Here is a 57,671-nt window from a genome sequence, read left to right as displayed (position 1 = left end):
ATTGATCTGCCAAATGAGGCAGCGTCCCCGATCAAGCCACTGGTTTACAAATCCGAGATTGCTACGGCAGCCTATGGGCATGGTCTTGTACAGGTAACACCAATTCAACAGGTCGCAGCCATCTCTGCGATTGCCAACGGCGGCAAATTGCTGGAGCCACATCTGGTGAAGGAAATCAAGAACCCGAATGATGGAACAACGGAAGTCATCAAACCCAAAGTTGTTCGTCAGGTGATTTCCAAGGAATCTTCCAAACTGGTGAGCGGTTATCTGGAACAAGTGGTTGCAGACCAAACGATTGGTACCGGTCGTAACGCCTATATTGAAGGTTACCGTGTAGCTGGTAAAACAGGTACGGCAAGAAAGGTTGTTAACGGAGCATACAGCAAGTCAAAAGACGTTGTATCGTTTATTGGATTTGCGCCCGTGAATAATCCGAAGATTGCTATACTTGTTGTCATTGACCAACCGGATGGAACCAACATTGGGGGAGGAACCGCAGCTGCGCCGGTGTTCAAAAAGATTGTCAGCCAGACTCTTCAATACATGGGAATACCCAAAGATACAGCCAAAACTCCTGACAAAAAGTCAAAAGAAGTCTCTGTCGTGCAAGCCAAGGCGCCTGACTTGAGTGGCAAGACAGCCAAACAGGCCAGAAGCCAGCTTCTAAGCGCAGGTATTGCTTATGTGACTCTTGGTCAAGGTGATAATGTAATTCGGCAGTATCCGGTTGCTGGCGCCTCTATGAATCCAGGCCAACGAATCTATCTGCTAACGGAAGAAAGCAGCAAGATGAAGATTCCCGATCTAACAGGAGAATCTCTCCGTGATGCCCTAGAAGTACTTTCTCTCATGAAAGTGGGGGTTACGGTCAAGGGCGAGGGTTATGTCGTGAAGCAAACCGAGCAGGTCGCAGGTGAGCAGAGAACTGTACAGTTAAACTTGCAAACTGCCAAAGCTGCAGTGACAGGTATAGCCGATGAGGCTCCAATCTCTTCTGATCCGTCGTCAGAAGCTGAAGTGAAGGAACAAGAGGCTTCGGGCGGAGAAGGTAAAACCGACGAAACAGACAAAACAGATAACAACAAGGCTCCTGCCAATGAATCCGAATCCTCTGACGATCCAGCAACAAACGGAGCTTCGCTTCCTTAGGGAGCTCTGACAGCTTGTTCTAACCCCCGGTTGTCCTGAATATTCATGAATGGAACGAATGTCATGATTTTGGGACGAGTGGGGGGATCTTTTCGTGAAGGGATCAAGCGTAAATCTGCGGCGCAGGTTGCTATGGAGTTTAATGATTTTAGTTTTGTTATTTTCGGCCCTGATGATCAGGCTTGCTTATGTACAGCTCGGGGAAGGCCCTGAATTGTCAGCAAAAGCAGAAGAATCCTGGCGGCGTAATATTCCTTACTCAGCCAAGCGGGGGGAGATCCTGGATCGAAATGGAACCTCTCTGGCCTATAATGTGACAACACCGACCATTATGGCCATTCCGGCTCAGGTTAAAGAAGCTGAAATCACAGCTAAAGCGCTGGCCCCATTGCTTGGGATGACGGAAGAAAAAGTGCTTGCAACCATCAAGAAACGAGAACTCATTGTAAGACTACAACCCGGCGGCCGCAAAATTACGATGGAGAAAGCTCAGCGCATCCGTGATTTGAAGCTTCCGGGTATCGTTGTTGCTGAGGACAATAAACGTTTTTATCCTTATGACGATTTGGCTGCCCATATTCTTGGTTTTACGGGCATTGATAATCAGGGCTTAACGGGTGTCGAGAAGAAATATGATGATAAGCTGAATGGTTTGAATGGCAGTGTGTCCTACTTGTCCGATGCGGCCGGAAGGCTAATGCCGGGCTCATCCGAGAAGTATGTGGAACCGAAGGACGGCCTTAACCTCAAGCTGACCATTGATAAATCCATTCAGTCCATCATGGAGAGAGAACTGGACCAGGCCATGGTGAAATTCCAGGCGAACTCAGCATTGGCCATAGCGATGAATCCCAAAACGGGTGAAATCTTGGGGATGTCCAGCAGGCCGGGATACGAACCTGCCGATTATCAGCAATATCCCGCGGAGATATACAATCGGAATTTGCCGATCTGGATGACCTACGAGCCGGGCTCCACATTTAAGATCATTACTTTGGCAGCAGCGCTTGAAGAGAAAAAGGTTAATCTGCAACAGGATCAATTTTTTGACCCTGGATATGTTGAGGTGGGTGGAGCCCGTCTACGCTGCTGGAAAAAGGGCGGCCATGGAAGTCAGACCTTCTTACAAGTTGTGGAGAACTCATGTAACCCGGGCTTTGTGGCTTTGGGGCAGAGGCTGGGCAAAGAATCGCTCTTCTCCTATATTAAAGACTTTGGCTTCGGTACCAAGACAGGGATCGACCTCAGTGGAGAAGCCAGTGGAATTCTGTTCAAACTGTCCAGAGTGGGACCTGTGGAGCTTGCAACGACTGCTTTTGGTCAAGGTGTATCCGTAACGCCCATTCAGCAAGTAGCAGCTGTGTCAGCGGCCATCAATGGGGGTAAACTTTACAAGCCTTATGTTACGAAAGCGTGGGTCCATCCGGTCACGGGAGAAGTCATGGAAGAAGCCAAGCCGGAGCTGGTTCGTCAGGTGATCTCGGAGAATACATCCAAACAAGTACGTGAAGCACTCGAGAGTGTTGTAGCAAAAGGTACCGGGCGTCCGGCATTCATTGATGGATACCGGGTCGGTGGCAAAACAGGTACAGCCCAGAAGGTTATCAACGGACGTTATTCCTCAACCGAGCATATCGTATCCTTTATCGGATTTGCACCGGCAGATGATCCACAGATTGTGGTCTATACCGCAGTTGATAATCCCAAAGGAATTCAGTTCGGAGGCGTGGTTGCCGCCCCGATTGTGCAGAACATCCTTGAAGATGCTTTGCATTATATGAATGTACCTGTTCGTAAGGATCAGGTCGCCAAAGAATACAAGTATGGTGAAACCAAAATCGTGACAGTCCCAGACCTGACAGGAGCTACTGTTGAAGATCTGTACGAAGACCTGAACATGAATTTTATGCTGGCGAAGTCTGGCAGTGGTAAATACGTGATTAATCAGGCACCCAAACCTGGGGCGAGGGTAGATCAGGGATCAACCATCCGCATTTATATGGGGAATGTACTGAACGATGCACATGATCACACAAAGGATGAATAACGGGGCTTAGGGGTAGTTTGGGGCTTCTAGCGCAACAAAATTCATCCAAGTGCGTTTCATTATTGGGTTGTATTGACGATATTAATAAATACAGACATATGTTAAAACAGAAGTATAATTGGAAAAGTGAGGTTATTCATGTGCTTTTAAAACAATTTGCATCGATGCTGACCACCGCCCGCCTCGTGGGCGAATCAAATACAGAATGCCAAAACCTTCAGACAGATTCCCGGCAGGTAAAACCGGGTGATCTGTTTATCTGTCTTCCGGGACATACGGTAGATGGTCATGATTATGCAGAAAAAGCTGTAAATGCTGGTGCAGTTGCATTGGTGGTTGAACGGCAGCTGGATCTTCCTGTGCCACAATTGCTGGTGAAGGATAGCCGATTTGCGATGGCTGTTCTGGCAGATTTCTTTTTTGACTCGCCAAGCCAGAAGATGAATATGATTGGTGTAACGGGAACGAACGGAAAAACAACGACCACCTATTTGATTGAAAAAATCATGAGTGATTACGGACGCAAGACGGGATTGATCGGTACTATTCAAATGCGGTATGACGGTCGCACCTACCCGATGTCTGGAACAACTCCAGAGGCGCTTGATCTGCAGCGTAGTCTGCATGATATGGTTCAGAAGGGTACGGACTGCTGTGTTATGGAAGTTTCTTCTCACGCTTTGGAACAAGGGCGAGTAAAGGGAACAAATTTCCGTACTGCGGTATTCACTAACTTGACGCAAGATCATCTGGACTACCACCATTCCATGGAGGAATATCGCGGGGCCAAAGGATTGTTCTTTGCACGACTGGGTAACGGTTATACGGAAGATGTCTCACAGCGTAAATTCGCTGTTATCAATGCAGATGATCCGGCTGCAGCTTATTTCATCTCTGTGACTGCGGCTGAAGTGATTACATATGGCATGGGTGAAAAGGCGGATGTACGCGCATCCCAAATCTCAATCACATCTCAGGGAACTTCTTTCCACGTGGATACATTTGCAGGCAGCACCGATATTCGCTTGCGCATGGTAGGCAAATTCAATGTATACAATGCAATGGCAGCAATCTCTGCAGCGCTGGTGGAAGGTATTCCGCTAGAAGAGATCAAGCGCAGTCTGGAGACGGTTCCGGGCGTGGATGGACGTGTTGAAGGAGTGGACGAAGGACAGCCATTTGCTGTTATTGTCGATTATGCCCATACACCGGATGGACTGGAGAATGTGCTGCGGACGGTGAAGGAATTTGCCGAAGGACGTGTAATTTGCGTATTTGGCTGTGGTGGTGACAGGGACCGTACCAAACGCCCTCTCATGGGGAAAATTGCTGCGAATTATAGTGATTTTGTACTGGTTACTTCCGATAATCCACGGACAGAAGATCCGGATCTGATTCTCAAAGACATTGAACAGGGCCTGATTGAAGAATCCGTTCCTGCCGAACGTTATACGATGATTGTGGATCGACGCCAGGCGATTCATGAAGCTATTGAAATGGCAAGCCCAGCCGATGTAGTATTGATTGCGGGCAAGGGTCACGAGACCTATCAGATTATCGGCACAACCAAAACCGATTTTGATGACCGAATCATAGCCAAAGAAGCGATAAGGGGCAAATCCAATTGATAAAAAGAACATTGGCACAATTGGCCGAGATGTGTGGAGGAACATTAAGTGACGTTGCCGCTCATGGCAATGTAATGGTCGAAGGGGTGTTTACCGATTCGCGTAAACCTCTGGAAGGCAGTTTGTTTATTCCGCTAGTGGGTGAAAGGTTTGACGGACATGAATTTGTGCAAGCCTGTCTAGAGAAGGGCGCTGCAGGCGCGATCTGGCAAAAGGATCATGGTATTCCGCCGCAAGGAGCTGTCATTGTTGTTGACGACACACTTATCGCACTGCAAGCACTCGCATCTGCTTATCTAGCGGAGAATAAAGCGGCTGTTGTTGGCATTACAGGCAGCAACGGCAAGACAACAACAAAGGACATCGTTGATGCCATTCTCTCGACGACGTTCAAAGTGCATAAGACGCAAGGCAATTTTAATAATCACATTGGATTACCACTGACTGTATTAAGTATGGACCCGGATACGGAGATTATCATTTTGGAGATGGGTATGAGTGGTCGCGGGGAAATTAACGATTTGTCGGTTATTGCGCAACCTGATGTAGCGATCATTACCAATATTGGTGAATCTCATCTGCTTCAGCTGGGGTCCAGACTGGAGATTGCCAGAGCCAAAGCCGAGATTGCCGCGGGATTGAAGCCTGGCGGGTTACTGATCTACAACGGAGACGAGCCTTTAATTGCACAAGTCCTTGAAGAGCCCGCAACGAAACAACCCGATGGATTGCAGCGGTTTACATTTGGTCTGCAAACCGATAATGATGACTATCCTACCGGACTTATGAATGCACAGAACGGCGTAGTTTTCACCACCAAACAGTCTGGAGAACATGCATTTACGCTACCTCTGCTGGGAACGCATAATGTCGTTAACTGTCTGGCTGCTTTGGCTGTAGCCCGTCATTTCAAAGTGACGACAGAGCAGATTGCCGCGGGATTATCTCACTTGAAACTGACAGGCATGCGTATTGAGGTTACTCAAGGTGTTAGTGGTCTAACCCTGCTGAATGATGCATACAATGCAAGTCCAACCTCCATGAAGGCCGCAATTGATGTACTAGAGGGCCTGAAAGGATACCGTATGAAAGTGGCTGTGCTTGGTGATATGCTTGAACTTGGTCCTGAGGAGCAGGATCTGCATCTTGGGATTGGTGAGTATATTACATCTGCCAAAATGGACATGGTGCTCGTATTTGGCCCGCTATCAGCACATATTGCTGAAGGAGCAAGAAAGCATATGCCGGCAGAGGCTGTGCATGCTTTTATAGATAAAGAAGAAATGACCCGTTATCTACTGGAGAAACTACATCCCAGAGACGTTGTCTTGTTCAAAGCCTCAAGAGGCATGAAGCTGGAGGACGTGGTCGAAGCACTACAAATAGCACCATTACAGAATCGAGTAGACTAGAGGGGTGAACCCATGGATTTTCAGGTATTACTGTTAACAATCGGTGTTTCATTTATTTTGGCGGTGATTGCCGCACCGCTCCTGATTCCGCTGTTACGTCGAATGAAATTCGGACAGCAAGTTAGGGAAGATGGGCCTCAGAGCCATTTGAAAAAAAGCGGGACACCTACAATGGGTGGAGTCGTCATTTTAGTTGCGTTCACATTGGCCTTTTTGAAATTTTCGGCAGTCAAGAATACAGACTTTTATGTCTTGCTCGTGGCTACGCTGGGCTTTGGGCTGATTGGCTTCCTGGATGATTACATCAAAATTGTGTTCAAACGTTCGCTGGGACTGACGGCCAGACAAAAAATGCTGGGCCAATTGTTGTTCAGTGCAGTGATGTGTTTCTTGCTGATCCAGAATGGACACAGCACAGCCATCTCTATTCCGGGAACGTCATTCTCGTTTGACTGGACCGGATGGTTCTATTATCCGTTTGTTGTATTCATGATGCTTGCCATTACCAATGCGGTTAACTTTACGGACGGTCTGGATGGTTTGCTATCAGGGGTAAGTGCGATTGCCTTTGGCGCGTTTGCCATTGTGGCGATGCAAGCTACGTCGATGCCAGCAGCAGTGTGTGCAGCAGCGATGATCGGTGCCGTACTCGGTTTTCTGGTATATAACGCACATCCGGCCAAAGTATTTATGGGAGATACCGGTTCTCTGGGTATTGGCGGTGCGATTGGTGCAGTAGCGATTGTCACCAAGACAGAGCTTCTATTTGTCATCATTGGCGGTATTTTTGTTATCGAGATCCTGTCTGTTATTATTCAAGTGGTATCATTCAAGACTCGTGGCAAGCGTGTATTCAAAATGAGCCCCATTCATCATCACTTTGAATTAAGTGGTTGGTCAGAATGGCGGGTTGTTATTACCTTTTGGGCGGTAGGCGCAATTTTGGCCGCTCTTGGACTTTATCTCAACAAGGGGTTGTAGATCATGAACCATCCTGAATCATATCGCGGACAACAAGTAGTCGTGCTCGGATTGGCCAAAAGCGGTGTACAGGTCGCCAAAGTGCTGGATCGCGCCGGAGCGAAGGTTACAGTAAATGATAAAAAAGAGAGAGATCAATGTCCCGAAGCTTCCGAATTGGAGGCTTTGGGAATTTCTGTTGTATGCGGAGGACATCCGGATGATCTGATTCACAGTGATGTGAAGCTTGTTGTCAAAAACCCGGGTATCCCATACCATGCAGCTCCTGTGCAGCAAGCTCTGGCATTGGGTATTGAAGTGGTGACCGAAGTAGAGGTTGCTTATCATCTATGTGCTGCACCCATGATCGGGATTACGGGCTCCAACGGTAAAACAACAACCACCACTTGGGTGGGTAAAATGTTGGAACATGCCGGCCTCAAACCGATCGTTGCCGGTAATATCGGAACACCTCTCTGTGAAGCGGCAGAGCAAGCTTCTCCAGATAACTGGATGGTTGTTGAGCTTAGCAGTTTCCAGCTCAAAGGAACGGTTGATTTCCGTCCCCGGATTGCCAGCTTGCTTAACGTTGCTGAGACGCATCTGGACTATCACGGGAACATGGATGATTATGTGGCTTCCAAAGCAAAACTGTTCGCCAATCAGCAGCCTGACGACGTAGCCATTCTAAATTGGGATGATGCGGTATGTCGTGGTCTGGTTCCATACATCAAAGGCAGATTGATCCCCTTCTCAGTGACAGAGAAATTGGATATAGGTGTGTATGCAGATCCTCCTTATGTGGATGGAGAAGAGGATGATGTGAAGCGTCAGGTAATCTACGCGGATGAAAACGGAAATCACCATATCATTATCGACGTTGAGGATATTGGCCTTCCTGGGCGATTTAATGTGGAAAATGCACTGGCTGCTGTGGGCATTGCCGTAGCGGCAGGAGCTGATCCTGCGGTGCTGGCTGCACCGCTCGCAGACTTCAAGGGAGTTGAACACCGACTTGAATATGTCCTGGAGCATAACGGCTCTGCATACTACAACAACTCCAAAGCAACCAATTCGAAAGCTACGGTTATGGCCCTGAATTCGTTCAAGGAACCGGTCGTATTAATTGCTGGAGGGTTGGATCGCGGGTCAGACATGATGGAGCTGTTACCCTTGTTCCAGGAACGGGTAAAAGCTGTCGTTGCAATTGGAGAGACACGGACAAAAATTGCCAAGGTCGCGGAACTTGCCGGATTAAAGCAAATTAAGGTCGTCGATAATGAGGAGGACGCTGCCCGGACGTTAACCGTTGCTGTGCAGGAAGCATCGAAACTTGCCAGTGCCGGTGATGTCGTTTTGTTATCCCCGGCATGTGCAAGTTGGGACATGTTTGCTTCCTATGAAGAGCGGGGACGCATTTTTAAAGAGGCGGCGCATAACTTGTAAGTAGGGGGGTGGAAAAGCCCCTACTTCCATGCAAGGGGTGGCCTCCTGATGAAACAGACGCGACCGGCACCAGATATTTGGTTGCTGATTTGTATTTTGGCATTGCTTGCCATCGGCATTATTATGGTATATAGTGCGGGCTCGGTGCTTGCCTTTCATGACTATGGCGATTCATTTTATTTTGTAAAAAGACAGGCTCTGTTTGCGGTGCTTGGGCTTGTGGCCATGTTCGTAACTGCTAACGTTGACTACCGGGTGTGGAGGAAATATGCCAAACCTATATTGATTGCCTGTTTTATTATGCTCATCGCGGTGCTCATTCCTGGCATCGGTGTGGTTCGCGGTGGTGCACGAAGTTGGCTGGGCATTGGTTCGTTCGGTATTCAGCCCTCAGAATTCATGAAACTGGGCATGATTCTGTTTCTCGCTCACTGGCTGAGCAAGGAACCGGGCAAAATCAAAACCTTCACAACGGGGCTTATGCCACCGCTGGGATTGATCGGTTTGGCTTTTGGGATTATTATGCTGCAACCTGATTTGGGGACTGGCACCGTGATGATGGGTGCATCGATGCTTATTATTTTCACAGCCGGAGCGCGAATGAAACATCTGAGCTTGCTTGCTCTTGGCGGCGTAGCGGGGTTTGCAGCTTTGATTGCAGCAGCACCCTATCGGTTGCAGCGTATCACAGCGTTTTTGGACCCGTGGTCTGATCCGCTGGGTGCCGGATATCAGATCATTCAATCCTTATACGCGATTGGTCCTGGTGGACTGGCGGGATTGGGACTAGGTATGAGCCGGCAGAAGTACAGTTATGTACCTGAACCGCAAACGGACTTTATTTTTAGTATTTTGGCCGAAGAACTCGGCTTTATAGGTGGAATGATTGTATTATTGTTGTTTCTGGTGCTGGTGTGGAGAGGAATGCGTGTAGCCATGACCGTTCCGGATGCCTTCGGCAGTCTGCTTGGTGTTGGTATCGTAGGTATGGTCGCCGTACAGGTCATTATTAACATTGGTGTTGTCATTGGCATGATGCCTGTTACGGGCATTACATTACCTCTGATCAGTTACGGCGGATCATCATTGACCCTCATGCTCACAGCACTGGGCATTTTAGTGAATTTATCCCGATATGCGAGGTGACTATGCGATGCGAGTCGTTCTAAGCGGTGGCGGTACGGGTGGACATATCTATCCGGCCGTTGCCATAGCAAGACAATGCGAGGCGGAGAACCCGGACTCGACATTTCTATATATTGGAGGAACCAGAGGGCTGGAAAGTAAATTGGTTCCCCAGGAAAATATTCCTTTTAAATCCATTGATATTACGGGCTTTCGGCGGAAATTGTCCATCGACAACCTGAAAACAGTCATGCGTTTCATTCAAGGTGTACGCAAGTCCAAAAAAATGCTGAAGGAATTCAAACCGGATGTTGTGATTGGTACAGGTGGATATGTGTGTGGACCTGTGGTATATGCAGCAACAAAACTGGGAATTCCGAGTATAATTCATGAACAGAACGCCATCCCTGGTCTGACGAACAAATTTTTGATGCGTTATGTGGACACGGTTGCCGTTAGCTTTGAAGGTTCTGAAAAATCGTTTTCCGGCGCAAAAAAGGTGATCTACACTGGTAATCCGCGAGCGACTACGGTAGCCCAGGCTAGCCGTGATCGTGGTTTTGCCACGTTAGGTGTACCGATGAACAGCCGTGTTGTTCTTGTGGTTGGTGGCAGTCGCGGGGCAAAAGCAATCAATCAGGCCATGGTGGACATGGCTCCAATGCTGGAACAACTGGACGATGTACACGTAGTTTACGTGACAGGGGATACCTATTTTGATGAAACGCGTGAAGCCATTCGCAGCTCATTGGGTACGATGCCAAACCACCTGCATGTCCTGCCTTACGTGCACAATATGCCTGAGGTGCTTGCCTGCACATCCTTGATTGTAAACCGCGCAGGTGCATCATTCCTTGCAGAGATCACATCACTGGGTATTCCTTCGATCCTGATTCCTTCACCTAACGTGACTAATAATCATCAGGAAGCCAATGCACGCACGCTTGAAGGTGGAGGTGCGTCACTCACGATGCTGGAGAAGGATCTTACAGGCAAAGTCCTGTATGAAGCCATCGCCAAGATTATGAATGATGAATCGGGACGCAAACAAATGGCTGAAGCCTCCCGGAAACTGGGGAAACCCGATGCAGCTGAAGTGCTTGTTCATGAAATTCAGCGTCTTGCTGCACGCCGATAAAGTGTGATTGTGGGCGATTGTCACACACAAGACGGGGCTGACATAAGATACCGTATAAATCGTGACCATCGTTCCATGGCGCCAGAACACGGTCTGTAACAACAGAAGATACCGTGCTCATCGGTTTTGAAGCAAAGGAGGAAGCAAACATGCATCAGTGGATATCGTTACTATCCCAGAATAATGTTGGCAGAGTTCTTGAAAACGAATCGCTAGCCAAATACACCACATGGAAGATCGGCGGTCCTGCGGATGCACTGGTCATTCCCCAGAATAAAGAGCAGATGATGAATCTCGTTCAATTGCTTCACACGTATCAGATTCCGTGGATGCAACTTGGGCGGGGCTCAAACATGCTGGTGTCAGACAAAGGAATACGTGGTGTTGTGGTGAAACCAGGCGAGGGCTTTGATTATGTCGAATTTCACGAAGGCGGTGTAACCGCCGGAGCGGCGCATTCTTTTGTTAAACTCAGTGTGGTTGCTGCCAAAAAGGAATGGACCGGTCTGGAATTCGGCAGCGGTATCCCCGGCACTGTCGGTGGAGCTGTGTACATGAATGCAGGCGCGCATGGATCGGATGTGTCACGGATATTCAAATTCGCTGAGATTGTACTGGAGACAGGGGAATTGGTACGTTACAGCAAGGAGGACATGGATTTTGCCTACCGCCACTCTGTTCTGCATGATCGGAGAGGCATTGTGCTGGAAGCTACATTTGAACTCCAGCATGGGGAGCGCAACGTCATTTCGGAAACGATGGCGGCTTACAAAGATCGCCGGCGCCGCACACAGCCACTGCAGATGGCATGTGCAGGCAGTGTATTCCGAAATCCACCGGGTGATCATGCAGCCCGCCTGATTGAAGCAGCAGGGCTGAAAGGAATGATCCAGGGAGGCGCACAGGTATCCACCATGCATGCCAATTTCATTGTTAATACAGGCCAAGCAACAGCAGAGGACGTTATCACCCTAATGCAGCAGATACAGAGCACTATATCATCTCAAAACGGTATTAACCTGGTACCGGAAGTCTTCGTAGTGGGTGAGCGGTAAACCCCGGAGGTGATACATTGGACAAATTGGTGATTGAAGGCGGGAAACCCCTCTCAGGATCCATACGCATCCATGGAGCAAAAAATGCCGCTTTACCGATTATGGCCGCAAGTTTGTTGGCAGATGGAGAAGTTACACTGCATAACGTTCCACACTTGCTGGACATTGAGGTGATGCTGTATATCCTGGAACGGCTTGGATGCACGTGTCGGCATGAACAGGGAACAGTGACGATTAATACCTCGTCTATCCGGTCATATGATGTGCCAGAAGATCTAATGAAGCAGATGCGCTCTTCCATCTTTTTGATGGGACCATTGCTGGCTAAGTTTGGGCAAGTGTCAGTGTATCAGCCAGGCGGCTGTGCCATTGGAGAACGCAAAATTGATCTTCACCTCCGGGGCCTGGAAGCGCTCGGAGCTTTGATTGAAGAGCAGGACCAACAGATTATCTGTCATGGGCACAATCTGGTGGGTACAGATATTCATTTGGATTTCCCGAGTGTGGGAGCGACGGAGAATATCATGATGGCAGCCGTTATGGCTAAAGGGACGACAACCATTTGCAACGCGGCAAGAGAACCTGAAATACAGGACCTGCAACACTTTTTGAATGCTATGGGTGCAAGCATTATTGGTGCAGGAACGGATACAATCACGATCAACGGCGTTGAGAAACTAGAGCCTTGCTCCTATGAGATTATACCGGATCGAATCGTTGCCGGAACCGTGATGATTGCAGCAGCAGCAACACGAGGCAATGTTACGCTTACACACTGCAATCCTGCTCATCTTACTTCACTTATACATGTATTGAAGCGCACTGGTGTTCAAATCACAGTCTGCAATGATATAATGACGGTGAGCTGTATGAGCCGTCCCAAATCAGTAGACCGTATTGTGACTTCTCCGTATCCTTCGTTTCCGACAGATTTGCAATCTCAAATCATGGTGCTGCTCAGTCTGGCAGACGGATTCAGTGTGATGAAGGAAACGGTATTCGAGGGTCGGTTCAAACATGTGGATGAACTGAATGTGATGGGGGCTGATATTTCAGTCGATCTGAACGCAGCATTTATCCGTGGTGTTCCCCGTCTGTACGGGGCTACAGTAGAAGCAACCGATCTTCGTGCAGGTGCAGCTCTGGTCATTGCTGGTCTGGCTGCTCAAGGCAAAACGGTTGTGGAGCAAGTGCATCATATTGACCGGGGCTACGATCAGATCGAGAAGTTATTCCAAAGTCTTGGAGCATCGGTTGAGCGACAGTCGCCCGTTTCGAAACAGTTGGATTTTGCCAATTAACGTCCTTGGAGTCCCCTTCTTGAAGGGAGGGGACCTGAGGCTTTGTGGAGCGCTACTTATGCCTAAAAGTCAAATTCCGGTTCTGAAGAAGAATCGGCCAAAAGGAAACACAAGCCGCAAAATTGTAATTATTCTCTTATTATTATTTATTGTATTGCTCGCTGTATTATTCTTTCGTTCTTCCATGAGTCGGATTTCGGCAATTGAAATTACGGGTAATGTATATACAGCAACTTCAGAACTGCTGGAGAAAAGCGGGCTGAAAGAAGGCGAACAATTTTTTGGGACAAGTACTGCCGAGGTTATTGAGCGTCTCAAGACCATCAAGGCGATTTCCACCGTTACCGTGGACAAGCAATTTCCGGGTATTATCCATATCAAGGTGCAGGAATATGCCACGGTTGCTTATGAGCTTGGTTCTGACGGTACGTTAAAAGCGATATTAGCCAGTGGGACAAGCTTGACGGTTCCGGCAACAATTGGTGTTGCTGTGGAGAAGCCCATATTGACCCAATGGAAGGCTGATGATCCACTCAAAGCCAAACTGAGCCAGACACTGGCTAAAATTCCGAATGAATTGACGACGGATATTTCGGAAATTATTCCGAACCCAACGCCTTCATTTCCGGATCAGATTCGGATGTATACCAAATCGCAGTTTGAAGTGATTACAACCGTCTCTCTTTTATCGGATAAAGTGGAGTATCTGAATCAGGTGATTGAGACCGAACGGCCTGGGAAAATCACCATGCTTGAGGCAGATACCTATGTCCCTTTCATCCCGGATGACCCGGAAGATGATGCTGAACTAGGAGCAACCCCCTGATCTTTGCCATGATGAGGCTGGACTGAATATGAAAGCCTAGGCAGGTCGGGGTTTGGCCCCGTCAGAGCAATGAAACTTGTTCTTTCTGAGATGAAGAAAAAATGATACACTTGAACTTATGGCACATGAGTTGCCTCCTTCTTTTTTCTTCAATGTTTTATGTCTGGCAACCAGATTTTGACACCCAAAAACATTGTAGAAAAAAGAGGGAAAGCCTGAAGTGTGTTGAATATGTTTTAATAGTGTTTAAATTCGAACGTAATTTACTATTGGAGTCAGGAGGTGCCACAGACTTGAGCAACAATGACATCATTGTTAGTTTGGACATCGGTACATCCAAAATTCGTGCTATTATTGGGGAAATGAATAATGGAACCTTTAATATTATAGGAGTTGGATCTGCCGACTCGGAGGGAATTCGCAAAGGTGTAATCGTAGATATCGATCAGACGGTGCAGTCGATTCGCAACGCAGTGGATCATGCAGAACGTATGGTAGGTATTCAAATATCCGAAGTGTATGTTGGAATCTCGGGAAATCATATCGGACTGATGAGCAGTCACGGCGTCGTGGCTGTGTCTAACGAGGATCGTGAAATCGGAGAAGAAGACATGGAACGGGTGTTGAAAGCAGCCGAAGTCATTGCAGTTCCGCCGGAACGGGAAATTATTGATGTTGTCGCCAAGCAATATGTTGTAGATGGCTTGGAGGGCATACAGGACCCCCGTGGTATGATTGGTGTTCGTCTGGAAGTTGAAGCAACGATCATAACGGGTGCAAAAACCGCGATACATAATCTTTTGCGCTGCGTGGAAAAAGCGGGTCTGAAAGTAAGCGATCTGGTTCTCATGTCGCTTGGAGCGGGTCAACTGGCTTTGTCCAAAGATGAAAAAACGATGGGTTCAGTGCTTGTTGATATTGGAGCAGGTGCTACAACCATCGCCATTTTTGAAGAAGACAGTCTTGTTGCAACATCAACGTTGCCTATAGGTGGGGAATTCGTAACAAATGATATCGCCTATGGCTTACGCACGTTAACGGATCAGGCAGAGAAAGTGAAACTGAAATATGGCTGCGCCTGGCTGGATGATGCTGCTGCGGATGTGATGTTCAAAGTCACCCGAATTGGCAGTAATGTAGACAAGGAGTTTTCACAGGAGGATCTGGCAGCAATTATTGAACCTAGGGTTCAGGAAATATTCCAGATGATATCCCAAGAAGTGAAGCGTCTTGGTTACAACGAGCTTCCTGGAGGTTATATACTAACGGGAGGTACGGTCTCTATGCCGGGGGTTCTGCAGGTCGCTCAGCATGAGCTTGCTGCTTCGGTACGAGTTGCAGTTCCGGATTATATTGGTGTGCGCGACCCCGGGTTTACAAGCGGAGTTGGCATATTGCACAGTGTAATTCGCAGTTTGCGCATTCGTCCCTCGATCAATAACGGCGGTGGAAATAACAACAACAATAATAACAACAAGAAACCGACCAACCGTCCGAAGCCAAATACGGCACAGGAATCGGAGCAAAAACCCGGTCTGTTCGAGCGGCTGAAGAATATGTTCAGCGAATTTATATAACAGGTTGGATCCATTTCATACATTCTTGAAGCCGTCTGAATGCGCCGGTACTAAAATAAACGCTTTCGTTCGTCGATATATGAAATTGATTCGGTTCAAATCAAAAATTGGACGGGCCATCCATGCACATTGAGGGGGAGATGGAATAATATGTTGGAATTTGATTTCGAGATGGAGAGCTTGGCTCAAATTAAAGTCATCGGTGTAGGCGGCGGCGGAAGCAATGCAGTCAACCGTATGATTGAAAATGGTGTACAAGGTGTTGAATTTATTACGGTGAATACGGATGCTCAGGCGTTACATCTGGCGAAATCCGAGCATAAATTGCAAATCGGTGATAAATTGACTCGTGGTCTTGGTGCTGGCGCCAACCCGGATGTAGGTAAAAAAGCAGCGGAAGAGTCCCGCGATCTGATCATGAACACGTTGAAAGGTGCAGACATGGTATTTGTTACAGCCGGTATGGGCGGCGGTACAGGTACAGGTGCGGCTCCGGTTATTGCCGAAATCGCTAAAGAGTGTGGTGCACTTACCGTTGGTGTCGTAACTCGTCCATTTACATTTGAAGGACGCAAGCGTTCCAGCCATGCAGAGCAAGGTATTGAAGCTCTCAAGGAAAAAGTCGACACACTGATCGTGATTCCTAATGATCGTTTGCTCGAAATCGTAGACAAAAAGACTCCTATGCTTGAAGCATTCCGTCAAGCGGATAACGTACTTCGTCAAGCGGTACAAGGTATCTCTGATTTGATCGCTGTACCGGGTCTGATCAACCTTGACTTTGCTGACGTCAAAACGATTATGCACGAACGTGGTTCAGCCCTTATGGGGATTGGTGAATCAACTGGTGAGAATCGTGCCGCAGAAGCAGCACGGAAAGCCATTATGAGTCCTTTGCTTGAAACTTCTATTGAAGGTGCTCGCGGGGTAATCATGAACATTACAGGTGGCGTTAATCTGTCCCTGTATGAAGTGAATGAAGCGGCAGAGATCGTAACGTCTGCTTCCGACCCGGAAGTAAACATGATCTTTGGTGCCATCATTGACGAAGACCTGAAAGAGGAGATTAAGGTTACAGTTATTGCAACTGGTTTTGAAGATAAACCTGCTCCACCACCACCAGGACGTAAACCAGCTCCAGCAACAGCGGAGACGACGGATACGCGTTCGCCGAACCTGCGTCCTTTCGGAAATCAGCCGAGCAATGATCAGCTGGACATTCCGACATTTTTACGCAATCGTTCACGCAATAATAACAACGATTAATACACAAATCAGTTTATTGGAAACCCGGTACTCCTTATGGAGCGACCGGGTTTTTTCTGTTTGTTTAGATATCATAGCATACAGCAATGAACAAATTCTGAACAAAGGGCCTGAGCAATTCCGACAAAAAAAGTTGGAACCACACCCCCATGATTAGACAGACTTTGAACAGGGGGCTCCGTATACTTGTGAATATGCTCATGAATATCAGGATATCGGGTATCGGTATTTCGATATGTTGCGCGCAGGCAGGTGAAGACTTTGGTTGTTTATGTGGATCTAATTTTTTTGACAAACCTGTGTATTGACGGTGCACTCATCGGAATGACCGCCTGGATGCGCAAGACAAAGCTGGTTTGGTGGCGATGGTTGCTGTCCGCCATTGTGGGTGCATTATACGTGGTCATGATGTTTGTACCGGAGTTTGATTTTATGTTCACCTTTCTGATCAAGTTCGGGTTCTCGCTGGTTATGCTTACGATTGCTTTTGGTTTTAAAGGTCTGCAGGCTTTTGCGAGGACGCTCGGTACCTTCTATGTGATTAATTTTGTCGCTGCCGGAGGTATTCTGGGTGTGCATTACATGCTTCAGAGCTCCGGTGAGTTGTTTAACGGCATTTGGTTCACGGCTTCTGGCGGTATGTCATTTGATCTGAAAATTGCTTTCTGGTTCACGTTTATCGTATTTTTTGCTGTCCTGTTTTTATTCAAAGCTGTGCAGAGCTCAAAACGGAAAACGGATCGCATGACGACCTATTTGGGTAAAGTTGAGGTCTGCATCGATGAGGTAGTCATTTCTTGTACAGGCCTTCTGGATACGGGCAATCAACTTACAGATCCCTTATCGCGTATGCCGGTCATGGTGATGGAGGTTTCGTTATGGCAAGACATGTTACCTGCTTCATGGAAGGGCAGACTCAAGGACGAGGCGCCGGACAACCTTATTCTGGAGCTTGATCAGGAAAGTTTTCAGTGGCAGGATCGACTGCGGCTTGTGCCTTATCGGGGCATTAACAAAGGGACTGCGTTTATGCTGGCAATGAAGCCGGACCGGGTGAAGGTGACGATGGAGGAAACATGTTATGAGACGACAAGAGTACTCATTGGGCTGGATGGAGGTGTTTTGTCGTCGGATGGGAAATACCAGGCCGTGATTCATCCTGAACTTGTGCAAGACGCTGCTTCTGCGCAGTCTACGGCTCTCTCTGCGGGAGCAACAGAAAAGCCGCTGAATGTGGTATAGGAGGAACGTACATGCTTGTGAAATGGAAACTGGTGGCGCAGCTGCAATATTACCGTCTGTTATTTTTGTTGGGACTCAAAAGCGAAGAGATCTATTATATTGGGGGAAGTGAGGCACTTCCGCCGCCTTTGACAAGGGAAGAAGAAGAATTTTTACTGCAAAAATTATCCTCGGGAGACTCGGCCATTCGCGCGATGCTTATTGAGCGCAATCTGCGTCTGGTGGTGTACATTGCACGAAAGTTTGAAAACACAGGAATCAACATTGAAGATTTGGTCTCCATTGGAGCCATCGGGTTGATCAAGGCAGTTAATACATTCGACCCGGAAAAGAAAATCAAGCTGGCAACCTATGCTTCACGTTGTATCGAAAATGAAATTTTGATGTACCTGAGACGTAATAGTAAGATCCGAACTGAAGTTTCTTTTGATGAACCGCTTAACATTGATTGGGATGGAAATGAACTATTATTATCTGATGTATTGGGTACTGAAAACGATACAATCTATCGGAATATTGAAGAGCAGGTAGACCGGAAACTTTTGCACAAGGCACTGGAAAAATTAACGGAGCGCGAGCGAATGATTATGGAGCTTCGTTTTGGCCTGACGGATGGGGAAGAAAAGACACAAAAAGATGTAGCGGATCTACTTGGAATCTCCCAATCCTACATCTCTCGTCTCGAAAAAAGAATCATTAAAAGACTTCGCAAAGAGTTCAATAAAATGGTCTGAAATACATCATCGGTCAGAATGGGTATTACTGGCAAGGATGCCAAGTACGAATAAAAAAGCCTGCCCCGGAGATAATGTACATTAATGTTTCTCCTTGGGAGGTAAATCACGATGACCCGAAACAAAGTCGAGATTTGTGGCGTGGACACCGCAAAATTGCCTGTCCTCACCAACACTGAAATGCGGGAATTGTTTCATTCCCTTCAGCAACACCATGATCGCTCAGCAAGAGAGAAATTAGTGAATGGCAACCTGCGTCTGGTACTCAGTGTCATTCAGCGTTTTAACAATCGGGGGGAGTTTGTCGATGATCTGTTCCAGGTTGGTTGCATCGGCCTGATGAAAGCCATTGATAATTTTGATTTATCCCAGAATGTCAAATTTTCAACCTACGCGGTGCCGATGATTATCGGTGAAATCCGTCGATACCTGCGTGATAATAACCCAATTCGGGTATCTCGCTCCTTGAGGGATATAGCTTACAAAGCGCTTCAGGTCCGTGACAGCCTGACGAATAAAAATTCCCGGGAACCGACGATATTTGAAATTGCGGAAGTACTGAATGTGCCGAAGGAAGATGTTGTTTTTGCATTGGACGCCATTCAGGACCCGGTCTCGCTCTTCGAACCGATTTATCATGATGGTGGAGATCCGATCTATGTTATGGATCAGATCAGTGATGACAGAAACAAAGATGTGTCATGGATCGAGGAAATTGCACTCCGTGAAGCGATGCATCGTCTTGGTCAGCGGGAAAAAATGATTCTGTCGATGCGGTTTTTCGAAGGGAAAACCCAGATGGAAGTGGCTGATGAAATTGGCATTTCCCAGGCTCAGGTATCACGTCTGGAGAAATCAGCGATACAGCAGATGCAAAAACATGTTAAGTCGTAACACGATGCAAGGGCAGAAGGACGATCAATCGGGGCAGTGTATACCGTTGGTCGTCTTTTTGTTTTGGACCGTTTCCACATTCGATGAAAAACAGGACATTTTTCGCCCCTGAAACATATATTGTATAGAAGCGTGAAGAACGGGCAGAAGAGGAATAACAGGGGGCGGAGATGAATGAAAGTAAATACGAGCGAAGTAGCGGCACGAGGCATGAAAATCTCGGACTTTCAGACAAAGGATGTCATTAACATTACGGATGGTAAACGCCTGGGTCAGATCAGTGACTTGGAGCTGGATCTGAAGCAGGGACGAATTGAAGCGATTGTAGTGCCGGGGTACAGCCGTTTTATGGGTCTTTTTGGCGGGGGAACGGATCTGGTGATTCCCTGGAGAAATATTGTGAAGATTGGCTCAGATGTGATTCTGGTAAAGATGGATGAGGTAAAGGAAAACACGTATGACGAACGTGATCGCGAAGCGCGCCTGTATGATGAACAGCAGCATAACCGCACAGACCGTGTGGAACGCATTGAACGATCAGACCGTAATCAGCGTCGAACGATATAAATGAGACAGAATGTGGCTCATTTGGTACACTGGAAGTGGTGAGGTGAGATAATGGAACCCTTTGTATTGGATAAAGAATTACTTGAACGGACCAAGAACCCAAATTCAGATTTCGGTCCTGATCCGTTATTATTATATGTTGAGCCCTGGAAACAGCAATTTGAACAGCTGTCAGTCGGATTTACGACGAGGCATGGTGGAGTTGGAAAAGTTCCGTATGCCACGCTCAATTGTGCTTATCATGTGGGGGATGACCCTGAAGTTGTACTTAACAACCGTAGGCTTGTAACCGAGAAGCTTGGCTTTGCAGCAGAAGCATGGACCTGTGGAGAGCAGGTGCATGGCAAACATGTGGCTGTAATTACCGCTGAAGATCGGAGCAGAGGATTACTTGATCGTCAATCTGCGTTGCAGGATACGGATGGATTGGTCACGAATGTGCCTGGTGTGCTGCTGACTTCTTTCTATGCCGACTGTGTTCCGCTTTATTTCTATGACCCTGTGCAGCAGGCGGTAGGTCTTGCGCATGCCGGCTGGAAAGGTACAGTCGCGGGTATCGCTGTATCCATGGTGGAGACGATGGAACGGGAGTATGGCAGCCGTAGGCAGGACATTCGAGCTACAATCGGTCCGTCGATTGGGGATTGCTGTTATGAAGTGGATGAGGCGGTCATGCAGCATGTACGGGTTTGGTTTGATGATTCCCCGGTTAATGATAAATACGAGGATTCTGCTTCTAAACAAGCATATCGAGCCGTGAATAACGGTAAAACGATGTTAAACTTGAAAGAATGTAATCGACACATTATGATGAAAGCAGGAATAATGCCGGATCATATCGAATGTACAACATGGTGTACAAGTTGTCATCCCGAACTATTTTTCTCCTATAGGAAGGAAAATGGTGTTACAGGGCGTATGGCGAGCTGGATTGGGCTGGAAGAGAGGTGACCCTCTGTGTCATTGGAGGAGCGTATACAACAGGTAAATCAGAAGATCGAGGATGCATGTCGGCGCAGTAACCGTCATCGTGATGATGTGAATGTGATTGCGGTCACGAAATATGTCTCACTTGAAACAACGGGATCGGTGCTGGATCATGGTCTTGAGCATATTGGAGAAAACCGGTGGCAGGATGCACAGGCCAAATGGGAAGCTTTTGGTCAGCAGGGTACCTGGCATTTTATCGGTCATTTGCAGACAAACAAGGTGAAAGACGTGATTGGCAAGTTTCGTTACATACATTCACTGGATCGTTTGTCATTGGCGAAGGAGCTGGATAAAAAAGCAGCTTCACTTGGCATCCAAGTGGAAACGTTTTTGCAGGTGAATATTTCGGGTGAAGAGAGCAAGTATGGATTACAGCCTGAACAGGCAAGTTCTTTTTTGCGTGATATTCGTTCGTTCAACAATCTCAAGGTCGTTGGCCTGATGACCATGGCACCTCATGAGGAAGATCCGGAGCTGACGCGGCCCGTATTTCGTGGATTGCGTGAGCTGAGAGATCAATTGAATGGACAAGCCCTTACAGCAGAGCCATTGACTGAGCTGTCGATGGGGATGTCCAATGATTTTGAAGTGGCCATTGAAGAAGGTGCAACCTGGGTACGGCTAGGATCGATTCTCGTAGGAAAAGAGGAGGGTTCACGATGGGCGTAATGAATAAATTTATGAATTTCCTCGGACTTCAGGAAGAGGAAGAGATTGTGGAACGTGAACGAATGGCTGCGCAGGAGGAAAATGAGGCTGAACATCAGGAAGCTGAAACCTCCAGTCTCGATAAACGTAGAAACCAAAGGGGGAATAATGTGGTGAGCATTCATTCCCAGAAAAATGTTAAAGTTGTCCTGTATGAACCACGTTCTTATGACGAGGCTCAGGAAATTGCCGACCATCTGCGTTCGCATCGTACCGTTGTGGTGAACTTGCAACGAATTCGCCAGGACCAAGCGCTGCGCGTTATTGATTTTTTGAGTGGCACGGTATATGCATTGGGTGGCGGTATTTCCAAAATCGGCGGAAACATTTTTCTCTGTACGCCAGATACGGTTGAAATTCAGGGCTCAATTACGGAAATACTGGCTGACAGCGAGCAAGATTATAACAGAATGAGGTGAGCCACTTTTGTATCAGATTGAAAGCGTGTTGTACACGTTATACCAGATTTACTTTTACATGGTCATTGTCTACATATTGATGTCTTGGCTTCCCAATGCGCGGGAAAGCTTCATCGGTGAATGGCTGGGCAAATTAGTGGAACCATATCTAAGACCATTCCGTCGATTTATCCCCCCTTTGTTCGGTGTGCTGGATATTTCCCCGATTGTGGCGCTGATCGTTCTGCAACTTGCGCTTAATGGGCTGATCTCCATACTTCGATATTTTGTATATTAGGGTAGGGTGACATAGATGAGCGGTGAAATTTACGAACATTTTAGCCATGATGAGCGGGATTTCGTAGATAAGGCTTCGGATTGGGTTGAGCGGGCAGGTAAGTATCATGACATGAAGCTAACTGACTTCCTTGATCCAAGACAGGTTTTTATATTACAGACTCTTGCCAATCGCCGTAACGACGTTCAGATTCGTCTGGATGGTGGTTACGAGGCTGCTGAACGCAAGCGTGCGCTGGTTGCACCTGATTATATGTATCTGGATGATGAGGATATGGGAATGCAGGTGCTCAGTATTACGTCTGATGATCAGAAAATCTCGGAGCTGGAGCATGGGGACTATATGGGTTCCCTGCTCGGGCTTGGGATGAAACGTGGAAAGATCGGGGATATCCAAGTGCTGGAGGACGGTTGCCATACAGTGGTGGCGGCGGAAACCGGCGCTTTTTTATCGCTTCAACTGAATCAGGTGCATCGGTTACATGTGTTTACAGAGTTACTTCCTTTGGATCAGATGCGATGGTCAGAGAGTAAACTGGAGACGATGGACATTACGGTTGCTTCGCTTCGTTTGGATGGAATCTGCGCAGATGTGTATCGGCTTAGTCGCAGTAAAGTGCTGGTGCCGATCAAAGCTGGTCGTTGCCGTGTGAACTGGAAAGTTGAGGAAGATCCCTCCAAATCGCTAAAAGCGGGTGATGTCGTATCCATTCAGGGATTTGGCCGTTTCAAGGTTATGGAACAGGATGGGATGACCAAAAAAGGGCGTTGCCGAGTGAAAATCGGCAAATTTGCCTGAGTCTGTTGCAGGAAAATCCGCTTTCTTGTCGAAATGTTTATCATAAAGGTGTAGAAAATACGCGGTGTATCCGATATACATTAAGTCAAAGCTTTATATGAACGTTGGAGGATGTAATTCTGATCCTGCATTCCGTATACGTTGCCAAGGTTAGGCATCAACGATACGGCCCCTTGGGTGGTACCCATATGCTGCAACCTTCTCTGCACGGGAAGGAACTTTAACAGGAGGTGGACAGCATGCCATTAACGCCGCTGGACATACACAACAAGGAATTTTCCCGACGTTTGCGCGGGTATGACGAGGATGAAGTCAATGAATTCCTGGATCAAGTCATCAAAGATTACGAAGGCGTCATTCGCGAGAACAAAGAGCTGAGCAATCAGTTGCTGTCCGTTCAGGAAAAGCTGGATCATTTTGCCACGATTGAAGAGACGCTTAGCAAAACGATCATCATTGCGCAGGAAGCTGCTGATGATGTGAAGAACAATGCGAAGAAAGAAGCGCAGTTGATCGTGAAGGAAGCAGAGAAAAATGCAGACCGGATCGTGAACGAATCGCTGGGCAAATCACGTAAAATTGCTTTGGAAGTGGAAGAACTGAAAAAGCAGGCATCGATTTATCGTGCCCGTTTCCGCACGCTTGTTGAAGCGCAGCTTGAACTGTTGACTCAGGATGGTTGGGAAGTGCTGGAGAGCCGGGAGCAGGAAGTGCGCGACCGTGAGCGGGAGATGAAAGAAATTTATTAGTCTGTCGCCTGGTTGACTTTTGTCTGCAAAGAGGCTATAACTATATTCATAATGAATAGTGATTCCATGACGGGTTCAGTACGTTATGATCTCATCCCTCAGAGAGTTGGTGGTTGGTGCAAACCAATGGATGAGTTATAGCCGAATATCTCCCCGGAGAAGTGACGCTGAAGCGGTGATCTTGATTGCCGTGTGTAAGCCGAACCGTAAGCCGTACGTTATAACGGCACCCTGCGGTAGTATAGCGGGGCATAAGCGCTGTTGATGACAGAGCATACCCAGGCTTGCCTGGATGTGGTTTGTGATGAACAGAATTAGGGTGGTAACGCGAGTATAGCCTCGTCCCTTTCCAGGGACGGGGTTTTTTTGTGTCCAAAAAAGGCTCTCTCCCTGAGGCCCGAAGGGGCCTCAGGGAGAGAGCCACCCGCCGGGAAAGCGAAGCACCCGGCAACACCCGCCTCGCGGTAAGGCCATGCGGCGTTCACGCAGGGAACAGCCGCAAAATGGCCGCCACTACGCACATCCACCCCTCGCCCATAAGCGCAACCGATCCCCCACCGACAACCCATCCCGGGTGTCCAGAGGGCGGAGCGCCTATGGGGTCCCCCTTGGCAAGGGGGATTTAGGGGGATTGAAACGCTTTTTGTGGACGGTCCACAATCCAACCAAAGAAAGGGAAGATAATCATCATGCAACGAGTTGACGTCAAAGAGAAGGCACGTGCCAGAGAATTACGCGTGTTAGATAAATGGAAAACCGAGAATACATTCAAAAGATCCATTGAAAACCGGGAGGGCAAGCCTAACTTCGTATTTTATGAAGGGCCGCCTACAGCAAACGGTAAACCGCATATCGGCCACGTACTGGGACGCGTAATCAAGGATTTCGTTGGACGGTATAACACGATGAAAGGTTACCGTGTTGTTCGTAAAGCAGGTTGGGATACACATGGTCTGCCTGTAGAACTGGGTGTACAGAAAAAGCTTGGTATCTCCCACAAGTGGGAAATCGAAGATTACGGCGTGGAGAAATTCATTAACGAATGTAAAGCGAGTGTATTCGAGTACGAGCAACAATGGCGTGATTTGACAGAAGGCATCGGATATTGGACGGATATGAATAACCCGTATATCACCCTTGATAACAACTACATCGAGAGTGTATGGAACATCCTGGCGACAATTCATGAGAAAGGCCTGTTGTATCGTGGTCACCGTGTGAGCCCGTATTGTCCTTCTTGTCAGACAACACTGAGTTCTCATGAAGTTGCACAAGGGTACAAAGACGTCAAAGACCTGAGTGCTACAGCGAAATTCAAACTGAATGACAGCGGAGAATTTGTACTGGCCTGGACGACAACACCTTGGACACTGCCTTCACACGTTGCACTTGCCGTGAATCCGGATATGGATTACTCCCGTGTTCGTCAAGGTGATGAAGTGTACATCATGGCAACCAATCTGGTTGAAAAAGTGATGAAAGATACCAAGGGTGAGTATGAAATCATCGGTGCACTGAAAGGTGCTGACCTGGTTGGCAAAACGTACGATCCTCCGTTCAACTACGTACAGGCTGAGAAGGCCAACATCATTCTGGGTGCAGGCTTTGTAACGGATGCAAGTGGTACGGGTATCGTACACATGGCTCCTGCCCATGGTGAAGATGACTACCGTGTATGCCGTGAGAATGGGATCAGCTTTGTGAACATGGTGGACCTGGAAGGTAAATTTGTAGCTGAGGTTACTGACTTTGCCGGACGTTTCGTGAAGGATTGTGATATTGATATCGTGCGATATCTGTCTGAAAATGGACGTTTGTTCAGCAAAGAAAAATATGAGCATAGCTACCCATTCTGCTGGCGTTGTGATACACCGCTTCTGTACTATGCAATGGACAGTTGGTTTATCCAAACAACAGCCATCAAGGACCAATTGATTGCCAACAACAGTGAAGTGGATTGGTACCCGGGTCACATTCGAGAAGGTCGCTTCGGGAAATTCCTCGAGGATCTGGTGGATTGGAACATCAGCCGTGATCGTTATTGGGGAACTCCGCTGAACATCTGGGTGTGCGAGGAGACTGGTGAACAATTTGCTCCACACAGCATTGCAGAACTGCGTGCCCGTGCGGTAGGTGATGTGTCTGAGAATCTTGAATTGCATAAACCATATGTGGATGACGTTAAAGTCATGAGCTCTTGCGGCAAATATGAAATGAAACGTACACCGGAAGTGATCGATGTCTGGTTCGACAGCGGCTCCATGCCGTTTGCCCAGCAGCACTATCCATTTGAAAATAAAGAAGTATTTGAACAGCAGTATCCTGCAGATATGATCTGTGAAGGGATTGACCAGACACGTGGCTGGTTCTACAGTTTGCTGGCGGTTTCCACCCTTTTGACAGGCAAAGCGCCTTACAAAGCGGTTATGGCTACAGGACACGTTCTTGACGAGAACGGACAGAAGATGTCCAAATCCAAAGGTAACGTTATCGATCCTTGGGAAGTCATTGAAGAATACGGTACAGATGCATTCCGCTGGGCTTTGTTGTCTGACAGTGCACCGTGGAACAGCAAACGTTTCTCCAAAGGTATCGTAGGCGAAGCAAAATCCAAAATGGTGGATACGCTGGTCAACACCCATGCATTCCTGACGCTTTATGCTACCATTGATGGATTTGATCCACAGGAGCACCCGTTCCAACTGTCCGCCCACAAGCTGGATCGCTGGATTCTGTCGAGACTGAACAGCCTGATCCTGGTTGTAGAAAAAGCGCTGTTGGTTAACGACTATTTGAACTCTTCCAAAGCGATTGAAGCATTTGTTGATGAGTTGAGTAACTGGTATATCCGTCGTTCCCGTGACCGGTTCTGGGGAAGTGGCCTGACAGAGGATAAATTGGATGCTTACCGTACATTGACTGAGGTGTTGGTGACTACTGCGAAACTGGTTGCTCCATTTACACCGATGCTTGCAGAAGATATCTATCTGAACCTTGCAACAGGTGAGAGTGTGCACATGGAAGACTATCCGGTAGCTAATGAAGCGCTGATTGATGCAGGACTGGAACAGGATATGGAGACGGCTCGCCGCGTGGTTGAACTTGCCCGTAACGTTCGTAACGAAACTGGCATCAAGACACGTCAGCCGCTGTCCGAATTGATCGTTTCTTTGGATAAAGGGTTTGACCTGGCAAGTTATGAAGAGATCATCAAGGAAGAGATCAATGTAAAAGGAATCCGTACGGAGCATAATGATGCGGAATTCGTTGACTTTACATTGAAGCTGAACCTGAAAGTTGCAGGTAAGAAATACGGTAAAAACGTAGGATTCCTGCAAAACTTCTTCAAGGGAATGTCAGCCGATGAGACGCGTAAAGTGGTTTCGGAGGGTGTGCTGAACATCGTTTCTCCGGAAGGCGAAGAGCTGCAAGTGACGAGCGAAGAATTATTGGTTGATAAACAAGCCAAATCAGGCTTTGCTTCAGCATCAGGTTACGGTCTGACGGTTGCGCTCAATACCGAAATCACGCCAGCATTGGAACAGGAAGGTTGGGTCCGTGAAGTGGTTCGTGCTGTGCAGGATACCCGGAAACGACTGGACCTGCCAATTGAGAAAAGAGTACGTTTGACACTGGATGTGGATGCATCCCTTCAGGAAGCTATTCAGGCGTTTGATGATGTGTTGCGTGAAAATGTTCTCGTAACTGAAGTTACATTTGGCTCGAATGAGTCCATGGAACGCATTGAAGCCGGAGGCAAATCGATCGGTATTTACATCGAAGCGTAATTCGGAGCATGTCTCATTCAACAGGGATAGAATATAGAGTATAAACCAACGAGCCGCAGAGGCAGGGACATATTCCCTGTATCTGGGCTCGTTTGTTTTTTGAGCAATAAGGCAATGATTCTATAGTGCAGTCAATCTATATTGATCAAAGGAACTGACCAAAACATGAGCGAACATGACAAGCAAACCGCATCCACTTCACAACAATCAACATCAGATAATCTCAATTCCCATGACAAAATTGAAGAGTTACATACCCTGACGAACCGTCTGGCGAATGAACTGGAACGTTCACGAATAGCGCAATACACAGAATTGCTGAACAGGCCATGGAAATTGATCGGACTTAACCTGTTGTCTGGAGCCGCACGAGGTGTGGGGATTGCGATTGGGTTTACCTTTTTCGCAGCAACGATCATTTACGTTTTGCAGCTACTTGGGGCGCTCAATCTTCCCATTGTTGGAGATTACATCGCTGATATTGTGCGCATTGTCCAGCGCCAGCTTGATATGAACACATACTAAGCGATCAGCGATTGAAGGTGAATGATATCAAAGTGCATTTAGTACATGTCATCCGTCTCCATATCCGGTTCTAACAGACCATCGCCTTCACGGTTCTCCAGGTACTGGCGATATTGTCGATTACGCACGATGGAGACGTCATGACCATAGATGTCCGTGGCAACAAAGCTTTCGTACGCTTCAACGCAGCCTTCCACTTCATCGGTGGCTTCAATCGCCATAACATCATAGCTGTCGATATCGCGTCCTTCAGCCATGGCTGGTGAGTTCGATGTGCCCCAGCTTTCAACAATCTGCCAGGTGTCTTCACCATCGAAGCCATTTTGATCATCACGCTCGTCCAGACTGGTTCGACCAAATGCCGGGGCGAGGAATTCTTCCTCTACAGGACGGTTCTCAGAGACAACGGTTTCCGGTTGATGTTTTTTGCAGTATTTGGTGTAGGGAACAGCTTCCATGCGTTCATAAGGGATGGGTTGCTGGCAGACCGCACATGTACCGTAATGTCCTTCTTCGATGGAGTGCAGTGCAGAATCGATTCGTTCCAATTGGAATTCATCATGTTCTAGCAGGGAAATATCTTTCTCACGTTCATACACCTCCGTAGCTATATCCCCAGGATGGTTATCAATTGGTGATAATTCACCTGTCTGTAGTTTAAGAGAATCTCCAAGGCCATAATGCTCGTTTTCCGAAAGTCTATGTTCAATATCGCGCTTATCGGACATCAGTTGGGAACGTAAAAATTGCAGTTGTTCGGCAGTAAAATGTGACATGATTTTCCCCTTTCTGCGTTCATGTTGGAATCCGGATTTTGACTCTATTGTAGGATGTGCCATTAAGGGCAAGATTACAGAAGGGAAATGTTATCGTTTTTGCCATCAACATTGCGATGTAGGCGTCGTGGACGATTTCCAAACAGCTGTGCTACAATAAACAAGTCTGGCGTAAGCCTGGTATCGTTTGGAAAAGACAAGAACGGAGTGACAAACAAACGTGGTGTATTATATCCTCGCTTTTATCGTATTTTTATTGGATCAGGGAACCAAGTATCTGATTGCAACCCGGATGGAACTCAGAGAAGAAATTCCGGTCATCGGCAATTTCTTTGTCATCACATCACATCGTAACTCAGGAGCAGCATTTGGCATTTTGCAAGACCAGCGTTGGTTCTTTATCGTGGTTACGTTGATTGTGGTCGTTGCCTTGATTTGGTATTTGCAAAAGGTAAAAGATACCCCGCACAAATTGCTGCCTGTGGCGCTTAGTTTGGTGCTTGGTGGAGCAATTGGCAACTTCCTTGACCGGGCATTGACCGGAGAAGTTGTAGATTTTGTACAACTTAATTTCGGAAGTTACACGTTCCCCATTTTCAACATCGCCGATTCGGCAATCTGCATCGGTGTAGCGTTGATCATTGTGGAGACGTTGCTTGAAGGACGGCGCGAAAAAGCAGCCGCGAAGATTGAAGGGAATGAACATCATGAGTAATCCGAATAAGGAACAGATTAACGACGAAGAACTAATGAATGGCAATGAACGTATGGAATGGACCGTTGCCGCTGAACATAAAAAAGAACGAATTGACAAATATATTACGGAAGCTGTGGATAACGTATCTCGCTCCCAGGTTCAATTGTGGATCGGAGACGGGATGGTTACGGTAAATGGTGCTGTTGTCAAAGCCAATGCCAAGTTATCCGAAGGTGATCTTGTTGAACTACAGATTCCTGAACCGGCTGCCGTTGAGATCGTTGCCGAAGATATTCCGCTGGAAGTGGTATATGAAGACAGCGACCTGATCGTGATTAACAAACAGCGTGGTCTTGTGGTGCATCCGGCACCAGGACATACGTCGGGTACGCTCGTTAATGCACTTATGCATCACTGCAAAGACCTCTCGGGTATTAATGGGGAGTTGCGTCCTGGTATTGTGCATCGTATCGATAAGGATACATCCGGTCTGATCATGGCTGCCAAGAACGATCGTGCTCATGCATCACTGGCTGCTCAGTTGAAGGAACATACGGTGAACAGACGGTATATTGCGCTCGTTCATGGTCATCTTAATCATGATCAAGGCACCATTGATGCACCGATTGGACGCGATACCAATGACCGCAAAATGTATACGGTCACAGAACGTAACAGTAAACATGCCGTTACGCATTTTACCGTTACAGAGCGAATTAATGATTACACCTTGCTGGAATTGAAACTGGAGACAGGACGTACTCACCAGATTCGGGTTCACATGAAATTTATTGGTCACCCGCTTGTAGGAGATCCAACTTATGGACGGAATAAAGGCATCAAAATGCAAGGACAGGCTCTTCATGCGGCTATTCTTGGATTTGTGCATCCAACAACGGGAGAATACCTTGAATTTTCAGCTCCGATTCCGCAAGATATGGAAGACGTGCTTGCCTCGCTGCGCAGTCGTTAACAGTTCCAAGAAAGTACAAATGTTCGGATACTTTGTCCATGGCTTTGATCACGCAAATGCTTCATATTAAAGTGTAGAAATTTGCGTCAAATGAGGAGATGAACAACGTTATGAGTATCGATAAATATCAAGAAACTTACATTCAGACTAATTTTGCCGACCGTATCGGTGGCTCCAACTATGGTAAAGACACGAACATTTATAAATTCGAGAAAATCAAACGCGCCAAAGCTTCGGCCAAAAAAGATTTTCCCGATGTGGAACTGATCGACCTTGGTGTAGGTGAACCGGACGAAATGGCGGATGCAGGCATTGTGGCTGCACTCGCAGAAGAAGCTTCCAGACCTGAGAACCGTGGTTATGCCGACAATGGTATTCCTGAATTCAAGGCTGCTGCTGCTTCTTACCTGAAAAACGTATTCAACGTAGAAGGTATTGATGCAGATACTGAAATCGTACACTCCATTGGTTCCAAACCGGCTTTGGCGATGATGCCTTCATGCTTCATCAATCCGGGTGATGTGACGATTATGACCGTTCCAGGTTACCCGGTTATGGGTACACATACGAAGTATCTGGGTGGAGAAGTGTTCAACATCCAATTGACGAAAGAGAACAACTTCTTGCCTGATCTGACGGCTATCCCGGAAGACATCGCAAAACGTGCGAAGTTGCTCTACCTGAACTATCCGAACAACCCAACAGGCGCAAGCGCGACGGTGGAGTTCTTCACTGAAGTTGTGGAATGGGCTAAGAAATACAATGTTGTGGTTGTACATGATGCTCCATATGCAGCATTGACGTATGATGGCAAAAAACCGTTCAGCTTCCTGTCGGTACCTGGTGCGAAGGATGTTGGCGTAGAGCTGCACTCTCTGTCCAAGTCCTACAACATGACGGGTTGGAGAATCGGATTCGTAGCGGGTAACCCGCTTGTAGTCAAAGCATTCAGTGACGTGAAGGACAACAATGACTCCGGTCAGTTCATCGCGATTCAAAAGGCTGCTGCTTACGGATTGAATCACCCTGAAATTACGGAAAAAATTGCAGAGAAATATTCCCGTCGTCACGACATGCTCGTTGCCGCATTGAACGAACTGGGCTTCCAGGCTGAAAAACCTAAAGGTTCATTCTTCCTGTATGTTGAAGCACCAAAAGGTGTGATTGGTGGACGTCGCTTCGAATCAGGCGAAGATTTCTCCCAATTCCTGATCCGTGAGAAACTGATCTCATCCGTACCTTGGGATGATGCCGGTAACTTTGTTCGTTTCTCCGTAACCTTTGAAGCGAAGGGTGAAGAGGAAGAGAAACGTGTTATTGCTGAGATCAAACGTCGTCTGAGCGACGTGCAATTCGAATTTTAATTGTAGTACCCTATAGATTAAACATGTGAAAACGAAGAGACCGGTAACGGTCTCTTTTTTTATGCCCATATTAGATTTTTTTCATTTACTCCCTTTACAAAATTATACAAGCAACATATGATTAGATCTTTACGTTATTTGTTATATACAGAAGTTGTTTTGAAGGGAGTTATTACAAATGTTATCATCACGAACAAGTACGGTGTCCTCACCGGCTACAGGAACAGGCAGTACAGTGTCAGGATTAATCAGATTGTTAAGACCCAAACAGTGGACCAAAAATCTGCTGTTATTTGCTGCGTTATTATTCTCTTTTGAGGAGATTCGGACGGAAACCATTCTTGCGACGTTGCTTGGTTTTATTCTGTTTAGCCTTGTTGCAGGCTGTGTTTATATTTTAAATGACTTTGTAGACCGGGACAGGGATCGACAGCATCCGGTGAAAAAGTATCGTCCTATGGCTTCTGGGCAGGTTAATCCGAGTCATGCGTTGTTGTTTGGCATTATTCTATTAATCCTTTCCGTAGGAACGGCATTCATGATGAACCCGCTATTCGGGGTGTTATGTATCGTCTATTTCTTATTGAATGTCTCGTATTCATTTGTGCTGAAACATCTCGTTATCCTAGATATGATGACCATTGCCGCTGGGTTTGTACTTCGTGCCATTGCAGGTGGTGTGCTGATCCATGTGCCGTTCACACCGTGGTTTTTGATCTGTACAATGCTGTTGTCGTTATTTCTGGCCATTGGCAAACGCAGAAATGAACTTACGTTGCTTGAGGGAAATACGGGATCACACCGTAAGGTTTTGGATAACTACTCCATTACATTACTGGATCAATTCAATACGATTGTGACGACAGCTACGATTATCAGTTATTCCCTGTTCACATTCACTTCAGATCGAACCATTCATCTGATGTGGACGATTCCATTGGTCATTTACGGCATGTTCCGTTATCTGTATCTGATCCACATGAAGAACCAGGGAGGTTCGCCCGATCGGGTGCTGTTTGAGGACAAGCCCATATTAATTACGGTTATGTTGTATGTGATAAGTGTTGTTACAATCTTTGCAATCTTTGAATAAAGGCTGAGGGGGATCAGGGTGAAAAGAACGAAAGTCGCCATTTTTGATATTGATAAAACGATCATACGCAGTGATTCCATGTTTCAATTTGTGCATTACGGTGTTCGCCGTTACCCGTGGCAGGTATGGAGATTACCTCTCATCGCATTACATACCGTGTTATTCAAGGCAGGCTTCATGACGGTTGAACAAGTCAAACGATCCTACTTTCAAGAAATTGAGCGTATGTCTGAAAAAGATCTCGAACATTTCTTTGATACTCGTTTGCGTACGTCCATTTTTGCCGAGGCGAGTGTAGAGATGCAACACCGCAAAGAAGCAGGTTATCATGTCTTGCTGGTAACTGCATCTCCGCATGCCTATATGAAATACTTTAATAATTTTCCCTGGGTGGATCATGTAATTGGAACTGAACTTGTCCGTCATGAGAATGGTTACACATGCAGAGTTGATGGCAGCAATTGCAAAGGGGAAGAGAAGGTACGCCGAATTCAGGCTTATCTGAGTGAGAAGAATATGGTCATTGATTATGACCAGTCATGTTCCTACTCGGACTCCTTATCCGATCTTCCAGTCATGCAGCTTGTAAGTCAACGATACTTTATTAACAAGCGTGTTCCGGACATGGAGGCATTAACGTGGGGGAAATAAAATCGCGTCATACCGGTAAATGGTTGATGCTCGTTTCCGCTTTTCTGACAGCAACGGGTCAATTGTTCTGGAAATGGGGACTAACCGAGTGGATCTACCTTGGTGTTGGTTTTTTGTGTTATGGACTTGGAGCGATTTTGATGATTAAAGCTTTTGCTCTGGAAAAACTCTCTGTTGCTTATCCGTTGATGTGTGCCAGTTACGTGTTTGCCTTAATCTATGGATATTTTTTGCTTGGGGAAGAAATTACGGTGCAGAAGCTGGCGGCAGTTGTGTTGCTTGGAATCGGGGTGACATTAACCAGTGTTGATCGATAGCTGGATGGTTGCCGTATTAATTGTCATGACGTTGTGTGGTGCACTGGGCGGGGCCGGACTGAAAGCTTATGCTACTAGTCGCAATCGTCTGCATGTACTCATGGGGCTTGGATTCTACGGAACGGGTGCGTTGCTGAATATTGTATTGCTGAAGTTTCTTCCATTAACCGTAGTGTTGCCTGCGAACGCATTAACATATGTGTGGACTCTCATTATTGCGCGGCTGGTATTTAAAGAGACAGTGGGCCCTTTACGCTGGATCGGTGTGGCATGTATTATGGGTGGCCTATGTTTATTGGTGTTCTAAGTTGAACTATAGATTATTTACACGAGCACTATAAAATTTTTTGGATGTGAAATGAAAGCATGAAATTTTTGGACTACTTATTTTATAATCGCAGAGCCAACTGGACAGCCTTTTACCTGTTTGCGGGATTTGCTCTGTTCTATGGTTTAATGAACGGCTCGTACGTTCTGTACATTGAAAATAATGCAGGGATGCTTGGGAGGTATACCCCATTTAATACGACACTGTTTCCAATCAATTTATTCAACTTTGATCCTTCCATGTATTATGGGGACAACAGTTCTTCCGTGATCCATCCGCTGATCTCCTTTCTCGCAGTCACCCTTGCGGCTGTAGCGAAACTGCTGGGAGGCAACTGGTTCTTTCTAATCCTGCAATCGCTGATTAATGCGGGTTCAGTGGTGCTGGCGTATCTGTTCCTGAGTCAAAAAGAAGATAAACCAACCATTGTACCGCTGTTGTTCGCCTTACTGTTTGGTTTCAGTTCCTACCTGATGTATACCGCGTTGATCCCGGATTCGTATCCGTATGTACAGTTCTTTATTCTGTTCTCAGTGGTTTACATGCAGTATACTCGTGAGCGTCAGGACGTACGTTATGTACCTAATGCATTGCTTGCATCGATTAACTTTGGGCTAACCTCGACAAACATCGTACCGTTTGCTGCTGCCACATTCTTCAATATGCATGCATGGCGCAATAAGGCGAATTTGAAAAAATACATCGGCATCATGGCACTGGCGGTTCTGATTATTATCGTATTAACAGGCGTTCAGTATGTTGCCTTTGGAGGTCGCAGTTGGGTCAGTAACTGGCTGTTGGGCATTCAAAATGGTGGAACCAGCTATGCAACGCCATTCCAGTTCGCTGTTCACTGGAAAGCATTGAATATGTTAACTATTAATCCGATGCTGACACCGAAGATGCATTTACTGGACCCGGGCATGGCAGCCTTTGTTACGGATCTATCCCGTTCCAACCCAGTCTATGTGCAGATTACAGGTATCTTTATTTTACTGTTGGCACTCATGGGCTTCATTAAGGGCATTCGTGAACGTGAAGTGTGGACCCTTGTGCCATATATTCTGTTTGCCTTTTTGCTTCATGTCGTAGTGGGCTTTGGTCTGGCTGTGTTTCAATACGATATGTACCTGTATGCGGGACATTATCTGTTTGCGTTCTTCCTGTTGGGTGGAGGTTTCGTCATCAGCCTTCGTCCGGGATTGGGGAAAAAAGTGGTTATAGGCTTGATCATGTTATGTGTTATCGTTACAGCAAGTAACAACATCTATCGCCATGTAGAAACATTAACAACAATCAAGCAATCTTATGATCAGTTGGAACAGGAACGCTCAGTGAAATAATCAAAATGTATCGATTCATATAATGAAATAAGAAAAGGCCATTGGATGGAAAGTCCAATGGCCTTTTCTTATTTAGTGTCCAGCAAAAGAGTTAAGCAATAATTTTGGTCTTCTTGGCATTCTCGGCTGAACGTTTGGTGAGACTGCTGAGTGGACGTTTCAAAGCGAGAGCAACAATGAGACTCAGCGCGATGAACATACACAACCACAGAATATCCTTGATGGCAGTAGACCACAATATGCCGCCGACCGACTCACGCAGCAGACTGATCGCATACGTGAAGGGCATGAACGGATTTAATGCCTGGAAAAAGGGTGATGTCATGCTGATTGGGAACGTACCGCCGGAGCTGGAGAACTGAAACACCATGAAGATGATGGCGATCCCTTTTCCGATATTCCCAAAAACGGAAAGCAGAGTGTACGTTATGGTGACAAATACGGCACTCACCAGTATGGCAAACAGGACAAACCACAGTTTATCTGCGACATAGGTACCCAAGATTAAGATATCTCCCAGGGTGACGCATATCGCCTGAAGTAACCCAATGGTCAGAAAAGTAGCGAGACGTCCAAGATATAACTCATATCCCCGGAACTTGCCCTCTGGATTCTCAGCTTCGGCACGAAGCAGAGAAATCAGCAGTGTTGAGCCAACCCACAAGGACAGCACGCCATAAAATGGTGACATGGCCGATCCATAATTCGGAATCGGGTAAAGCTGTTGTTCCTTGATTTTCACCGGACTTGCAAGGAAAGCACTCTCTTCTTCGATATCGCCGCGCAGAAGCTTGGCAAGTTCGGCAAACTGGTTATTACCTTCGACTTCCCTAAGTTTGTCTGCAGCCTTGCTGATGGCACTTTCCAATGCTGGCAGATCATCACGTACCAGCGTGGCAACACGATGTACTCCTTTTTCGACCTCCGGAAGCTGGTTCTGAACAAAATCGGATGCCTTGCCTATCTGTTTCTCGGCATTAGGCAGATCATTACGAACAAAATCAGCCGCTTCGTTCAGTTTGGTTCCCAGCTTGGGCAGATCATTTCGAATTAATGAAGACACGGTGTTCAAAGCTTGGATAAAACCTTCACTTTTGTTCGCGAGTGTTTCTGATATCTCATGGATCTTAGATTGTATTTGAGGCAAGTCGCTCTGGATTTTTGTCAACTCGGTCTGCCCAAACGTAATCCCTTCTTTGGCCGATGCAAGAATGTCCGCAATATCAGGAATTCGATCTTTTGCACCTTGTAGAGTTTCTGCTGAAGTGGAGAGGATAGACCTGAGCTTATCCGCACCAGCTGCAAGTGCAGGCGATATTTCACTTTCATAGGTGTTTAAGATATTGCCAATCCCGCTGCTAATGTCTTTCGAGAGAGCATTTAACTGAGCGATGACGTCTGTCGGCGGAGTTGTATTGCGACGAATGGCATCACTCATGATCCCAGCCAGACGGATTTGCAACTGAAGTTTATCTGAAACGGAGTTCAGCTGCGTAATTTTATCAGCAAGTGGATGGCTTGGGAGCAAGTTGTCTATTTTGCCCAGTAGTTCTGCCATACTGTCGACTAGTTTTACCGCAATCCCTAAACGCGAAGCAATCCGGTCGAGATCTTCTGCTGTAGGAAGGTTTTCAAGATCCGAATTTTGCAATTGTGCAAATACGTCTCCAGCAGCGTTAGTAATTTGCTGCACCAGCAGCAGATTTTGGCGGATCGTTGGGCCAATAGCCTGAAACGCTTCTTCACTAGAATCTACAAATTGATTCAAGCCTTGGGCCAGCTCAATCCCGTTGCCAGCGATTTGTGATACTTTGTCCAGATCTTGTTCTGCGGCCGTTACGATAGACAGAGCTTTGTTGGTTTTATCCAGGGCTGTTTGGATGACACCGGATACCTGACCAAAGTTTTCATCGACTTCTCGAATGCGTTCTACTGCTTTTTGTATATCCGGTATCCGCCCTTGAATAGCTAGCACTTCGGAAGCCGCATCATTAATTTGTGGCCAATACTCCTGCACCTTGAGCACATACTGTGCCGCTTCATTGATTTCAGGCAGTTTTTTCTCGATTTCAACGATCTTTTGAGCATCTTTTACAATCTCAGGCATGGCTTTTTCCACTTCCAGTACCTTTTGACCTGCGGCTTGAATGGCCGGGAGATTTTTCTCCAGTGTGAAAATGCCATTCTCCATCTTGCGCAAAGTTGGAAGCTGGGCGTTAATTTCAACCCCGGCTTCCTTCAACTTGGTTAGAACGGCCTCACTGACGGCTTCAGTGAAGTTTTCATTGATTTGTGTTGTTATGGCAGATACACCAGAGCCTGTGATTTTAGGAGCAATGGCATTCACCTTCTCATTAACGGTATAGATTACTTCCGGTCGCTCCAGCTTCCCATCAACGATACCTGTAATTTTGGACGAAAAGTCTCCGGGAATGAGCAGGCTAGCATAATACTCTCCAGTTTGTACACCTCGTTTTGCCTCAGCCTGGTCCACAAAAGTCCAGCCCAGCTTTTCGTTGTGTTTGAGGCTGGATACCAGTTCGTCTCCGATATTAACATTGGTTCCTTCAACAGTCGCACCCTTGTCCTCGGTTGTCACTGCAATTTTGATCCCCTGGGTGTTACTGTACGGATCCCATACGGACTTCACGTTGACCCAGTCATACACCCCGGGCAGTAAAATGATAGCCACAATTAGAAATATACCTGTGGGAACCTTCAGAATATGTAACCAGTCTGTTTTGTAAACGTGCCAAATGTGACGCATGACTTCCTCCTAAATGTACATAAATGTAGGGCGTATCTTATTTCTATGACGCATATTTGTGAATCTTATGTATATCGGCATTATGGCAGCATCTATGAATGGGTTCATGTTTATAAACTGTACCCATTTCAATTGGACCTAATGCAGAGCTTTCATATATTGCGTAAATGAAACTCACCGTTTCTTCTAAAAAGAAGTGTTTTGTCTCTACATAAGCATAGTCAAAGGTTTATTTTGGTTATATCAAATTTCTCATTTGCCTATGGATAAATATGCAGAAATGTTGTATAATTATGAATAACCAATGAGATGTATTGTGCATGGATGTTTTTCAGCCTAACTGCTGATTATAAGAAGAACGTAGCAGAGGGTTTTCACCTGCGATGGTGAGGTGTTGACAGGGGGGTGTCTTTCTGTCATAATTCATGAAGACAAACGGACATATTGATTACAGAACCCTGTGAGGTCCTGCAATATGAACGACATGAATAGCACCTTTAAATCAGTCCCGTGAGACTGGCAAGGTAACGTGAACGATACATCGTTTTTTTGCTGCGGCAAATGAAGCGATGCATCCCCGAGAGTAAACTTTCTTCAGAGCGGTCTGAAGTTCGGAGACTCCTTGCCAATAAACACGGCAAGGAGTCTTTTTTTTTCTCCTCGTCACGGGGCCATGATGCTGAAGGGAAATCCTGAGGAGGCTGAACGCATGAGCACAGAGACACATGTCATTATGGATGAGACGGCGATCCGCCGCGCATTAACACGGATTGCCCATGAGATATTGGAGAAAAACAAAGGAATCGACGATTGTGTGCTGGTCGGTATCCGTACACGCGGGGTTTACCTCGCAGAACGGATTGCCGCGAAGATTGAAGAAATCGAAGGCGCTAAAGTCCCCTGGGGAGAACTGGATGTGACTCCTTACCGCGATGACCGCTTGGACGAAAATAAAGCGAATCGCAAGGAAATGTTGATTATGACACCTGAATCACTTTCGATCCATAACAAAAAAGTGATTTTGTTCGATGATGTGCTCTATACCGGCCGGACGATTCGCGCAGCGATGGATGCCCTGATGGACTGTGGAAGACCACAGAACATTCAGCTGGCTGTACTCGCAGACCGCGGACACCGGGAACTTCCAATTCGACCTGATTTTATCGGTAAAAATGTACCGACTTCCAAATCAGAGGAGATCGAAGTTGCACTCATGGAAACGGACGGACAGGATGAAGTCAAAATCACTCAGAACCGGGGGGAGCAAGCATGATGATTACACAGACAGCATTGAGAGACCGAAGCTTGCTTGGACTGAAGGAACTTAGTCGAGGAGAAATCGAATCCATTCTAAACAGAGCGGCTCACTGGGAAGCGCAGAAAGAGAAACTGGTTCCTGTACTGGAATCACGCTTCGTTGCAAACATGTTCTTCGAGAACAGCACACGTACCCGTTTCTCCTTCGAAATGGCAGAGAAACGCCTGGGCGCACAAGTGTTGAACTTTACGGCAGCTGCATCCAGTGTAGAAAAAGGAGAGTCCATCTACGATACGGTACGAACACTTGAGTCGATGGGCATTGATGCAGGGGTGATCCGGTTGAAACCGGCAGGCGTTCTGCAACAACTGGCTCAAAAAGTGAATGTACCACTCGTCAACGCCGGAGACGGCAACAATGAGCATCCTACGCAGGCACTGCTGGACCTCTACACGATGAGGAAAGCATTTGGCGAACTGAAAGGTTTGCGTGTTTCCATCATTGGTGACATCCTGCATAGCCGTGTAGCTCGTTCCAACCTGTGGGCACTGCAAAAGTTTGGTGCAGATGTACGCTTCTGTGCACCTCAAACGATGCAGGCACCGGAACTCGCAGAGCATGCTCCTTATGTCGGTCTTGAAGAAGCGCTGGATGCAGATGTAGTCATGATGCTCCGTGTTCAACTGGAACGTCATCAACATGGCTTAATTACTTCAGCTGAGGATTATCGCGAACACTACGGATTGACGGAAGAACGGGCATCACGCCTAAAACCAAGCACCATTATCATGCACCCTGCTCCAGTGAATCGCAACGTCGAGGTAGATGACGCGGTTGTGGAAAGTGAAGCATCGCGGATCTTCCCGCAGATGGCAAACGGCGTTCCAATCCGCATGGCGGTTATGGAACGTGCGATGAAACTGTAACAGGGTCTGGCTGTGGGTCATAGGCTGACGGTACGGTAGTTCTTATAGAGCAATAAGAGAGTACACGATAAAGAAAATCATCCGGCTTGCCTGGTAAGCCGGACAGAACCGAAGCGGAGGGCAATTATGCTACAGATTATAAAAAACGCAAACGTCTTGAACCAAAAAGGGGAACTTGAACGGAAAACCATCATTATAGATGAAGGTAAAATTAAAAAGATCGCTGGTCTGGAAGACCAAGCCGTTCTGGATGCCGAAAAGTCAGCGCAAAGTGTGACAGACGCATCAGGCAAACTGGTCATTCCGGGATTGATCGATATGCACGTGCATCTGCGTGAACCTGGATTCGAACACAAAGAGACGATCGAGACAGGTGCCCGTTCAGCAGCACAAGGTGGTTTTACAACGATTGCCTGCATGCCAAACACAAGACCGGTAACAGACAGCCCGGAAGTGGTGAAGCTGGTACTGGATAAGGCCAAAGAAGCCGATCTGGTAAAAGTGTTGCCTTATGCAGCTATTACAAAAAACGAACTGGGTCGTGAACTTACCGATTTTGCCGCCTTGAAAGAAGCAGGAGCTATTGGATTCACGGATGACGGTGTAGGCGTACAAAACGCTCAAATGATGAAAGATGCCATGAGCCTCGCCGCTAGTATGGATATGCCCGTGATCGCACACTGTGAAGATGACTCACTGGTTGTCGGTGGATATGTGACGGAAGGCGAGTTTTCGAAACGTCACGGCATCAAAGGTATTCCTAATGAATCCGAGGCTATCCACGTTGGCCGTGATATCCTGCTGGCAGAAGCAACGGGAGTTCATTACCATGTCTGCCACGTAAGTACAGAGCAATCGGTTCGCCTGATTCGTCTGGCGAAGTCCATCGGCATTAAAGTAACTGCTGAGGTGTGTCCGCACCATCTGGTGTTGTCGGATGAAGATATCCCGGGCATGGACGCCAACTGGAAGATGAACCCGCCGCTACGCTCACCACGCGATGTGCAGGCGTGTATCGAAGGTTTGCTGGACGGCACGCTGGATATGATCGTAACTGATCACGCGCCACACAGTGAAGAAGAGAAAGCCAAAGGCATGGAGCTGGCACCTTTCGGAATCGTTGGATTCGAAACAGCTTTCCCACTGCTGTACACGAAGTTTGTGGAAACAGGACTGTGGAGCTTGGACTTCCTGGTGAAACGCATGACAGCTGATCCGGCACGTGTATTCCGACTGGATACTGGCAAACTGGAAGAAGGAGCACCAGCGGATATCACGATGATTGACCTGAACGAGGAAAAAGCAGTTGATCCTGCAACGTTTGCAACCAAAGGAAGAAACACACCATTCACAGGCTGGAAGCTGAAAGGCTGGGCCGTACAAACATGGGTGGATGGCAAAAGCGTGTGGCATAACACGGTACAACAGTAAAACGGTAATTTAGTAAATTAATAAAACAGTAACTCTTTAAATCAGTAACAGTAATTCTTAACTTTTTTAAAACAACAAATCTTTTTAAATCTAACTCTAAAACTTAATCTACAACTTTTACACCAGTAATATTTTTTCAACTAACTCGAGGCAAATCATGCCGAGAGTCTAACATACGAAACAAGCAAAGTTGAATGTCATGGTTTTGAACTTGGACACCAACGTAACTGCGGAGCGGACAGAAAAGACCCGAAGAAGCAAGGCGTTCGCCTTTATCACCGGATTACATCATTTGAAAAATGATAAAAAGTAATCCGGGGATAACAGCGATCAAAGGGTTTTCTGTCAGCGGAGCCGCACAATCGTAACGTCCCCCATGTTCAACCCAAATGCCATTCAACGTTGATAAACACAGAGGAGTGAAATGGGATGCAGGCACAGGCAAGATTATTGTTGGAAGACGGCACACTGTTCACCGGGAAAGCATTTGGTGCTGAAGGTGAAACTACAGGTGAGGTCGTTTTTAATACGGGAATTACAGGCTATCAAGAGGTGCTTTCGGATCCTTCCTATTGCGGTCAAATCGTAACCATGACGTATCCGCTGATCGGAAACTACGGCATTACGCGTGATGACTTTGAGTCGATTCGTCCATACGTACATGGTTTCGTTGTGCGTCGTCATGAGCCAACGCCAAGCAACTGGCGTGCGGAATACAGCGTAGACAATCTGCTCAAAGAATACGGCATCGTAGGAATCAGCGAAATTGATACACGCATGTTGACTCGCCGGATTCGTCACCACGGCACAATGAAGGGAATTCTCACAACAGGATCGAAGCCTGTGGAAGAACTACTGGAGATGATGGGAGACACAACCATCGCCGAGCTGCGTAACCAGGTGCCAATGACTTCTACGGAGCATGTCTACAACAGCCCGGGAACGGCTGAGCGTATTGTGCTCGTGGATTACGGTGCTAAAACAGGAATCTTGCGCGAACTCAGCAAACGTAACTGTGACGTTGTTGTTGTTCCACACGATGTAACAGCAGACGAGATTCGTCGCTTGAACCCGGATGGCATTCAACTGTCCAACGGCCCTGGGGACCCGAAAGACGTACCTCACGCAGTTAAGATGATCAGTGAACTGCTTGGCGAATACCCGATCTTCGGTATCTGCCTGGGTCACCAGTTGTTCGCACTTGCGGCAGGAGCAGACACCGAAAAACTTAAGTTCGGACATCGCGGAGGAAACCACCCGGTGAAAGAACTGGAGAGCGGACGTTGCTTCATCACATCCCAGAACCATGGATTTACCGTAAACGAAGAGTCTGTGAAGAGTACAGACCTGGAAGTTACACATATCAACAATAACGATAAGACCATTGAAGGTCTGAAACATAAATCCTTCCCGGCATTCTCGGTTCAATATCACCCTGAAGCAGCCCCGGGTCCTTACGACAACAGCTATCTGTTCGACCGCTTCATCGAGATGATTCGTGAGCACAAGATCACTAACCCGCAAAAGCCGCGTCAAGCCGTATTGGCAGCCGCAGTGAAAGGAGCACAATAACATGCCGATTAACAAAGATCTCAAAAAAATCCTGGTGATTGGTTCCGGTCCAATCGTCATCGGTCAAGCGGCCGAGTTTGACTATGCCGGTACACAAGCTTGCCAGGCTCTGAAAGAAGAAGGCGTGGAAGTTGTACTTATCAACAGCAACCCGGCGACCATTATGACGGATACAAACATGGCTGACAAAGTCTACATTGAGCCAATTACACTGGATTTTGTAACCCAAATCATTCGTCAGGAGCGTCCAGACGGCTTGCTGCCAACACTGGGTGGTCAGACAGGTCTGAACATGGCGGTAGAACTGGCACGTGCAGGCGTGCTGGAACGTGAAAATGTGAAATTGCTTGGAACACAGCTGACTTCCATCGAGAAAGCGGAAGATCGTGATCTGTTCCGTGACCTGATGCGTGAACTGGAACAGCCTGTACCTGAGAGTGTGATCGTAACGACACTTGAAGAATCACTTGAATTTGCAAATGAGATTGGTTATCCAATCATCGTGCGTCCAGCCTATACGCTGGGCGGAACAGGCGGCGGAATCTGTGCGAACGAAGAAGAGCTGCGCGAGACGGTGGTAGCGGGAATTCGTTACAGCCCGATTGGGCAATGTCTGGTCGAGAAGAGCATTGCAGGCATGAAAGAAGTCGAGTATGAGGTTATGCGGGACAAAAACGATAACTGTATCGTTGTCTGCAACATGGAAAACTTCGACCCGGTAGGGGTTCATACAGGCGACAGTATCGTTGTAGCACCAAGCCAAACTCTGTCGGACCGTGAATATCAAATGCTGCGTTCAGCTTCCCTGAAAATCATCCGTGCCCTGAACATCGAGGGTGGATGTAACGTACAGTTTGCACTGGACCCACACAGCTTCCAATATTATGTTATCGAAGTAAATCCACGGGTAAGCCGTTCATCAGCTCTGGCTTCCAAAGCAACGGGTTATCCGATTGCCAAAATGGCTGCCAAAATTGCCATGGGTTACACGTTGGATGAAATTGTGAACCCGGTAACAGGCCAAACGTACGCTTGTTTCGAGCCTACGCTGGATTATATCGTGAGCAAAATCCCACGTTGGCCGTTCGACAAGTTCATCTCGGCGAACCGTAAACTGGGAACTCAGATGAAAGCAACAGGCGAAGTAATGGCTATTGGCCGGACATTCGAAGAGTCGATTCACAAAGCAGTTCGTTCCCTGGAAATTGGCGTACATCGCCTGTACCTGAAGGATGCCGAAACGCTGGACGAAGCTACCCTGAACGAGCGTCTGATCAAAGCAGATGATGAGCGTATCTTCCTGATTGCCGAAGCATTCCGCAGAGGTTATACGTTGCAACAGCTACAGGATCTGACCAAGATTGACTGGTGGTTCCTGGACAAAATCGAAGGTCTGATCGCATTCGAAGATCGCATTCGCGAAGAATCCGAGTTGTCTTCTGACATTCTGTATCAAGCGAAACGCCTTGGATTCACAGACCGTGCCATTGCTGAACTGCGTGCGCAAGGTCAACCTGGAGGCACATTAACAACTGAAGCGGAAGTTAGAACTCGTCGGGAGGCAGAGAACCTGCGCCCAGTGTACAAAATGGTAGATACATGTGCAGCTGAGTTCGAAGCAACAACGCCATATTACTACTCAACTTACGAGACAGAGAATGAAGTGATCCCTTCAGACAAGAAAAAAGTTGTGGTACTGGGTTCAGGACCAATCCGGATCGGTCAAGGGATCGAGTTCGACTACTCTACTGTACACGCAGTATGGGCATTGCAAAAAGCAGGATATGAAGCAGTCATTATCAACAATAACCCGGAGACGGTGTCTACGGACTTTAATACATCAGATCGCCTATACTTTGAACCGCTCTTCTTCGAAGATGTCATGAACGTGATTGAACAGGAGAAACCAGTAGGGGTTATCGTACAGTTCGGTGGTCAAACGGCCATCAACCTGGCAGCACCACTGCGTAATGCAGGTGTAACCATTCTCGGAACGGATCTGGAAAGCATCGATGAGGCGGAGGACCGCAAGAAGTTCGAACGTCTGCTCTCCCGTCTGGAGATTGCACAGCCAAAAGGTAAAACAGTCATTTCCGTTGATGATGCGGTAGAAACAGCTCAAAGTCTGGGCTACCCGGTACTGGTTCGTCCTTCCTATGTACTCGGCGGTCGTGCGATGGAGATTGTATACTCCGATGCTGAATTGCTGACATACATGGAACAGGCGGTTAAAATCAATCCGGAGCATCCGGTCCTGATCGACCGTTACATGATGGGTAAAGAAGTTGAGGTTGACGCCATCTGTGATGGTGAAACGGTATTGATTCCGGGAATCATGGAACATATCGAGCGTGCAGGGGTTCACTCTGGTGACTCCATCGCTGTATATCCTCCTCAACATCTGTCCCAGGATTTGAAAGAGAAAATTGTAGAGATTACAATCAAAATTGCGAAAGAACTGAAAACGGTAGGTTTGGTCAACATCCAGTTTGTTATCCATGATGGCCAAGTGTACATTATCGAGGTGAACCCACGTTCATCCCGTACCGTACCATTCCTGAGCAAAGTAACCAACATTCCGATGGCGAACTTGGCAACACAAGCCATTCTGGGTGTGAAACTAAAAGATCTTGGTTATGTTGACGGGCTGTGGCCTGAATCGGATCATGTATCTGTTAAAGTTCCGGTCTTCTCCTTCGCGAAGCTGCGTCGTGTAGAACCAACCCTCGGACCTGAGATGAAGTCTACAGGTGAGGTTATGGGTCGTGACCCGAATTACGCTAAAGCATTGTTCAAAGGTCTTATCGGCGCAGGAATGAAAATTCCGGCAACCGGAGCAATTGTTGTGACTGTAGCAGACAAAGACAAAGACGAAGCGGTTCCTTTGCTCGAAGGTTTCTACAGACTGGGTTACAAAATCATGGCTACCGGCGGAACAGCAGCTGCGCTTGAAGCTGCGAACATTCCGGTAACGACTGTGAACAAATTAAGTGAAGGTTCGCCGAACATTCTGGATATGATCCGTAGCGGCGAAGCAAACTTTGTCTTCAACACACTCACCAAAGGCAAAACACCGCAGCGTGATGGATTCCGTATCCGTCGTGAAGCGGTAGAAAATGGCATTGTATGTATGACTTCACTGGATACGATTCGTGCGCTGCTGATCATGCTGCAAACGATCAACTTCTCTTCGGAAGCAATGCCTGTCTTTGTAAAATAAATAATTCTTTGATGAAGGACATCAGTCAGCCTGCGGGCTGGCGGGATGTCCTTTATATCGGGCAAAAACGGAAAAAATGAGCAAGTGGAGGGGAGCGCTGGTGATGAATCACGCGAGTTTCAATGAAATGGCTGGCCGTCTTATGGTGGCACTCGATTATCCTGGAGCGGAAGAAGCGAAAGCATTGGTACAAGCTCTTGAAGGCATTCCCTGTTATCTCAAGGTGGGTATGCAGCTGTTCTACGCAGCAGGACCGGACTTTATTCGGGAACTAAAATCCAAAGGGTACTCCGTTTTTCTGGATGTGAAAATGCATGACATTCCCAACACCGTTCGTGGCGGTGCTGAAAGTATCACACGTCTGGGTGTAGACATGTTCAATGTACATGCAGCAGGTGGAGTCCTCATGATGCGTGCTGCACGTGAAGGTGCTGAGGCAGCTATAGCTGCTGATCCTTCCCTTAGCAAGCCCGAGATCATTGCAGTCACCCAACTGACCAGTACAAGTCTGGAAACGATGAATAACGAGATTGGCATTCCGGGAAGTGTGGAAGCTGCTGTGGTCCGTTATGCAGGACTGGCCCAAGAGGCCGGACTGGATGGGGTTGTTGCTTCTCCACTGGAAGTGCCCGCAATTCGGGCAGCGTGTGGCAGTGCTTTTCACACCGTTACTCCAGGAATCCGTCCAGCGGGTAGTGGTCTGGGAGATCAGACACGCGTCTTGACGCCGGGTGAAGCCATTTCCAGAGGCAGTCATTACATTGTTGTAGGCAGACCCATTACAGGCGCTCCCAATCCGCGTGAAGCGGCAGAAACCATTTTGAAGGAGATGTTGAACGCATGATCGAACTGAATGAGATTCCGAATCATATTGCTTCCCAACTGTTGAAAATCAAAGCAGTGGCGTTACGTCCGCAGCAGCCATTTACATGGACATCCGGTATCAAATCACCAATATACTGCGATAACCGCTTAACGATGTCCTATCCGGAGATTCGCAACGATATCGCTGAGGCCTTTGCAACGATTATTCGTAACCAATACCCGGATGCAGAAGTTATTGCAGGTACGGCAACTGCAGGTATCCCGCATGCTGCCTGGGTGGCTCAGAAACTGAATCTGCCGATGGCCTACATTCGTGATAAAGCGAAAGGACACGGCAAGGAGAACCTGATCGAAGGTCTGATTACCGAAGGACAGAAAGTGGTTGTCATCGAAGATCTGATCTCTACAGGTGGCAGTTCGATCAAAGCAGCCGAAGCTGTACGCGTAGCAGGTGCAACACCGCTCGCCGTACTTGCCATCTTCAGCTACCAGCTGGATAAAGGTGTTAAAGCATTCGAAGACGCAGGAATTCCACTTCAGACGCTGTCCAATTACACGGCGCTGATGGATGTGGCTTTGGCTCAGGGAACGATTCAGGAGAGTGACTTTGAGTTGCTTAAATCCTGGCGTGAAGATCCTTCTTCATTTGGTAAATAATATCATTGATAGCTCGAAAAAGTGTTCATGAATGAACGGTATCAAAATTGTAATGATTGCCGTCATAGCGGCAAAACCATGGAATATGCAAGAGGCATCCCGCACTTTGGGGTGCTTTTTTCGTTTGTTCATCAAAATATTAACTTTTTCCCTCTACCGTTGTAAAAAGCTTGTAACTTTTAGTTGGGATCGGTCGTTTATAATTCAGTGTAGGTTGGAACAGATTTCTATTTTTAGGTTTTTTGAAGAAGTGATCGGGATATCAAGAAAGGATGAGCGTGATTGCTGGCATGAAGAATTTATTTCTCAGAAAAAGACCTGCCAAGAGCCAGTCAGGCGATGAACCTCAACAGGGGGAAGCACAGCTGGAGACCTCGACGGTTTCGGGAGAAAATACATACAACAATGAAGACGATCGCCCGACGAGTGAACCTCCGTTACCTGAAAGTGAAATCGCTTCAGATGAAGTGGCTACAGCTGCTGTCACTACCATTGATGAACCCCAGAAGCAGATTAAACCGAAGAAAGACATATTGCCCCCATATGATGGACCTGTCCTCGAGGTGCGTAACGTGCATCGCAGTTTCCAGACAGGCAGTCGTATCATCCATGTGCTCAAAGGCATTGATATGGAAGTGAATCCGCAACAACTGGTCATGCTGAAGGGACGATCAGGTTCAGGCAAAACAACACTGCTGAATATGCTCGGTGGATTGGATCAGCCTTCAAGTGGAGACATTCTGTTCTCCGGCCAGCCTCTTCAGGATTGGGGAGACCGGCGGCGGACCGCTTTGCGGCGCAAAGAGATTGGTTTTATTTTTCAGGCATATGCTCTCATGCCCTTATTATCTGCTTGGGAAAATGTAGAACTGTCGCTGCGAATGGCGGATGTTCCGAGATCGGAGTGGAAGGACAGGGTTGGTCACTGTCTGGACCTGGTTGGACTATCCAAACGGGTGAAGCACCGGCCCTTCGAGATGTCCGGGGGAGAGCAACAACGGGTGGCTATAGCCAAGGCGATTGCCCATAGACCCCGATTGTTGCTTGCGGATGAGCCTACAGCGGAACTGGATTCCAAGATGGGCGCTCAGGTCATGGCCGTATTCCGCAATATTATTGAAGTAGAACAAGTAACGATATGTATGACTACACACGATCCTACAATTTTGGAGGTTGCGGACCATGTTTATGAAATGGCGGACGGCAGATTTATCGAGTAAAGGGGCCGCTCCGAAGAGGGGGAAACGCGCAGCGATTATTGTACTTGGTGCGATAATGGTTGCAACGATGTCCGGCTGCTCATTGCTGCCGTCAGAAACAGAGGAAGAAGTGCTTCCGCCAATTACACCACCAACGATCTCCAAGAAACCGGAATATGAAGTCCGGACGGAAACGTTGGAGAAAAAAGTAAGTGGCAGCGGCAAGATGATGAGTCAGCGGGAAGAGAAGGTGTACTTTACGCTTGATGGCATGCATGTCAAAGAGTTGAATGTTAAACCAGGGGATAAAGTGAAAAAGGGTCAACTTCTTGCTGTCCTCGATGTGGAGAGTGTAGAGAAGGAGATCCGTGGCAAGAAACTGGCTATTCGCAAATCCGAAGTTCAAATGAAGGAAACACTCCGCAAGAAGGATGAGATGGACCCGGTAGAGTTCGAAGAAGCAACGATTGCTTTTGAAGAACTACGTCAGGAACTCGCTGATCTGGAGGAACAACTGGGAAAAGCCACGTTGACTGCTCCGTTTGGCGGCACCGTTATTGCTGTGCAGGTAGAGAAAGGTGCAGCTGTGAAAGCGTATGATCCGATTGCTACAATTGCGGATACATCGAATCTGGTTGTGGCTGCAACCTTTGCCAAGGAAGATCTGGAGAAGTTCTCAGCCGGGATGAAGGCAGAAGTAGATATTAATGGAGCCGGTAAAGTCGCTGGCAAAATTAAAGTTATGCCTATCGTGGAAGCATCGGGAAGCGGCAGTGGCGAAGGAGCGGGTGAAGGCGGTACGCCTCCAACCAAGGAAACGCTGGATAAGTATGTTATCGTTACACTTGCCAAAATGCCAAAAGGCGTGGAACGTGGCACACCACTATCAGTCTCGATTGTAACGCAGCGTACCGAGAACGCGATTGTGATTCCTGTATCCGCTTTACGCTCCATCGGTTCAAGAACGTACGTACAAGTCGTGGAGAGTGATGGCAGCAAGCGTGAAGTGGACGTTGAAGTTGGACAGCAGACATCGACAGATGTCGAGATTCTGAAAGGTCTGACCGTAGGCCAGAAAGTAGTGGGACGCTAATGGGGCTGCCATTGCTTCGGTTGTTGTTCCGCAAAATGTGGAACACGCGCTGGATGACCTTCAGCACACTGATCGGATTGATTGTGGCGGTAGCGTTCACCGTCAGTATTCCAATGTATGCCGATGGTGCGTTGAAACGGGTCGTCGCGCAAACGCTGCAGGATAATAGTGAAGGGTTACCAGCCGGTTCGTTACTTATGAGTTATCAGGCACCTGGTGGGGTGAAGACAGACACTCGGGGTCTGGACGAAGTAGATCGTTATATTCGTGAGGATGTTCCTCGCGACATCGGTTTTCCTTTTCATACGTATGTGAATTCCAGATCTATACGCAGCACAGAGGTGAGCCCGGAAGATCCAACCAAAGTGGATGCCAGCAGGGTACGCAGTATGAGTCTGGGTACGATGAGTGGGCTGGATGCACAGGTGAATTACTCTGCCGGAGTGAAACCTGGCAATCAGGTTAAAGACGACATTATCGAGGCAGTCATGCTGGAAGAAGGCATGTACCGTAACGATCTGCATATCGGCGATATTCTGGAATATCCGGTGTATAGCGGTCTTGATATCACGTTACGTGTGAAGATTACGGGGTCCTTCAAGGCAGATGATCCGAACAGCCCTTACTGGGTACAAGGATTTGACGGCATGATGAATGGACTTTATGTGGATGAATCGGTATTTAATGATGTTTTACTGAAGGAAAAAGGGATTCCACTTCAAAATTCACGCTGGTATTATGCCTTTGATCTGAAAGAAATTCAAACCAGCCAATTATCAGGTCTGACTTCCATGCTGGAAAGGCTGGATATCGATCTGTATCAGCGGTTGAAAGATACGAAAGTGGACATTACCTTCGGTGATCTGCTCAAGCAGTTCCGCAGTCAGAGTCTGCAATTGCAGACGATGCTGTTTACCTTGGCAGCACCGATGATTGCGATGGTCTTTTATTTTATTGCGATGAACGCCAGACAGTCATTACAGAAGCAAGAGAGTGATATTGCAGTATTGCGCAGCCGTGGAGCTTCAGCTCGGCAGATTTTCTCTCTCTACCTGCTTGAAGGCATATTTCTAGGCGCTATTGCGCTGGTTATTGGGCCGTTGCTCGGTTGGTTTATGGCCAAGAGTATCGGTTCAGCAAGTGGTTTTCTCTCGTTCGTAGATCGGAAGTCCATTCCAATCGGTGTATCCAAAGAAGCTATTTTCCTGGGCGTAGCAGCGGTCTTTGTTGCAATCATCGCATCACTTATCCCTGCGATCACCTATGCACGGGCAACCATTGTATCAGCCAAGCGGCGGCAAGCGCGTACAGACCGCGCTCCGGTATGGCAACGCTGGTTCCTGGATGTGGTGTTGCTGGGTCTTGCTGGATATGGATACTACCTGTTCTATGAACGTCAGATGTTGACCTTTCAGACTGGAATGACAACCGATCAGTTGCAGGTACAGCCGTTTTTGTTCTTTGTACCCGCACTCGCGATCTTTGCGCTTGGACTATTCTTCCTGCGCTTGTTCCCGTGGATATTGAAGCTTATTCAGTTGATTGGTCGCAAGTTTCTCCCGGTCCCGTTGTATCTGACATTAACGCAGTTATCGCGTTCATCTTCTTCATATTATCCGCTGATGATCCTCCTTGTACTGACATTGGGACTTGGGGTGTACAACTCGGCTGCGGCTCGGACGATTGATCTGAATTCAACTGAGCGTACCTTGTACCGTTATGGTTCTGATGTGATTATGCAGACAGTGTGGGAAGGAACACCTGAGGTTAAACCCGGTGGTTCCGGACAGAATGGCGGTACGGGTGGAGGTCAACAAGGTGGTGGCAATGGAGGAGGAGGTTCTGCTGGTGGGGGTTCCGGCGGAGGCAATGGCGGTGGAGGTGCTCCAGGTGGCGGCGGTTCTTCGCAGCCATCCAAAGTCATCTACTCCGAACCTCCATTCGAAGTGTTCCGCAGATTAGATGGTGTGGAACATGCAGCACGAGTGCTGCAGACCAAAGGCAATATTATCGTCTCTGGTAAATCGGGCGGACAGGGGATGCTGGTCGGAATTGATAATGTGGACTTTGCTCAAGTGGCTTGGTTCCGCAACGATCTGTTTCCGGCACATCCCTACAAGTACCTTGACTTGCTTGGTAAATACGAAGGGGCTGTATTGATCTCTTCCAAATTTGCTGACAAGTTCAAACTCAAAACTGGAGATCTCGTCTCCATGGGTGTACAGGGACAGGCGATTGAATTCGTAGTGTTCGGGATCATTCCTTACTGGCCAGCCCAGTATCCGGATCAGATGCCATTCTTCGTGGCGAATCTGGATTATATCTATGATCAGGTGCCTCTGATTCCTTATGAGGTATGGTTGAAAATGGAACCAGATGCCAAAGTGGCTCCATTAATGGAGAAACTCGCAGCGGAAGGTATCGAGTTATCTTCTGTGCGTGACGTCCGCACCGAATTGGTATCTCAGGGTAAACACCCGTCACGAGGTGGTGTATTCGGGATTCTGAGCCTTGGTTTCCTGGTATCGGTTATTATCTCGTTGATTGGATACGTGCTGTACTGGTTCTTCAACCTGTCCGGACGTGTTGTACAGTTTGGTGTATTACGGGCCATGGGATTATCCCGGGCACAACTAAGCGGTATGCTGCTGCTGGAGCAGGTGTTCACAGCGGGGCTGTCGATCCTGCTAGGTATTGGTATTGGTCAGGTATCCAGTCGTTTATTCCTGCCATTCCTGCAAACAACGGATAATGTATCTGCTCAGGTACCTCCATTCCGGATTGTGTTTGAACAGCAGGATATGTTGCAACTGTATGGGGTCACTGTGGTGATGCTGGTCATTGGTGCAACGATGTTGCTCTGGCAGATTCGCAGATTGCGAGTTCACCAGGCAGTCAAAATGGGAGAGGAGAGGTAAACGTGATCCAATGCGAAGGACTTGTCAAAATTTTTAAATCCAGCGATGTGGAAGTCGTTGCCCTTCAGGGTCTCAACCTGACTGTCAATCAAGGTGAAATGATGGCTATCATCGGTAACAGCGGTAGCGGTAAATCCACGCTGCTGAATATTCTGGGCGGACTTGATCGTCCTACAGCTGGTACCGCTGTTGTGGGAGACTGGGATTTACTCAAGATGACAGACGCCCAATTGGTCGAATACAAACGTCATACGGTAGGTTTTATCTGGCAAAATAACGGTCGTAACTTGCTGCCTTATCTCACTGCATTGGAAAATGTAGAGACTCCCATGATTCTGGGAGGCAAGCGTGATCGTGCTTACGCGAAACAGTTGCTCGAATGGGTAGGCCTTAAGGATCGGATGCATAACAAATTGCATCAATTGTCAGGAGGAGAGCAGCAACGGGTAGCGATTGCGATCTCATTATCCAATCGTCCCAAAATTCTGCTTGCAGATGAACCAACCGGTTCGGTCGATTCCGAGACATGTGATACAATCATGGGCATTTTCCGAAGAATGAACAAGGAACTGGGCGTTACGATTGTCATCGTTACCCATGACTTGACGCTTGCTGGCAAGGTAGACCGGATCGTTGCGATTCGGGACGGCTTGACCAGTACCGAGTTTGTGAAGCGCAACCCGAATCTGGATGATGAGCATAACTTGTCCGAGGCGGGTATGCCGGACATTCACGAAGCATTTGTCATTATTGACCGTGCAGGGCGGCTTCAGGTGCCAAAAGAGTATCTGGAGGCCTTATCCATTGATAACCGGGCTACATTGGAATTTGACGGTGAACGTATTGTCATTACACCGCCAAGATAATTAAGAGGGGGAACTGGGAAATGAAGAATAGTATGTGGGGAAAACGTGTGCTGGCTGTCATCGCTACTGCGACGCTAGCACTGCCGCTGATTGCCGGCTGTACGGCAAGTGAGGCCAAGGATACGGAGCAGCGTGTATTACGTGTGGCTACGTTGTGGGGAGGACAGGATGACAGTTACTTCCGTCAGCAATTCACCGATGCTTTTGAATTGACACATCCCAATGTAACCATCGAAATTGTAGCTGCTGTTGATCAGAGCAGCATGTATGGGTATGGCAACACGGAAGAACAGCCGGAAGTCCCGGATACCATGGAGAGTCTGAAGAAGATTATGACTGGGGATAACCCGGTTGATGTTATCGTGGCTGATACCGCCACAGTGAAATCATTAATTCAGGAGAATCTGGTGAAACAGCTGGACCCACTGATGCAGGAAGACAAGTTTGATACCAGTGATATCGTGCCTAGTGTACTGGAGGGAATTAAGGACCTTGGGGATCAGAGCATTTATGCATTGACACCAACGTTCTCCTCATCCGCTTTGTTCTATAACAAGGGTTTGTTTGAAAAAGCAGGCGTGGAACCGCCAACAGACAACATGACATGGGACGATATTTTCAATCTGGGTACCCGTTTAACGAAAGGTGAAGGTAAAGATCATGTATTTGGTTTCTCCTTCACGACATATCAGGGTGGTTCGCCGTACTACTCCATGCAACAGTACTACAGCGCGTTGCAGCTGAAGACGTTTGATGACAAAGCAGAGAAGATGACCGTAGATTCTCCTCAATGGGAGAAAGTGTGGAGCACCATCAGCAAGCTTGCAATTGACAAAGTTATTCCTAAAGGCGACGAACCTCAGGATCAGAATCCGAGTGGGCGTTATGATCCAGTACAGGGTGACCTGTTCCTGAGTGGCAAGTCAGCCATGGTTATTGGTGATTACAGCTATATTAATCAATTAATTGATGCCAATAAAAATGCGGATAAAATGAAAGACTTTACGAAAGTGGATTGGGATGTGGTAACACCTCCAGTTCACCCGGAAGCTCCTGAAATTGGAGGTAGCATCTACCTGAGCAACCTCATGGCGATTAATAGTGCGGCTCAGAACCCGGATGATGCGTGGGAACTGATCAAGTACATGAACAGTGAGGACTGGGCTAAGATCAAAGCACGTAGCAGCTATGAGATGGTATCACGGAAGAGCTTCATTAAGCCCAAAGACGGCCTGGATTATAACATTCAAGCATTCTATGCGCTGAAGCCGATTCCGCCAACAAATACGAATCTGGATAAAATGTATCAAAAATCCCCAGGTTTATGGCAAGTCAATGAAAAAGGTATGGAGTATTTCAACCAAGTACTAGAAAACAAAAAGACACCAAAAGAAGCACTTGGTGAGTGGGCAGCTAAAGGAAACGAGATGCTGGAGAAATTGAAAAAGGATCCTAAAGCTACGTTTCAGTGAGATTTGATGAAGTAGTCATATCATGATCAGGATATAGCCGCTGAAGATTTTAATCTTTGGCGGCTATTTTTATGAAAATGGGGTATTCTACAAAAAGCAGGAATAAATGACGACTCCGGAAAGGACGAGCGGTATGCACTGGGTATATTTCAGCAAGTTGTATGCAACCAAATTTCAGGCAGGATGTCTGGCCAAACGTATGGAGCAGGATGGGTGGATTTACGGTCATAATGAACCGGCGGAAGTTGAAGTTTATCGATCACGTAAAGGTCGTTATGGTGTACGTTTTATTCCCTGACTTTACCCCTTGACTTATAGGGTGACGATAGTGTATATTAATTAAGTCGCTGTTTTAATATTTCTTACTGACGCGGGGTGGAGCAGCCCGGTAGCTCGTCGGGCTCATAACCCGAAGGCCGCAGGTTCAAATCCTGCCCCCGCAATTTAGTTTCACTTGGATGATTCACAGCCATCATCTGCACGTTATACATTATGTCTAGGGCCCTTAGCTCAGTTGGTTAGAGCGGTCGGCTCATAACCGATTGGTCACAGGTTCGAGTCCTGTAGGGCCCATACTCTTAAAACCCTTGCCTAGCAAGGGTTTTTTTCTGTCTTCATTTAGGTGCTAGAGTCAAAAAGGTAATTTGTTAATAGTGTCTTTCTAATATGCCCTTTTTTTGCGTAATTCAGTGTATGTCCACGCCGTACACCAAATCTCGCATATACTATCCTATCCCACACATAGGAGGTAGATTTCATGAGTCAATTTATTGATGCAAGAACCTCGCAGAATGCGAGTTTGGCTAACTCAATTGCCATACCAATCCTCGTAATTAACACGCCTCAATTATTTGGACAAATCGGTTTGATAACCACTGCTGGCATTGGAGCAAACCCGCGGGTGCAGTTCAAGGGAACTGTGTCTGTACAACTTCCTTTAGCGCTGGTTGGTATCACCATCACAATTGTCAGAGGAACTGCGCCAACAGATCCTGTTATTTATTCTGCAACTTCCACATTTAGTTTGAGCATCCTGGCACCTCAGATTATTACCTTCTCTGCCGATGACTTCAACCCACCAATTACACCTCAATTGACGTACACTGCATTTGTGAGTTCCAACTTGTTGGGTACGATCCGTGTAGGCCCCGAGAACTTCGACGGAGTCTTGTATTCCGACTAATGCTCAGCGGCCTTGCCTAAATGAATTAGATCAATATTCTTCTTGAATGAAGGACATCACAGACCTGCCCTCAAAAGCAGGTTTTTTTCTAGTTAAAGGGGAAAACTGAACTTCATCG

The 57,671-nt window shown here is 47.2% G+C and carries 49 protein-coding genes, 2 tRNA genes and 1 other annotated feature (1 of these 52 cut by a window edge); of the genes, 49 read left to right on the top strand and 2 right to left on the bottom strand.

Features of this window, described 5'->3' with window-relative positions:
- The 25 genes from MKY87_RS06400 to MKY87_RS06280 form a co-directional block, all read left to right on the top strand.
- A protein-coding gene (locus tag MKY87_RS06400) for a penicillin-binding transpeptidase domain-containing protein (RefSeq protein WP_339790220.1) crosses the window boundary here: on the top strand, positions 1 to 1,152 show its 3' portion. Its footprint begins 1,182 nt before the window's first position; 1,152 of the gene's 2,334 nt are visible here — the last part of the coding sequence; its start codon lies off the left edge, out of view; the stop codon is at positions 1,150 to 1,152.
- A 94-nt stretch (positions 1,153 to 1,246) separates the two neighbouring features.
- On the top strand, positions 1,247 to 3,199 hold the full coding sequence (locus MKY87_RS06395) for a stage V sporulation protein D (protein ID WP_339790223.1): 1,953 nt from the start codon (positions 1,247 to 1,249) through the stop codon (positions 3,197 to 3,199).
- 140 nt (positions 3,200 to 3,339) lie between these two features.
- A complete protein-coding gene (locus MKY87_RS06390; protein WP_017687296.1) occupies positions 3,340 to 4,827 on the top strand; it encodes a UDP-N-acetylmuramoyl-L-alanyl-D-glutamate--2,6-diaminopimelate ligase in 1,488 nt (495 codons plus the stop codon).
- Positions 4,827 to 6,239, top strand: coding sequence for a UDP-N-acetylmuramoyl-tripeptide--D-alanyl-D-alanine ligase (locus tag MKY87_RS06385; protein ID WP_339790540.1), 1,413 nt, complete (start codon positions 4,827 to 4,829; stop codon positions 6,237 to 6,239). Before MKY87_RS06390 ends, MKY87_RS06385 begins: the two co-directional genes overlap by 1 nt.
- Before the next feature lie 12 nt (positions 6,240 to 6,251).
- Positions 6,252 to 7,220 carry a phospho-N-acetylmuramoyl-pentapeptide-transferase gene (gene mraY / locus MKY87_RS06380; RefSeq protein WP_338587963.1) on the top strand — a complete coding sequence of 323 codons (969 nt, stop codon included), beginning with the start codon at positions 6,252 to 6,254 and terminating at the stop codon, positions 7,218 to 7,220.
- 3 nt (positions 7,221 to 7,223) lie between these two features.
- A complete protein-coding gene (gene murD / locus MKY87_RS06375; protein ID WP_340963415.1) occupies positions 7,224 to 8,645 on the top strand; it encodes a UDP-N-acetylmuramoyl-L-alanine--D-glutamate ligase in 1,422 nt (473 codons plus the stop codon).
- A gap of 48 nt (positions 8,646 to 8,693) precedes the next feature.
- A complete protein-coding gene (spoVE, locus tag MKY87_RS06370; RefSeq protein WP_339790229.1) occupies positions 8,694 to 9,791 on the top strand; it encodes a stage V sporulation protein E in 1,098 nt (365 codons plus the stop codon).
- Between the two features lie 7 nt (positions 9,792 to 9,798).
- Complete coding sequence (gene murG, locus MKY87_RS06365; protein WP_339790232.1) at positions 9,799 to 10,908, top strand: undecaprenyldiphospho-muramoylpentapeptide beta-N-acetylglucosaminyltransferase; 1,110 nt, start codon at positions 9,799 to 9,801, stop codon at positions 10,906 to 10,908.
- A 149-nt stretch (positions 10,909 to 11,057) separates the two neighbouring features.
- Positions 11,058 to 11,963: a UDP-N-acetylmuramate dehydrogenase gene (murB, locus tag MKY87_RS06360; protein WP_339790235.1), complete on the top strand. Its 906-nt coding sequence runs from the start codon at positions 11,058 to 11,060 to the stop codon at positions 11,961 to 11,963.
- 17 nt (positions 11,964 to 11,980) lie between these two features.
- On the top strand, positions 11,981 to 13,264 hold the full coding sequence (gene murA / locus MKY87_RS06355) for a UDP-N-acetylglucosamine 1-carboxyvinyltransferase (RefSeq protein WP_339790238.1): 1,284 nt from the start codon (positions 11,981 to 11,983) through the stop codon (positions 13,262 to 13,264).
- Positions 13,265 to 13,322: 58 nt separating this feature from the next.
- Positions 13,323 to 14,090: a cell division protein FtsQ/DivIB gene (locus tag MKY87_RS06350; protein ID WP_149846753.1), complete on the top strand. Its 768-nt coding sequence runs from the start codon at positions 13,323 to 13,325 to the stop codon at positions 14,088 to 14,090.
- Between the two features lie 293 nt (positions 14,091 to 14,383).
- Positions 14,384 to 15,667: a cell division protein FtsA gene (gene ftsA / locus MKY87_RS06345; RefSeq protein WP_036614863.1), complete on the top strand. Its 1,284-nt coding sequence runs from the start codon at positions 14,384 to 14,386 to the stop codon at positions 15,665 to 15,667.
- Positions 15,668 to 15,817: 150 nt separating this feature from the next.
- The gene (gene ftsZ, locus MKY87_RS06340; protein WP_017687306.1) at positions 15,818 to 16,933 is read left to right on the top strand and encodes a cell division protein FtsZ; all 1,116 of its coding nucleotides are present in this window, start codon (positions 15,818 to 15,820) and stop codon (positions 16,931 to 16,933) included.
- 261 nt (positions 16,934 to 17,194) lie between these two features.
- Entirely contained in the window at positions 17,195 to 18,175 is a 981-nt protein-coding gene (gene spoIIGA, locus MKY87_RS06335; protein WP_091014080.1) for a sigma-E processing peptidase SpoIIGA, read from the top strand.
- An 11-nt stretch (positions 18,176 to 18,186) separates the two neighbouring features.
- Positions 18,187 to 18,909: an RNA polymerase sporulation sigma factor SigE gene (gene sigE / locus MKY87_RS06330; RefSeq protein ID WP_017687308.1), complete on the top strand. Its 723-nt coding sequence runs from the start codon at positions 18,187 to 18,189 to the stop codon at positions 18,907 to 18,909.
- A 111-nt stretch (positions 18,910 to 19,020) separates the two neighbouring features.
- Positions 19,021 to 19,803 carry an RNA polymerase sporulation sigma factor SigG gene (gene sigG, locus MKY87_RS06325; protein WP_017687309.1) on the top strand — a complete coding sequence of 261 codons (783 nt, stop codon included), beginning with the start codon at positions 19,021 to 19,023 and terminating at the stop codon, positions 19,801 to 19,803.
- 174 nt (positions 19,804 to 19,977) lie between these two features.
- On the top strand, positions 19,978 to 20,370 hold the full coding sequence (locus MKY87_RS06320) for a YlmC/YmxH family sporulation protein (RefSeq protein WP_165980230.1): 393 nt from the start codon (positions 19,978 to 19,980) through the stop codon (positions 20,368 to 20,370).
- Positions 20,371 to 20,421: 51 nt separating this feature from the next.
- Positions 20,422 to 21,321, top strand: a complete 900-nt coding sequence (gene pgeF / locus MKY87_RS06315; RefSeq protein ID WP_105599697.1) for a peptidoglycan editing factor PgeF — start codon at positions 20,422 to 20,424, stop codon at positions 21,319 to 21,321.
- A gap of 6 nt (positions 21,322 to 21,327) precedes the next feature.
- Entirely contained in the window at positions 21,328 to 22,029 is a 702-nt protein-coding gene (locus MKY87_RS06310; RefSeq protein ID WP_036614854.1) for a YggS family pyridoxal phosphate-dependent enzyme, read from the top strand.
- Positions 22,020 to 22,487: a cell division protein SepF gene (locus MKY87_RS06305; RefSeq protein ID WP_036614853.1), complete on the top strand. Its 468-nt coding sequence runs from the start codon at positions 22,020 to 22,022 to the stop codon at positions 22,485 to 22,487. Before MKY87_RS06310 ends, MKY87_RS06305 begins: the two co-directional genes overlap by 10 nt.
- A 7-nt stretch (positions 22,488 to 22,494) precedes the next feature.
- On the top strand, positions 22,495 to 22,764 hold the full coding sequence (locus MKY87_RS06300) for a YggT family protein (protein WP_260632824.1): 270 nt from the start codon (positions 22,495 to 22,497) through the stop codon (positions 22,762 to 22,764).
- A 15-nt stretch (positions 22,765 to 22,779) separates the two neighbouring features.
- The gene (locus MKY87_RS06295) at positions 22,780 to 23,562 is read left to right on the top strand and encodes a YlmH family RNA-binding protein (protein ID WP_091014083.1); all 783 of its coding nucleotides are present in this window, start codon (positions 22,780 to 22,782) and stop codon (positions 23,560 to 23,562) included.
- Positions 23,563 to 23,801: 239 nt separating this feature from the next.
- Positions 23,802 to 24,311: a DivIVA domain-containing protein gene (locus MKY87_RS06290; protein WP_062835445.1), complete on the top strand. Its 510-nt coding sequence runs from the start codon at positions 23,802 to 23,804 to the stop codon at positions 24,309 to 24,311.
- A 57-nt stretch (positions 24,312 to 24,368) separates the two neighbouring features.
- Positions 24,369 to 24,661, top strand: a binding site (T-box leader).
- 339 nt (positions 24,662 to 25,000) lie between these two features.
- Positions 25,001 to 28,099: an isoleucine--tRNA ligase gene (ileS, locus tag MKY87_RS06285; RefSeq protein WP_340963409.1), complete on the top strand. Its 3,099-nt coding sequence runs from the start codon at positions 25,001 to 25,003 to the stop codon at positions 28,097 to 28,099.
- 165 nt (positions 28,100 to 28,264) lie between these two features.
- Positions 28,265 to 28,624, top strand: coding sequence for a DUF5665 domain-containing protein (locus MKY87_RS06280; protein WP_017687319.1), 360 nt, complete (start codon positions 28,265 to 28,267; stop codon positions 28,622 to 28,624).
- A 38-nt stretch (positions 28,625 to 28,662) separates the two neighbouring features.
- On the opposite strand, the gene MKY87_RS06275 is transcribed toward MKY87_RS06280, so the two are convergent.
- Positions 28,663 to 29,400 (bottom strand): TraR/DksA C4-type zinc finger protein, encoded by a 738-nt coding sequence (locus tag MKY87_RS06275; RefSeq protein ID WP_340963407.1) that lies wholly within the window; start codon positions 29,398 to 29,400, stop codon positions 28,663 to 28,665.
- A gap of 220 nt (positions 29,401 to 29,620) precedes the next feature.
- Here MKY87_RS06275 and lspA point away from each other — a divergent pair, with 220 nt between their 5' ends.
- The 8 genes from lspA to MKY87_RS06235 all read left to right on the top strand — a co-directional run bounded on the left by lspA (position 29,621) and on the right by MKY87_RS06235 (position 36,166).
- Positions 29,621 to 30,115 carry a signal peptidase II gene (lspA, locus tag MKY87_RS06270; RefSeq protein ID WP_091028497.1) on the top strand — a complete coding sequence of 165 codons (495 nt, stop codon included), beginning with the start codon at positions 29,621 to 29,623 and terminating at the stop codon, positions 30,113 to 30,115.
- Positions 30,108 to 31,070, top strand: a complete 963-nt coding sequence (locus tag MKY87_RS06265; RefSeq protein WP_370739101.1) for an RluA family pseudouridine synthase — start codon at positions 30,108 to 30,110, stop codon at positions 31,068 to 31,070. The genes lspA and MKY87_RS06265 overlap by 8 nt, the downstream gene beginning before the upstream one ends.
- Before the next feature lie 110 nt (positions 31,071 to 31,180).
- Positions 31,181 to 32,434 (top strand): LL-diaminopimelate aminotransferase, encoded by a 1,254-nt coding sequence (locus MKY87_RS06260; protein ID WP_340963405.1) that lies wholly within the window; start codon positions 31,181 to 31,183, stop codon positions 32,432 to 32,434.
- Between the two features lie 178 nt (positions 32,435 to 32,612).
- The gene (locus tag MKY87_RS06255) at positions 32,613 to 33,527 is read left to right on the top strand and encodes a decaprenyl-phosphate phosphoribosyltransferase (protein ID WP_260632825.1); all 915 of its coding nucleotides are present in this window, start codon (positions 32,613 to 32,615) and stop codon (positions 33,525 to 33,527) included.
- 18 nt (positions 33,528 to 33,545) lie between these two features.
- Entirely contained in the window at positions 33,546 to 34,178 is a 633-nt protein-coding gene (locus tag MKY87_RS06250; RefSeq protein WP_340963401.1) for an HAD-IB family hydrolase, read from the top strand.
- 26 nt (positions 34,179 to 34,204) lie between these two features.
- A complete protein-coding gene (locus tag MKY87_RS06245; protein ID WP_197997836.1) occupies positions 34,205 to 34,495 on the top strand; it encodes an EamA family transporter in 291 nt (96 codons plus the stop codon).
- Entirely contained in the window at positions 34,482 to 34,802 is a 321-nt protein-coding gene (locus MKY87_RS06240) for an EamA family transporter (RefSeq protein ID WP_315371630.1), read from the top strand. The genes MKY87_RS06245 and MKY87_RS06240 overlap by 14 nt, the downstream gene beginning before the upstream one ends.
- Before the next feature lie 59 nt (positions 34,803 to 34,861).
- Positions 34,862 to 36,166 carry a DUF6080 domain-containing protein gene (locus MKY87_RS06235; RefSeq protein ID WP_340963398.1) on the top strand — a complete coding sequence of 435 codons (1,305 nt, stop codon included), beginning with the start codon at positions 34,862 to 34,864 and terminating at the stop codon, positions 36,164 to 36,166.
- A 91-nt stretch (positions 36,167 to 36,257) separates the two neighbouring features.
- Here MKY87_RS06235 and MKY87_RS06230 read toward each other — a convergent pair whose 3' ends face one another.
- Entirely contained in the window at positions 36,258 to 38,933 is a 2,676-nt protein-coding gene (locus MKY87_RS06230) for a YhgE/Pip domain-containing protein (protein WP_340963397.1), read from the bottom strand.
- A gap of 709 nt (positions 38,934 to 39,642) precedes the next feature.
- Between MKY87_RS06230 and pyrR the strand changes: the two genes are divergently transcribed.
- From pyrR to MKY87_RS06150, 16 genes are all read left to right on the top strand, one after another.
- On the top strand, positions 39,643 to 40,206 hold the full coding sequence (gene pyrR, locus MKY87_RS06225; RefSeq protein WP_017687330.1) for a bifunctional pyr operon transcriptional regulator/uracil phosphoribosyltransferase PyrR: 564 nt from the start codon (positions 39,643 to 39,645) through the stop codon (positions 40,204 to 40,206).
- The gene (locus MKY87_RS06220) at positions 40,206 to 41,117 is read left to right on the top strand and encodes an aspartate carbamoyltransferase catalytic subunit (RefSeq protein ID WP_036674848.1); all 912 of its coding nucleotides are present in this window, start codon (positions 40,206 to 40,208) and stop codon (positions 41,115 to 41,117) included. The genes pyrR and MKY87_RS06220 overlap by 1 nt, the downstream gene beginning before the upstream one ends.
- A gap of 126 nt (positions 41,118 to 41,243) precedes the next feature.
- Positions 41,244 to 42,548: a dihydroorotase gene (locus MKY87_RS06215; protein ID WP_340963395.1), complete on the top strand. Its 1,305-nt coding sequence runs from the start codon at positions 41,244 to 41,246 to the stop codon at positions 42,546 to 42,548.
- Positions 42,549 to 42,977: 429 nt separating this feature from the next.
- A complete protein-coding gene (carA, locus tag MKY87_RS06210; RefSeq protein ID WP_062835434.1) occupies positions 42,978 to 44,120 on the top strand; it encodes a glutamine-hydrolyzing carbamoyl-phosphate synthase small subunit in 1,143 nt (380 codons plus the stop codon).
- Between the two features lies 1 nt (position 44,121).
- Positions 44,122 to 47,340, top strand: coding sequence for a carbamoyl-phosphate synthase large subunit (gene carB / locus MKY87_RS06205; protein WP_339790258.1), 3,219 nt, complete (start codon positions 44,122 to 44,124; stop codon positions 47,338 to 47,340).
- 103 nt (positions 47,341 to 47,443) lie between these two features.
- Positions 47,444 to 48,184, top strand: a complete 741-nt coding sequence (gene pyrF / locus MKY87_RS06200; RefSeq protein ID WP_340967390.1) for an orotidine-5'-phosphate decarboxylase — start codon at positions 47,444 to 47,446, stop codon at positions 48,182 to 48,184.
- Positions 48,181 to 48,822: an orotate phosphoribosyltransferase gene (pyrE, locus tag MKY87_RS06195; protein WP_036674850.1), complete on the top strand. Its 642-nt coding sequence runs from the start codon at positions 48,181 to 48,183 to the stop codon at positions 48,820 to 48,822. Before pyrF ends, pyrE begins: the two co-directional genes overlap by 4 nt.
- Positions 48,823 to 49,094: 272 nt before the next feature.
- Complete coding sequence (locus MKY87_RS06190) at positions 49,095 to 50,042, top strand: ABC transporter ATP-binding protein (protein WP_340963392.1); 948 nt, start codon at positions 49,095 to 49,097, stop codon at positions 50,040 to 50,042.
- Entirely contained in the window at positions 50,005 to 51,114 is a 1,110-nt protein-coding gene (locus MKY87_RS06185; RefSeq protein ID WP_340963390.1) for an efflux RND transporter periplasmic adaptor subunit, read from the top strand. Before MKY87_RS06190 ends, MKY87_RS06185 begins: the two co-directional genes overlap by 38 nt.
- A complete protein-coding gene (locus MKY87_RS06180; protein ID WP_340963388.1) occupies positions 51,114 to 54,032 on the top strand; it encodes an ABC transporter permease in 2,919 nt (972 codons plus the stop codon). The genes MKY87_RS06185 and MKY87_RS06180 overlap by 1 nt, the downstream gene beginning before the upstream one ends.
- 2 nt (positions 54,033 to 54,034) lie before the next feature.
- Positions 54,035 to 54,898 carry an ABC transporter ATP-binding protein gene (locus MKY87_RS06175; protein ID WP_036614799.1) on the top strand — a complete coding sequence of 288 codons (864 nt, stop codon included), beginning with the start codon at positions 54,035 to 54,037 and terminating at the stop codon, positions 54,896 to 54,898.
- Between the two features lie 20 nt (positions 54,899 to 54,918).
- Positions 54,919 to 56,370 carry an ABC transporter substrate-binding protein gene (locus MKY87_RS06170; RefSeq protein ID WP_338587939.1) on the top strand — a complete coding sequence of 484 codons (1,452 nt, stop codon included), beginning with the start codon at positions 54,919 to 54,921 and terminating at the stop codon, positions 56,368 to 56,370.
- 133 nt (positions 56,371 to 56,503) lie between these two features.
- Complete coding sequence (locus MKY87_RS06165; RefSeq protein ID WP_017687342.1) at positions 56,504 to 56,668, top strand: hypothetical protein; 165 nt, start codon at positions 56,504 to 56,506, stop codon at positions 56,666 to 56,668.
- A gap of 71 nt (positions 56,669 to 56,739) precedes the next feature.
- Positions 56,740 to 56,813: transfer RNA gene (locus MKY87_RS06160), tRNA-Met, on the top strand.
- A 56-nt stretch (positions 56,814 to 56,869) separates the two neighbouring features.
- Positions 56,870 to 56,943: transfer RNA gene (locus MKY87_RS06155), tRNA-Ile, on the top strand.
- Positions 56,944 to 57,127: 184 nt separating this feature from the next.
- On the top strand, positions 57,128 to 57,553 hold the full coding sequence (locus MKY87_RS06150; protein ID WP_062835427.1) for a hypothetical protein: 426 nt from the start codon (positions 57,128 to 57,130) through the stop codon (positions 57,551 to 57,553).
- Positions 57,554 to 57,671: the final 118 nt, after the last annotated feature.

Origin of the sequence: Paenibacillus sp. FSL R7-0198 (assembly GCF_038000415.1) — a bacterium.
Taxonomy (GTDB): Bacteria; Bacillota; Bacilli; order Paenibacillales; family Paenibacillaceae; genus Paenibacillus.
The sequence above is the reverse complement of the archived record's forward strand: the minus strand, read 5'-3'. Positions and strand labels throughout refer to the sequence as shown.

Coding starts and splice junctions, on each gene's coding strand:
- MKY87_RS06170 (WP_338587939.1), top strand. CDS start 54,919: ATGAAGAATAGTATGTGGGGAAAACGTGTGCTGGCTGTCATCGCTACT.
- MKY87_RS06180 (WP_340963388.1), top strand. CDS start 51,114: ATGGGGCTGCCATTGCTTCGGTTGTTGTTCCGCAAAATGTGGAACACG.
- ftsZ (WP_017687306.1), top strand. CDS start 15,818: ATGTTGGAATTTGATTTCGAGATGGAGAGCTTGGCTCAAATTAAAGTC.
- MKY87_RS06190 (WP_340963392.1), top strand. CDS start 49,095: ATGAGCGTGATTGCTGGCATGAAGAATTTATTTCTCAGAAAAAGACCT.
- ileS (WP_340963409.1), top strand. CDS start 25,001: ATGCAACGAGTTGACGTCAAAGAGAAGGCACGTGCCAGAGAATTACGC.
- pyrE (WP_036674850.1), top strand. CDS start 48,181: ATGATCGAACTGAATGAGATTCCGAATCATATTGCTTCCCAACTGTTG.
- MKY87_RS06150 (WP_062835427.1), top strand. CDS start 57,128: ATGAGTCAATTTATTGATGCAAGAACCTCGCAGAATGCGAGTTTGGCT.
- MKY87_RS06230 (WP_340963397.1), bottom strand. CDS start 38,933: ATGCGTCACATTTGGCACGTTTACAAAACAGACTGGTTACATATTCTG.
- MKY87_RS06260 (WP_340963405.1), top strand. CDS start 31,181: ATGAGTATCGATAAATATCAAGAAACTTACATTCAGACTAATTTTGCC.
- MKY87_RS06165 (WP_017687342.1), top strand. CDS start 56,504: ATGCACTGGGTATATTTCAGCAAGTTGTATGCAACCAAATTTCAGGCA.
- MKY87_RS06295 (WP_091014083.1), top strand. CDS start 22,780: ATGAGCGGTGAAATTTACGAACATTTTAGCCATGATGAGCGGGATTTC.
- pgeF (WP_105599697.1), top strand. CDS start 20,422: ATGGAACCCTTTGTATTGGATAAAGAATTACTTGAACGGACCAAGAAC.
- spoVE (WP_339790229.1), top strand. CDS start 8,694: ATGAAACAGACGCGACCGGCACCAGATATTTGGTTGCTGATTTGTATT.
- sigE (WP_017687308.1), top strand. CDS start 18,187: ATGCTTGTGAAATGGAAACTGGTGGCGCAGCTGCAATATTACCGTCTG.
- murD (WP_340963415.1), top strand. CDS start 7,224: ATGAACCATCCTGAATCATATCGCGGACAACAAGTAGTCGTGCTCGGA.
- murG (WP_339790232.1), top strand. CDS start 9,799: ATGCGAGTCGTTCTAAGCGGTGGCGGTACGGGTGGACATATCTATCCG.
- MKY87_RS06320 (WP_165980230.1), top strand. CDS start 19,978: ATGAAAGTAAATACGAGCGAAGTAGCGGCACGAGGCATGAAAATCTCG.
- MKY87_RS06265 (WP_370739101.1), top strand. CDS start 30,108: ATGAGTAATCCGAATAAGGAACAGATTAACGACGAAGAACTAATGAAT.
- MKY87_RS06215 (WP_340963395.1), top strand. CDS start 41,244: ATGCTACAGATTATAAAAAACGCAAACGTCTTGAACCAAAAAGGGGAA.
- carB (WP_339790258.1), top strand. CDS start 44,122: ATGCCGATTAACAAAGATCTCAAAAAAATCCTGGTGATTGGTTCCGGT.
- MKY87_RS06245 (WP_197997836.1), top strand. CDS start 34,205: ATGCTCGTTTCCGCTTTTCTGACAGCAACGGGTCAATTGTTCTGGAAA.
- MKY87_RS06275 (WP_340963407.1), bottom strand. CDS start 29,400: ATGTCACATTTTACTGCCGAACAACTGCAATTTTTACGTTCCCAACTG.
- MKY87_RS06350 (WP_149846753.1), top strand. CDS start 13,323: ATGCCTAAAAGTCAAATTCCGGTTCTGAAGAAGAATCGGCCAAAAGGA.
- MKY87_RS06290 (WP_062835445.1), top strand. CDS start 23,802: ATGCCATTAACGCCGCTGGACATACACAACAAGGAATTTTCCCGACGT.
- MKY87_RS06280 (WP_017687319.1), top strand. CDS start 28,265: ATGAGCGAACATGACAAGCAAACCGCATCCACTTCACAACAATCAACA.
- murB (WP_339790235.1), top strand. CDS start 11,058: ATGCATCAGTGGATATCGTTACTATCCCAGAATAATGTTGGCAGAGTT.
- MKY87_RS06220 (WP_036674848.1), top strand. CDS start 40,206: ATGATTACACAGACAGCATTGAGAGACCGAAGCTTGCTTGGACTGAAG.
- carA (WP_062835434.1), top strand. CDS start 42,978: ATGCAGGCACAGGCAAGATTATTGTTGGAAGACGGCACACTGTTCACC.
- MKY87_RS06305 (WP_036614853.1), top strand. CDS start 22,020: ATGGGCGTAATGAATAAATTTATGAATTTCCTCGGACTTCAGGAAGAG.
- MKY87_RS06255 (WP_260632825.1), top strand. CDS start 32,613: ATGTTATCATCACGAACAAGTACGGTGTCCTCACCGGCTACAGGAACA.
- pyrF (WP_340967390.1), top strand. CDS start 47,444: ATGAATCACGCGAGTTTCAATGAAATGGCTGGCCGTCTTATGGTGGCA.
- pyrR (WP_017687330.1), top strand. CDS start 39,643: ATGAGCACAGAGACACATGTCATTATGGATGAGACGGCGATCCGCCGC.
- MKY87_RS06235 (WP_340963398.1), top strand. CDS start 34,862: ATGAAATTTTTGGACTACTTATTTTATAATCGCAGAGCCAACTGGACA.
- sigG (WP_017687309.1), top strand. CDS start 19,021: ATGACCCGAAACAAAGTCGAGATTTGTGGCGTGGACACCGCAAAATTG.
- MKY87_RS06185 (WP_340963390.1), top strand. CDS start 50,005: ATGTTTATGAAATGGCGGACGGCAGATTTATCGAGTAAAGGGGCCGCT.
- mraY (WP_338587963.1), top strand. CDS start 6,252: ATGGATTTTCAGGTATTACTGTTAACAATCGGTGTTTCATTTATTTTG.